Below are 43,358 nucleotides of genomic sequence, written 5' to 3'. Positions count from 1 at the left end.
AATATGCCCACCGTGATCACCTTTGTATCCCCTGCTCAAAGATTGAGCAGGGCATTCAATCACGTGGGTCAAAATTCGATGAAAATTTTCAGCTCTAGTGGGTCAGTTCTGTGCGGACATCAACACGTACATCAACTATTGCGGCTGTGCGCGCTGTTGCTCGTTACTTTGAACAACTGCTGTCACTCTGAGCTTTCCTGCCCGTATCACGCCGGAGATCTGAATATGATTCTCTTCGAAATAGTGTGTACGCATGTCGTCAAGCAGTTCCTCAGGGAAACTGCCACGTCGTTCTCCATCCTCTCCATCTACGTCACGGAGAATAAAACTTAACTTGTCGTCGTCAATCTCGCCAATCCGGCCAGACAGCACAACGATTTCCTCTTCTTTGAGTTGACGCAATCGATTTGCGACCTTCGTTCGCGATTTTCGAGTAAGCGTATAACGACGTCCTTTGAGCCAGTAGCCCCCTACTTCTACTGAAGTAATAGCACCGTGTCCGGGTGGTGTTAGAGCCAAAGTAGCGCGCAGGATCGCCTCTGTCTTGGTGTCGTCTCCGGCCTCTAAGGCATCACTGCTCTGAGTGTCTTCTGCCCATTCCAGTCCGGTCTGAAGGTCGTTCACTGCTTGCAAAACCGCGTCATTCGGGAAAAGGTCTTGCATAGGTGCGGCAAGACCGACCTCAAAGCTAGCGAATTTCAGTTGTCGCACTGGCAAGTCGTACAGCGCGCGTTGCGCATCAGTAGGACGACCTTCCCCATTCGCGGCCAAGGCATGATCGAGAATGGCTTTTAACGATGACTTAGCGGCGTTCGCTACGAATGCGATCACGCTGCATGGGACGCTGCCTAGGGTGATGCCATTGCCTACAGCTCGTGCACTGAAGGCGATACGATGTTCTGGCAGAAGAGGCGTGCCGGGCTTCGGGAGGTGCAGGGCAGGGATGGCGGCTTCCGTAACGCTCCAAGCTTCGGAAACGCTTTGCGCGAAGTCAACTCTGACCATCCACATCCACGTGTCAGTGAGCGCTTCACGGATGCCGATGCTACCGCTTTCCAATCTGCGTATTGAGCTTGGTGTGGCAGGGGCAACGACAACGAACTGATGGCCATTTGTCTCATCGGCGAGGTAGGCCAACATCTCCTGACCTTGCTTTGTCTTAGTCAGATAGATGATGGGCTGTTCGGCTTCGTACAGTACCCGCTCGATGGGTAAAGGAAAGTCAAAGAATCCGTCAGGAATTCGGTTGTCGGGTTTGAGGTCAATATTCATCATCCGACTACCTTCAAGTCAGCGGGGTTACGCATCCCCGCATAGGGCCACCAGTCAATATGGCCAGAACTGCTTGGCTTGCCAACCCTACCATGCGCAGTCGTCAGAGAAACAGAAGCGACGAAGTTGCCGAGATGGGGGGAAACCTCAAGGCGATGTTGTGCCTGGTCGAGTGTCGAAAACAGCGAAACAGAGCCGCGTTTACAGGCGTCAGCGGTTGGGAGGAGATTCAATTCGAGATATGTGAGTAAGTCCTCACGTGTGGGCGGGTCAGCCCGCACTACCCGATATGCGGTCCCTTCAAATTCGCTTGCGTCTGCTTTGGGACAACCTGCAGGTAGCGCCAAATCGAAAGTCACAACTGCCCCCGGTTTTTTCAATGATATTTTGGTGATGCACGATACACCATCCTGCCTAAACATACACGTGAGGAGGGCGGTTACGCCTAGGCGAGGAATAGACGGTTGGCGATGAAGGGCATCGAGCTTGCGTGCTCGGAGCGGGACTGCCGGGGAAGACGTGTCGGCGTAAGGGCTGACCCGAAGCCTTATGAGCTTGAACGCTCGTGCTGGAGTTCTGCAGCGAGGTGGGCGCGTTGGGTGGGCAGGCGGAAATATCGCGCGGCGGAAGGTTACGGGGCCGACGGGTGTAGATCGCCGCCACGGCGAAGACAATTGACCGGAAATGCTCCGGAAAGCGGCCGGAAGAAAGCAAAAAGCCCGGTCAGCTTTTGCTAACCGGGCTTCGTAATGCTTGGTGGGGCGTGAGTGACTCGAACACTCGACCTACGGATTAAGAGTCCGCTGCTCTACCAACTGAGCTAACGCCCCCAACAGAAGAAAGATTATGCACGGGTATTTCGGTCTTGGCAAGCGCTTTCTGCAAATTTCCTGAAAATACTTCGTCACGGCCTCGGCGGCTCCCCGCGCGGTCACGAGCGATCGCAGTTGGCGCGCTCCCGGTATGATGACGTCCACACCTGTTGCGCGGCGGTCGCGCAACGTTTTCTGGACATTCGAAGATGGACGAAAACGCAGTCCGCGAATTGCTGGACCGCCTGCTGGCCCCGTGGGTCCGCTCGCTCGGTCTGGTCCCCGTATCGATCGGCGACGACAGCGTCACGATGCGCCTGCCGTTTTCCGGCGAATTCCGTCATTCGGGCGGCATCATCTGCGGGCAGGTTTTCACGGCCGCCGCCGACACCGCGATGGTGGTCGCGATCTCGGTCGCGCTCGGCGAGTTCCGGCCGATGACCACCGTGTCGCTGAACACGAATTTCATGCGTCCGGTGCGCAAGGGCGACGTGCTCGTCACCGCGCGCGTGCTGCGGATGGGCCGTAACCTGGTGTTCGGCGAAGTCGAGCTGTTCGACGAGGACGGCAAGATGGCCGTTCACGCAACGTCGACCTACGCGCTCGTCAGCTGAGCGGCGCGATGTTCGACCAGATCGTTTTCGCGGGCGGCGGCAATCGCTGCTGGTGGCAGGCCGGCTTCTGGGACGTTGCCCAGCCGGTGCTCGGCTTGCGTCCGCGCGTGATCGCCGGCATCTCGGCCGGCGCGGCGACCGCCTGCATGCTGTATACGCGAGACGCCGCGTGGGTGATGCGCTATTACGAGGAGGCGCTGCGCCACAACCGCAAGAACGCGTATTGGGGCAACCTGTTCGGGCGCGAGCCGGTGTTTCCGCATTACCGGATCTACCGTCAGGCGCTGCTCGACATCTACGGCGAGCCGTTCCCGCAACTTGCCGACGCGCCGGAGATCCGCATCGGCGTGTCGCACGTGCCGCGCTGGCTCGGCGCGCGCAGCGCGGTCGCGGCCGGCCTCGTTGCATACAACATCGAAAAGTACGTGCGCAAAACGCTGCATCCGACGCTCGGGCGCACGCTCGGCTTCCGGCCCGAGTTCGTGCGCGCGCAGGCATGCGCGAGCGTCGAAGAACTCGCCGACCTGATCCTGCAGTCGTCGTGCACACCGCCGTTCACGCCGGTGCTGCGCCGCGGCGGCCGGCCGGTGCTCGACGGCGGCATGGTCGACAACGTGCCGGTCGACGCGCTCGACGCATCGCCGGGCGACGTGCTGGTGCTCGTCACGCGGCTGTATCCGCGCCCGCAGATGTTCACGGTCGCGCATGGCGACCAGCGGCGGCTCTATGTGCAGCCGTCGAGCAAAGTGCCGATTTCGAGCTGGGATTACACGAGTCCGTCGCAGATGCGGCATGCATACGACCTCGGACGCCGCGACGGCGAGCATTTCCTCACGCGCGTCGACGCGATGACGGGCGGCCGCGTGGCCGCCTGAAGGCGGGAACGGAGAAACGGAGCCGCGCGGCGAACGCGGCTCGCGCCGGTCAGCGCACGCGGCGCGGCGTCAGCGCTTCCGGATTGACGACGCTCGACAGGTCGCCCTGGTCGAACGCGAGGATGTTCCGGAACGCCGCGCTGAAGTAGAGCTCGTAGCTTTCGCGCTCGACGTAGCCGATGTGCGGCGTGCAGATCACGTTTTCCATCCGCAGCAGGCTGTAGCCCTGCAGGATCGGCTCGCTCTCGAACACGTCGATCGCGACCATCCCCGGACGGTTGTGCGACAGCGCGTTGACGAGCGCGTTTTCCTCGAGCAGTTCCGCGCGGCTCGTGTTGACGAGCAGCGACGTCGGCTTCATCCGCATCAGGTCTTCCTGCTTCACGATCCCGCGCGTGTCGTCGTGCATGCGCAGGTGCAGCGACAGCACGTCGCTCTGCTCGAACAGCGCTTCGCGGCTCTCGGCGGCGGTGTAGCCATCGGCGCGTGCAGCCTCGAGCGAATGCTCGCGGCCCCAGATCAGCACGTTCATCCCGAACGCCTTGCCGTAGCCGGCGACGAGCCTGCCGATCTTGCCGTAGCCCCAGATGCCGAGCGTCTGGCCGCGCAGCACCTGGCCGAGACCGAAGTTCGGCGGCAGCGCCGACGTCTTCAGGCCCGACTGCTGCCAGGCACCCTGTTTCAGGTTCGCGACGTATTGCGGAATGCGGCGCTGGGCGGCCATCACGAGCGCCCAGGTCAGTTCGGCGGGTGCGACCGGCGAACCCGTGCCTTCGAGCACCGCGATGCCGCGATCGGTACACGCTTCGAGGTCGATGTGGCTCGAGATACGGCCGGTCTGGCTGATCATGCGCAGGTTCGGCAGCTTGGCGAGCAATTGCGACGAAATCGGCGTGCGCTCGCGAATCAGCACGAGCGCCTCGACTTCCGCCAGGCGGCTCGCGAGTTGCCCCAGGCCGCGTACCGTGTTGTTGAAGACCTTCACGTCGTGCTCGGCGAGCATCTCGAAGCAGTTCAGCTTGCGGACGGCGTCCTGGTAGTCGTCGAGGATGGCAATTTTCATGATCAGCGGGAGTCGCGCGTTGAAAGCGGCAGTGGCGGCGGCGCACGTCGCGCACCCGTCCCGCCCGGCCGGGGCCGATATGATGCTACGTCGGCGGACGTCGTGGTGTCTTTTTAACAGGTTGTTACGCTCCGCCGCAATCGGCGCCGGCCAGACCCGGCGCCGCTCCCGTCGGCTGCGGCGGGGTGCGATGTTGTGTCGCATCAGACACGTCCTTCCTGATTCGGCCGCTTACCGGACGAGGTTCACCCAATTGTTGCTCCAATCAGAATAATTGGATCATCCATTCGCGATGAGTGAGGATTTTTGACTATTTTTATCGTCAACGCGGGCCTTGTTGAGCAACTCTGCATCATTTCCGCTGTCGTAGGAGAATTACGCATATGCTTCAACTTTTTGAAGTTGTAACAGCGGCAGGAGTCGTTTATGGATCATTTGCAGTCGATGCGCGTGTTCGTCAAGGTTGCAGATCTCGGCAGTTTCGCGCGGGCCGCGAGTGCAATGGATATCTCCAACGCGGTCGCGACGCGTCACGTCGCCGATCTGGAAGGCCGGCTCGGCACGCGTCTGCTGAACCGCACCACGCGCAGCCTTTCGCTGACGGAGTCGGGCCAGGTCTACCTGGAGCGGGCGCGCCAGATTCTCGATGAGCTCGAGGATGTCGAACAGATGGTCGTCGCGCGCAATCACGAGCCGGTCGGCACGCTGCGCATCGTCGCGCCGGTCGTGTTCGGCCTGCACAACCTTGCGCCCGTCCTGCAGTCGTACACCGAGAATTTCCCGAAAGTGGTGCCGGATCTGACGCTGGTCGACCGCCAGGTCGATCTCGTCGAGGAAGGTTTCGACGTCGGCATCGTCGTCACGCGTCAGATGCGCAGTGCGAGCATCGTCACGCGGCGGCTGACCACGGGCTGCATGACCGTGTGCGCGACGCCGAGCTACCTGGAAAAGCACGGCGTGCCGACCCACCCGGAACACCTCGCCGAACACCCGGCGCTGAGCTTGCCGACCGAATACTGGGGCGACGAGCGCGTGTTCACGGGGCCGGACGGCGAAGTGCGCGTGCGCCCGACCAACGTGATCGTCGCGAACAACACCGCGATGCTGCGCCAGTTCGCGCTGCTCGGGATGGGTGTCGCGATCCTGCCGAGCTACCTGATCGGCAGCGACATCGCGCGCGGTGCGCTGGTGCGGTTGCTGCCGGATTTCCGGCTGCCGCAGGTCGAGATCAACATCGCATATCCGAGCCGGCGCCATCTGCCTGCGAAGGTGCGCACGTTCATCGACCACCTCGTCGAGTATTTCAGCCACTCGACCGACGCGACGATGGGCGAACAGTGGGCCGCACAGGGTGCTGCGCCTGCGCCGATCGGCGTCGAGACGCGTGCCGAGCCGCCCGAATCGACCGGTCCGAACCTGCAGCCGCGCCTCGCGCGTTCGCCGCGCGCGCGGGTTGCGGTGCCGTCGCCGCTGTAACGTCGCGGCGGCCGCGCACCGACCCGGCCAGCATCAAGAAAAAACGCGGATCGAGCGATCGATCCGCGTTTTTTTATCGCTGCTTGCATGGCCGTGCGTCCGACGTGCGACGCGCCGGGGGAGCCCCCGGCAGCCGGAGCATTACGAGCCGGTCTTGCGCGCCGTCGTCTTGCGGGCGGCGGTCTTGCGTGCCGGTGCCGGCTTCTCGTCGGCGCCTTCCGTGACGGTTTCGGCGTCCTTCGTCGCCGATTTTGCCGTCTTCTTCGCGGCGGCGGCCTTCGGCTCCTTCTTCTCGAACTCGAAACCGATCTTGCCGTCCGGCTGCTTCACGAGGAAGGCCTTGAAGTTGCGGCCCGTACGCGACGACTTGAAGTTCGGCAGCAGATCCGTGCGGCCGTCGGCCAGCAGCTTCGCCATTTGCTCGCGCGTGATTTCCTGCTGCAAGATCACCTTGCCCGAACGGAAGTCGCAGGTTTTCGGATTCGCGACCGAGTGCTCGCACACATAGCTCATCCCGTGCTCGAACACGCGGCCCTTGCACTTCGGGCATGCGCCGACCGGTTCCTGCGCGGAGAAGTCGGGCGCCTCGCCTTCCTCACCGCCCTGGTCCTGGCCGAAGTCGAACTCGAGCTTGTAGTTCTTCGTCTCGTCGTCGAACGAGAGCTTCAGGATCGCCGAGAACGGACGGCCCATCTTGCTGCGGAAGCCGGACAGCGGACCGATCGTCTTCTGCTGCAGCAGCTCCTCGACTTCCGCGATCTCGAACTGCCGGCTACCCGGAATCTTCGAGATCGAGAACTCGCACTTCGTGCACGCGAAGCGGCGGTAGTTTTCCTTCACCTGGCCGCCGCAGTTCGGGCATGGCGTCTCGAGCGTCGCGTAATCGCCGGGAATCGTGTCGGAATCGTATTCCTTCGCGCGCTTGACGATCTGCTGCGTCATGCGGGCGATTTCCTGCATGAATGCGTCGCGCCCGAGGTTGCCGCGCTCCATCTGCGACAGCTTGTATTCCCATTCGCCGGTGAGCTCGGGCGCGGTCAGCTCCTTCACGCCGAGCCCGCGCAGCAGCGTCATCAGCTGGAATGCCTTCGCGGTCGGGATCAGTTCGCGGCCTTCGCGCACGAGATATTTCTCGCCGAGCAGGCCTTCGATGATCGCCGCGCGCGTCGCCGGCGTGCCGAGGCCCTTCGCGGCCATCGCCTCGCGCAGCTCGTCGTCCTCGACGAGCTTGCCCGCGCCTTCCATCGCCGACAGCAGCGTCGCTTCCGAGTAGCGTGCGGGCGGCTTCGTCACGAGCGCGACCGCGGCGATCTCGTCCGTCTTCACCTTCTCGTCCTTCTGCACCGGCACGAGATTCGCGTCCGCGCCTTCGGCGTCGCGGCCGTACACCTGCAGCCAGCCCGGCTCGACGAGCACCTTGCCTTCGGTCTTGAAGTGATGGCCGGCGACTTCGGTGATCCGCGTCGTGACGCGGAATTCGGCCGCCGGGAAGAACACCGCGAGGAAGCGCTTCACGACCATGTCGTACAGCTTCTGCTCCGGCTCGGACAGCGACTTCGGCGCCTGCAGCGTCGGGATGATTGCAAAGTGGTCGCTGATCTTCGAGTTGTCGAAGATCCGCTTGTTCGGCTTCACCCAGCCCTTGTCGAGCACCTGCTTCGCGTGCGGCAGGTAGTTGTGGCTCTCCTTGAGCATCTCGAGCGTGGACTGCACCGTCGCGAGGTAGTCTTCCGGCAGCGCGCGCGCGTCGGTACGCGGGTAGGTCAGCACCTTGTGCTTTTCATACAGCGCCTGCGCGAGACCGAGCGTGTTCTTCGCGGAGAAGCCGAAGCGGCTGTTCGCTTCGCGCTGCAGGCTCGTCAGGTCGAACAGCAGCGGCGACAGCTGGGTCGACGGCTTCGATTCCTCGGACACGGTGCCGACCTGGTCGCGGCACGCGGCGACGATCGTTTCGGCGGCCGGCAGGCTCCATAGGCGGGAGTCGCGCTTTTCAGGATCGAATTCGTCGCGCTTGAATTTCGGGTCGAACCACTTGCCTTCGTAGAAGCCTCCCGCGCACGCGAACTCGGCCTTCACTTCCCAGTAGTCGCGCGGGATGAAACGGCGGATTTTCTCTTCACGTTCGACGACGATCGACAACGTTGGCGTCTGAACGCGGCCGACGGTCGTCAGGAAGAAGCCGCCGCCCTTGCTGTTGAACGCGGTCATCGCCCGCGTGCCGTTGATCCCGACGAGCCAGTCGGCTTCCGAGCGGCAGCGTGCGGCGTCGGCGAGCGGCTGCATGTCCGTGTCGCTGCGCAGGTGCGCAAAACCGTCGCGGATCGCCTGCGGCGTCATCGACTGCAGCCAGAGGCGCTGGACCGGCTGTTTCGCCTTCGCGTGCTGCACGATCAGGCGGAAAATCAGCTCGCCCTCGCGCCCCGCGTCACATGCGTTGATTAGGCGGTCGACGTCCTTGCGCTTCATGAGCTTGGTCAGGACTTTCAGGCGCGACTCGCTTTTTGCGATCGGGTTCAGGTCGAAATGCGGGGGGATGACGGGCAGATGAGCGAAGCTCCATTTCCCGCGCTTGACCTCGTACTCTTCCGGGGCGGCGATTTCCAGCAGGTGGCCGACCGCGGACGACAGGACGAATTCGTCGCTCTCGAAGTATTCGTCATGCTTGGTAAAGCCGCCCAAAGCGCGCGCGATGTCGTTCGCGACAGAAGGCTTTTCCGCAATGATCAGTGCTTTGGACATGACAGATGTGTGTTGGTAGACCGGGTTCGCCGGCGTGGGTCCCTTTTACGACGGCTTTATAGCACACGCCGCGGCGACGGCGGCGCGGCGTGCAAAAAGCGGCTCATCATAGTGGGGGGCCGCAACGGCGGCAAGCGCCCGGCGCGGCGGCACGCGCAACGGCGCGAAAAGCTGCCGGGCCGGTGCGTGGCTTACGCCTCGACATTCAGGATGTTGCGCAATTTCGGTGCGTGCGGCGCGCCGGGCACGGCGCTCAGGTCGGACAGCATCCGTTCGACGATCGCCGCGTGCGGCAGCACCGTACCGAAGAAGCGCGCGGTGTTCGCGTCCTCGATCAGGATCGTCGGAAAATTCTCGACGTCGAGATCGTCGAGCCGGTCGGCATGGGTTTCGACGTCGATCCACGCGAAGCAGGCGTCGGGATGGGCGTCGGCGAGCTGGTCGAAGGCCGTTCGGTAGTCACGGCAGGTGCCGCACCACTCGGCGCACAGGCAGGCGACCAGCAGCGTGTCGGGATCGGCGAGGCGCTCGGCGATCCGATCGGCATCGGTGTCGAGATTCAGCGCGGGCATGGAATTCCTCGGGGTTGCGTCGGCGGCACGGCCGCCTCTATGCGGGGGACTGTAGCACGCCGGACGCGGGCGGGGTGGGCGTTGCGTCAAGCCGCGCGAAGCGTCCGCCGGGCATGCTCGCCACGCGGCCGGCCAGTTCGAGCCCGAGTAGCGCGCGGTGCAGCGCGTCGTCGGACAGACCGGTGTGCTCGGCAAGCCACTCGTAAGTAACGGGGCCGTATCCCAGTGCGGCGAGCACGGACTGTTCGGCCGGGTTGTCGGTTGGCGTGCTGTCGATTTCGGCGGGCGTGGCGACCGGAATGGCGGAACCGGCTTTCTCGATGTGCTCGCCCGCGCACCGCGCGGCGGTGTCGGTCGTTCCACCGTTATCGGGGCGCGAACGTGAATTCTCCGCGCGGCCGGCGTGAACAGCCGGTTCGCCCAACCCGTATTCCTCGAGCACGTCGAGCGGGGTCGTGGTGAGCTTCGCGCCGTCGCGGATCAGTGCGTGGCAGCCCTGCGCGAGCGGCGCGTGGATCGAGCCCGGCATCGCGAACACGTCGCGGCCCAGCTCGTTCGCGAGCCGCGCGGTGATCAGCGAGCCAGAGCGCGGCGCGGCTTCGACGACGAGCGCGCCGAGCGCGAGCGCAGCGATCAGCCGGTTGCGCTGCGGGAAATGTGCCGCCCGCGCGGGTGTGCCGAGCGGCCATTCGGAAACGATCGCGCCGCGTGCGGCAATCTCGTGCGCAAGGGTGCGGTGCCGAGCCGGGTAGACGAGATCGGCGCCCGTCGCGATCACCGCGACCGTGCCGGCGCGGCCGTCGAGCCCGCCGCGATGTGCGGCGCCGTCGATGCCGAGCGCGAGACCGGAGACGATCACGAGGCCTGCATCGGACAGCGCATGCGAGAAGCGTGTGGCGTCTGCGAGCCCCTGCGGCGTCGCATGTCGGCTGCCGACCACGGCGAGCCCGCGTGCATGCAGCAAGTCGAGCCTGCCCATTACATATAGCAGCGGTGGCGGATCGTGCAGGTCGCGCAGCCGCGGCGGATAGACGGGATCGTTGAGCGTGACGATCGCGTTGCCCGGTGCGTCGAGCCATGCCAGTGCGGCGTCGGTGCGGGCGTCGAGGTCGTTCCGCTGGCTGGTGCGCACCGCCCGCGCGGCGGCAGCGCTGCTCGCCGCACCGATGGCCTGGTCGGATGCGCGCAGCAGCGCCGTCGGCGAGCCGAATGCATCGAGCAGTGCACGCAGCACGGCGAGCGGGAGTCCCGGTGCATGCGCGAGCTGCAGCCACGCACGCAACGCGGAGGTCGTCAGCGCTTGCGGCGACATGAAGTTCCCCTCGAATGCGACGGCCAGCGAACAGCGTGGCGCCATGATAAAATTTTCATCATCCGAAATACTCGATAGGGCCGCGCGCACGAGCGTCCGGCCGATTGCAGGAGGCAGACCCGCGGCATTGACATGCCGCGCGTCCGCCTCATCTTCATTGCATCCCGGCGGCGGCGCCAGCCGGCCGGATGGCCGATGCGGCGCGCCGCTCCACCGAATACCGAACACCATGGCTTTGCTGAACATTCTTCATTACCCCGACAAGCGGCTGCACAAGGTCGCCAAGCCCGTCGACAAGGTCGACGACCGGATCCGCAAGCTCGTCGCCGACATGGCCGAAACCATGTACGCCGCGCCGGGCATCGGCCTCGCGGCGACGCAGGTCGACGTGCACGAGCGCGTGATCGTGATCGACGTCTCCGAGGAGAAGAACGAACTGCGCGCGTTCATCAACCCCGAGATCATCTGGTCGAGCGACGTGAAACAGATCTACGAGGAGGGCTGCCTGTCGGTGCCCGGGATCTACGACGAAGTCGAGCGTCCCGACCACGTGCGTGTGCGTGCGCTCAACGAGCAGGGCGAAACCTTCGAGCTCGACTGCGAGGGCCTTCTCGCCGTGTGCGTGCAACACGAGATGGATCACCTGATGGGGCGCGTGTTCGTCGAATACCTGTCGCCGCTGAAGCAGACCCGTATCAAGACGAAGATGAAGAAACTCGAACGCGCGATGTGACGCGCGTTTGCCCAGCCCGATCCCGAACGCTGTCATGACCCATACGTTGCGCGTGATTTTTGCCGGCACGCCGGAATTCGCCGCGGCCGCACTCGCCGCGATCCACGAGGCCGGTTTCCCCGTGCCGCTCGTGCTCACCCAGCCCGACCGCCCCGCCGGGCGCGGGATGAAACTGCAGGCGAGCGCCGTGAAGCGCTATGCCGTCGAGCACGGGATACCCGTCGCGCAGCCGACGTCGCTGCGCCGCGCGGGCAAGTACCCGGAGGAAGCGGCCGACGCGATCGAGCTGCTGCGCGCGACACCGCACGACGTGATGGTGGTCGCCGCATACGGCCTGCTGCTGCCGCAGGAGGTGCTCGACATTCCGCGCGCCGGCTGCATCAACATCCACGCGTCGCTGCTGCCGCGCTGGCGCGGCGCCGCGCCGATTCATCGCGCGATCGAAGCCGGTGACGCTGAGACGGGCGTCACGCTGATGCAGATGGACGTCGGCCTCGACACCGGCGCGATGATCGAGGAAGCGCGCCTCACGATCGCGCCTGACGATACGACCGCGACGCTTCACGACCGGCTGGCCGCCGACGGTGCGCGCCTGATCGTCGACGCGCTCGTGCGGCTCGAGCGCGACGGCGCGCTGCCCGCCATTCCGCAGCCGGCCGACGGCGTGACCTACGCGGAAAAGATCGGCAAGCACGAAGCGGCGCTCGACTGGCGCAAGCCGGCCGACGTGCTCGCGCGCCAGGTGCGCGCGTTCGACCCGTTCCCGGGCGGCGTCGCGATGCTCGACGGCGCGGCAATCAAGCTGTGGGCGGCCGAGCCGGTGGCGGCGCGCGGCGCGATTGTCGACACGGCGCCTGGCACGATCGTCGAGGCTGCGCCGGAAGGTGTTGTCGTCGCCTGCGGCGGTGGCGGCGCGCTGCGCGTCACGCAACTGCAGAAGCCGGGCGGCAAGCGGCTGCCCGCGCGCGAATTCCTGGCCGGCTCGCCGCTCGCCGCGGGCCAGCGCTTCGCGTTGCCCGACGGGCTTTGAGCCTTATTCGACCCGACATGCCGGTCATGCGCAATCGGCCGAATGGCCGAGTCGCGCGGCGCGGCAGGCGCGCGTAGAATTTCCCTGCGCTTTCCGGTTTCGAGGTTCCCATGCTTGGTATCACCCATTTCGGCTTTTTCGTGCTCGCGGTTTTCCTGCTGAACGTCACGCCCGGCCCCGATACGGCGTACATCGTCGGCCGCAGCGTCGCGCAGGGCTGATGTCCGCGCTCGGCATCTCCGCCGGCTGCTGCGTGCACGCGCTTGCGTGCGCGTTCGGTCTGACCGCGCTGCTCGCGGCGTCGGCCGCCGCGTTCACGGTGATCAAGCTGGTCGGTGCCGCTTACCTGATTTACCTCGGCGTGCGCATGATCCTCGCGAAGCAGGCCGCCGCGCCGGCAGGCGCCGAGGCGGCGCGGGCCACGGCGGCGCGGCCGCTGCGCCAACTGTTCATGCAGGGTTTCTGGACCAACGTGTTAAACCCGAAGGTCGTGCTGTTCTTCGTGTCGTTCTTCCCGCAGTTCGTGTCGGCCGACAGCCCGCACAAGGCGCTGGCGTTCCTGGCGCTCGGTTCGGTGTTCGTCGTGATGAGCACGGTCTGGACCTGCATCGTCGCGTGGGTCGCGGGGAGCGTCACGCAGCGCTTTTCCGGCAAGCCGGGAGTCAGGAAGTGGCTTGACCGCACGGTGGGCAGCGCCTTCGTCGGCCTCGGGCTGCGGCTCGCGGCGACGCAACGCTGAAATTGAATTTTTCCGGCAAGACCTTATCTAACAAATCACTTACAATTTTCCGCCGTGCATCGTGATGTGCGGCGGGTCCCCTGACGGATAAGGAGTGGGTATGTTCAATTGGGTCAAAACGGCGATGCTGATGGCCGCGATCACGGCCCTGTTCATCGTGATCGGCGGCATGATCGGCGGCTCGCGCGGCATGACGATCGCGCTGCTGTTCGCGCTCGGCATGAATTTCTTCTCGTACTGGTTCTCCGACAAGATGGTGCTGCGCATGTACAACGCGCAGGAAGTCGACGAGAACACGGCGCCGCAGTTCTACCGGATGGTGCGCGAACTCGCCACGCGCGCGAACCTGCCGATGCCGCGCGTCTACCTGATCAATGAGGACGCGCCGAACGCGTTCGCCACGGGCCGCAACCCCGAGCACGCGGCGGTCGCCGCGACGACGGGCATCCTGCGTGTGCTGTCCGAGCGCGAGATGCGCGGCGTGATGGCGCATGAGCTCGCGCACGTGAAGCATCGCGACATCCTGATTTCGACGATCACCGCGACGATGGCGGGCGCGATTTCGGCGCTGGCCAACTTCGCGATGTTCTTCGGCGGTCGCGACGAAAACGGCCGTCCGGCCAACCCGATCGCGGGCATTGCGGTCGCGTTGCTCGCACCGATCGCCGGTGCGCTGATCCAGATGGCGATCTCGCGCGCGCGCGAGTTCGAGGCCGACCGCGGCGGCGCGCAGATCTCCGGCGATCCGCAGTCGCTCGCCACCGCGCTCGACAAGATCCATCGCTATGCGGCCGGCATCCCGTTCCAGGCGGCCGAAGCGCATCCGGCCACCGCGCAGATGATGATCATGAACCCGCTTCACGGCGGTGGTCTGCAGAATCTGTTCTCCACGCACCCGGCGACCGAGGAGCGCATCGCGCGTCTGATGGAGATGGCGCGTACCGGCCGCTTCGACTAAGTCGCGTCGCGCTCGACACGTCACCCCGCATGCCCTGCGCTGCGGGGTGTTTCATTTGTGCGCCCCGTAAAGGGGACGCATGACCTCACGCTACAATGCGCGGTTTGGAATCGCGGCGGCCACGCGGCCGCAGGTTCCCGCCGCTCGCGGCGCCCGTTTGCCGATTTTGCTCCGATGACACGAACCCGCTCCTCCGCTCAGTCTTCCTCCGGCCGCGCCGCGCGCCTGTCCGCGCTGCATCTCGCGCCCGATTCGCTGGGCTTCGCACTCGACGCGGCCGCGCAGGCCGTCGATGCGGTGCGGCGCGGCACCGCGCTGCCGGCGGCACTGGCCGCGGTGTTCGCGCAGATGCCGGCCGGCGCGCAGGCGCTGGCGCGCGGCGCGACGCAGGACGTCGCGTACCGGACGATGCGTCGTCTCGGCAGCGCGGACTGGCTGATCGGCCGGCTCGTCAGCAAGGCGCCTCCCGCGCACGTGCATGCGGTGCTCGCCGGTGCGCTCGCGCTGATGCTCGATCCGGAGGAGGCGGCCGCGTACCCGGCATTCACGATCGTCGACCAGGCCGTGACCGTGATCGGCGCACGGCGCGAATTTGCGTTCGCGAAGGGGCTGGTCAACGCTGTGCTGCGGCGTTTCCAGCGTGAGCGCGACGCGCTCGTCGCGGCGATGCAGGATGATCCCGTCGCACGCTGGAATTACCGCACCTGGTGGGTCGATGCGGTGAAGCGTGCGTGGCCGGACGCCTGGCAGGCGATTCTTGCGGCCGGCGAGCGCCAGGGGCCGCTGACGCTGCGCGTGAACGCGCGCCGCGCGACCGTCGACGCATATCTCGACACGCTGCGCGCGAGTGGAATCGACGCGACCGCGATCGGTCGCCACGCGGTGCGGCTCGCGTCGGCGCTGCCGGTCGACCGCATTCCGGGCTTCGCCGACGGCGTCGTATCGGTGCAGGATGCCGGTGCGCAGCTCGCGGCCGAATGGCTCGGTGCGCGCGACGGCATGCGCGTGCTCGATGCGTGCGCGGCACCGGGCGGCAAGACCGGGCATATCCTCGAACTGGCCGACGCCGAAGTCGTTGCGCTCGAAAGCGACGCGACCCGCGCGGCGCGCATCGGCGAGAACCTCGCGCGCCTGTCGCTCGCGGCGGACGTGCGCGTCGGCGATGCGGGCGCGCCGGATGCGTGGTACGACGGCCGTCCGTTCGACCGCATCCTCGCCGACGTGCCGTGCTCGGCGTCCGGCATCGTGCGTCGTCATCCCGATATTCGCTGGCTGCGTCGCGAAGCCGACATCGCCGCGCTCGTCGCGGAGCAGCGCCGCATCCTGACGGCGTTGTGGCCGCTCGTGAAGCCGGGCGGCGAACTGCTCTACGTGACCTGTTCGATCTTCCCCGAGGAAGGTGAGTTGCAGGCTCGCTGGTTTGAAGCGGCCTGTGAAGATGCGGTACGATTGGACGCGCCCGGCCAACTGCTGCCGGGCGGCGTGCACGGCGGGGCGGCCGGCGCACTCGACCAGAACACCGATCACGACGGATTTTTCTACGCGCGGTTTCAGAAACGGTGACGATCAAACACCTTTTTCCACTTCGGCTCGCGGCCGTCCTGCTGGTCGCGTTGACGCTGTGCCTGACTGTCGTTCGGCAGGCGCGCGCCGAGTCGATCGCCGTGCAGCGCGCATCGCTGCAGGCTGACGGAAGCGGCTGGAGCCTCGATGCCCGCTTCGATTTCGAGCTGAATCCGAACCTCGAGGATGCGGTCAACAAGGGCATCCCGCTTTACTTCACGACCGACTTCGAACTGGGCCGCGCGCGCTGGTACTGGTTCGACGAGCAGCCGGTGTCGGTGTCGCAGACGATCCGCCTGTCGTTCCAGCCGCTCACGCGCGAGTACCGCGTGTCGACGGGCGGGCTGCAACTCGGCTTCCCGTCGCTGAAGGACGCGCTCGCGGTCGTCCGGCACATCACGTCGTGGCACGTGATCGACCGCAACCAGGTGCGCGCCGGCGAAACCTACACCGCCTCGGTGCGGATGCAGCTCGATACGGCGCTGATGCCGAAGCCGTTCCAGGTCGACGCGGTGAACAACCGCGACTGGACGCTCGGGTCGGACTGGAAGCGCTTCACTTTCACGGTGACCGAACGTGCTAAATAAAGTGCGCCGCGCGGCCAGCGGGAAGAGCCTCCTCGTTCGCGTGATCGTCTCGACCGTCGCGCTCACGGCGCTGCTGCTGCTCGTGCTGCTCGCGGCCGCGAGCGCGAACACCGAATTCTTCGACCGCTACTACTCGTGGCTGTACGCGATGAACATCATCGTCGCGCTCGTGTTCCTGCTGGTGGTGCTCGGGCTGATCGGGATGATCGTCGTGCGCCTGAGGAAGGGCAAGTTCGGCACGCGGCTGCTCGCTAAGCTCGCGGTGTTCTTCGCGCTCGTCGGCGTGGTGCCGGGCGGGATCATCTACATCGTGTCGTATCAGTTCGTGTCGCGCAGTATCGAGTCGTGGTTCGACGTGAACGTCGAGACCGCGCTGACGGCCGGCCTGAACCTCGGCCGCGGGATGCTCGACGCGTCGCTGTCCGACCTGCAGACGAAGGCGCGGCTCATGTCGGACCAGCTCGCGAGCGTCGATGCGAACACGAACGGCACGACACTCACGCTCTTGCGCCTGCGCGACCAGTTCGGCGTGCAGGATGCGACGATCGTCGAGCCGAGCCGCGGCGGCTCCGGCGCGGCGCCCGAGCTGCACATCGTCGCGCAGGCATCGGGCAATTTCGCCGCGCTGATTCCGGACGACCTGCCGACGCCGTTGATGCTGAGTCAGGCGCGTGAACACGGCGCGTACGCGGCGATCGAGGGCGAGGTCGACGGCGACCCGCGCGCGCACGGCGCGAAGGGCGCGCTGCGGCTGCGCGTCGTGCGGCCGATTCCCGATGCGACGACGTCGCTGCTGCAACCAGCGGAGCGATTCCTGCAGCTCACGCAGCCGGTGCCGCCCACGCTTGCGCACAACGCCGACGCGGTGCAGCGCGCGTATCGCGAATATCAGGAAAAATCGCTCGGCCGCACCGGGCTGCGCAAGATGTACATCGGCACGCTGACGCTTGCGCTGTTCCTCGCGACCTTCATCGCGATGATGCTCGCGCTCGCGCTCGGCCAGCAGCTCGCGCGGCCGCTGTTCCTGCTCGCGCAGGGTACGAAGGAGGTGACGGAAGGCGACTACACGCCGAAGCGCGAGATCAAGTCGCGCGACGAGCTCGGCTTCCTCACGCAGTCGTTCAACGCGATGACGCGCCAGTTGTCGGAGGCTCGGCAGGCGGTCGAGAAGAACCGCATCGCGCTCGAGCATTCGAAGACGTATCTCGAGAGCATCCTCGCGAACCTGACGGCCGGCGTGTTCGTGCTCGATCGCCAGTTCCGGCTGACGACGGCCAACCGCGGCGCCGAGCGGATCTTCCGACAGCCGTTCAGCTCGATGATCGGCACGGCGCTCGACCGAATCGGCGTCGTCGCGGAATTCGGTGCGATGGTGCGCAAGGCGTTCGCCGATCGCGAAGCGGCTTCGGACGGCGGCAGCGGCGATCGCGGTCACTGGCAGCAGCAGTTCGCGATCGAGGTGCCGGGCGAAGCCGATCCGCTGACCTTGCTCGTGCGAGGCACGCGCCTCGTGTCGACGGTCGAGGGCGAGGCCGACGATCCGCAGACGTCCGGCTACGTCGTCGTGTTCGACGACATCTCCGACGTGATTTCCGCGCAGCGTTCGGTCGCATGGGGCGAGGTCGCGCGACGGCTCGCGCACGAGATCAAGAACCCGCTGACGCCGATCCAGCTGTCGGCCGAGCGGCTGCAGATGAAGCTGTCCGACAAGCTCGCACCGCCCGATGCGGACGTGCTCAAGCGCGGCGCGACGATGATCGTCAACCAGGTGGCCGCGATGAAGCGGATGGTCGACGATTTCCGCGAATATGCGCGCACGCCGCCGGCGGTGCTCGCGAACCTGCAGCTGAACGAACTGGCGAGCGAGGTGCTCGGGCTGTATGGTGTCGGCGAAGGCAAGAGCGCGATCGTCGCCGAACTCGCGCCGTCGCTGCCGGTGATTCGCGGCGACGCGACGCAACTGCGCCAGGTGATTCACAACCTGCTGCAGAACGCGCAGGATTCGGTCGCGGAAGTCGCGCATCCGCGTGTGTTGATCGAAACCAAGACAGTAGAATATGGCGATCCCGACGCCGAGGGCAAAACGCGCGTCGCGGTACGTCTTACCGTGTCCGACAACGGGCCCGGTTTTCCGGCACGCATCCTGACCCGTGCGTTCGAGCCGTACGTGACGACGAAGGCGAAGGGCACGGGGCTCGGGCTGGCCACGGTCAAGAAAATCGTCGACGAGCACGGTGCGCGGATCGATCTGCGCAATCGCATGCACGGCGAGACCGTCGAGGGTGCGCAGGTGTCGATCCTGTTCCTGCAGATGGCGAGCGATACGCCAGGCGCCGAATCCGGCGCGCAGGGCGGGACGGCTCCCGCCAAGACAAAAGCAAGTGTGCAGACAAAGGCAGCGTAAATGGCAACCATCCTGGTGGTAGATGATGAAATGGGCATCCGGGAATTGCTCTCGGAGATCCTCAGCGATGAAGGACATGTCGTCGAGGCGGCGGAGAACGCGCAGGCCGCGCGGGAATACCGCCTGAATCAGGCGCCCGATCTCGTGCTGCTCGATATCTGGATGCCCGATACCGACGGCGTCACGCTGCTCAAGGAATGGGCGGCGCAGGGCCTGTTGACGATGCCCGTGATCATGATGTCCGGGCACGCGACGATCGACACGGCCGTCGAGGCGACGAAGATCGGCGCACTCGATTTCCTCGAGAAGCCGATCGCGCTGCAGAAGCTGCTGAAGTCCGTCGAGCACGGTCTCGCGCGCGGCGTGGCACCGGTGTCCGTCAACGCAGCGGCGAAAGCCGGCATCGGGCAAGCATCGGGGCCGGCGGCCGTCGCATCCGCGGCCGCGCTGCCGACGCTCGGCGACGACATGGTCACGGCGCTCGGCCTCGCGGGCCAGACGGCCGCGATTCCGTTCGACATCCCGTTGCGCGAAGCGCGCGACGCATTCGAGCGCGCGTACTTCGAATATCACCTCGCGCGCGAGAACGGCAGCATGACGCGCGTCGCGGAAAAGACGGGCCTCGAGCGCACGCACCTCTATCGCAAGCTCAAGCAGCTCGGCGTCGAGCTCGGCAAGAAGCCGTCCGAAGGCGCCGCATAAAATATTTCGCGAAAACACTTGCGCAAGTGATGAGGGCTGGATATACTTTCTCTTCTTCGTTGGCCCGGTAGCTCAGTTGGTAGAGCAGCGGATTGAAAATCCGCGTGTCGATGGTTCGATTCCGTCCCAGGCCACCAGCAGTTCTAACCCCAAGAATCGGAAGGTTCTTGGGGTTTTTCGTTTGTGGTGGGGTTTGCGCGGCATCGGCGGCGCGCCCGGCAGCATTCGTCGGGGCGTGATAAAATCCGTGCCCGCTCAATGACTTAGCGCATCGCTTCACGCGCACGGCAGGCAGCCCGCAGGCGCCGCCGTGACGCGCGGCAACGATGCCGCGCGATGGGCGGTATAAGCGCGCCGCCGCGTTCGCGGCCGACCGCGCTGCCTATACTGGTCGAGCCGGCGCAGGCCGGCACGCGTCGGGCCGTCCGGCGGCAGCCGGCCCCGGGGCGCAGCGCGACGCGAGCCTACACATTCACGGAGTATCACGGTGATTCGGACAGACGCTAAAGACGGCGCGCTCGTGTTGTTTTCCGGCGGGCAGGACTCGGCCACGTGCGTGGCCTGGGCCCTGGAACGCTACCAGACGGTCGAGACGCTCGGCTTCGATTACGGCCAGCGCCATCGCGTCGAACTCGAGTGTCGCGAAGGTGTACGCGATGCGCTGAAGCACCGGTTTCCCGCATGGGCGGGCCGCCTCGGCGACGATCACATGATCGATCTGTCGGTGCTCGGCGCGATCAGCGATACGGCGATGACGCGCACGATCGAGATCGAGACCGCGGCGAACGGATTGCCGAACACGTTCGTGCCGGGCCGCAACCTGCTGTTCATGACGATCGCGGCCGCGATCGCCTATCGCCGCGGTCTGCGTGTGCTGGTCGGCGGGATGTGCGAGACCGATTTCTCGGGCTACCCGGACTGCCGCGACGACACGATGAAGGCGCTGCAGGTCGCGCTGAACCTCGGGATGGATACGCGCGTCGTGCTCGAGACCCCGCTGATGTGGCTGGACAAGGCGCAGACGTGGCAACTCGCCGAGCAACTCGGCGGCGAGGCGCTCGTCGAACTGATTCGCGTCGAGACGCACACGTGCTACGTGGGCGAGCGCGCGGAGCTGCACGACTGGGGTTTCGGCTGCGGCGAATGCCCGGCCTGCAAGCTGCGCAAGCGCGGCTACGAGGCCTACCTGAAGGGCGAGCGGGTGACCGAAGCACCGCTGTGACGCGGGTGCGGCGGCAGCGCCGGATGAATAACGGATTCTGATCGACAACGAGCGGCGCGAGCCGGACGAAGCACAATGACTTACGCGGTCAAGGAAATTTTCTACACGTTGCAGGGCGAGGGCGCGAACGCGGGCCGTCCGGCCGTGTTCTGCCGGTTCGCCGGCTGCAATCTGTGGTCGGGCCGCGAAGAGGATCGTGCGGACGCCGTGTGCCGTTTCTGCGATACGGACTTCGTCGGCACCGACGGCGAGAACGGCGGCAAGTTCAAGGACGCCGAAGCACTCGTCGCGACGATCGCCGGCCTGTGGCCGGACGGCGAAGCGCATCGCTTCGTCGTCTGCACGGGCGGCGAGCCGATGCTGCAGCTCGACCAGCCGCTCGTCGACGCGCTGCATGCGGCGGGCTTCGAGATCGCGATCGAGACCAACGGCTCGCTGCCCGTGCTCGAAACGATCGACTGGATCTGCGTGAGCCCGAAGGCTGACGCGCCGCTCGTCGTCACGAAGGGCAACGAACTGAAGGTCGTGATCCCGCAGGACAACCAGCGGCTTGCCGACTACGCGAAGCTCGATTTCGAGTATTTTCTCGTGCAGCCGATGGACGGCCCGTCGCGCGATCTCAATACGAAGCTCGCGATCGACTGGTGCAAGCGGCATCCGCAGTGGCGGCTGTCGATGCAGACCCACAAATATCTGAACATTCCCTGAGCCACGGCTTTTGACATCGTGCTGATTACCCGAAAACTCGAATTCGACGCGGGCCACCGCATTCCCGATCACCGCAGCCAGTGCCGGAACCTGCACGGCCACCGCTACGTGCTCGAAGTCACGTTGCGCGGCGATCTCGTCGATACCGAGGGGGCGCCCGACCGCGGCATGGTGATGGATTTCGCCGACGTGAAGGCGCTCGCGGTCGAGCATCTCGTCAACAAGTGGGATCACGCGTTCCTGGTCTACGCGCGCGACGAAGTCGTGCGCTCGTTCCTCGAGCAGATGGCCGACCACAAGACCGTCGTGCTCGACCGGATCCCGACCGTCGAGAACCTCGCGGCGATCGCATTCGACATCCTCGCGAACGTGTACGACGCGCACTACGGCGTGAACCTGCGCCTGGAACGCGTGCGCTTGTACGAAACGCCGAACTGCTGGGCCGACGTCGAGCGCCAGCCCGGCCGCTGATCCTGCCTTTTCGGCAGCCTCGCCAACCGGCGCGGGCTGCCTGCCACCGCGCCGTGCGGCCTCGTCCGGCGCCGCTCCCCGCCTGTTCCCACATTCCGCGTAACGCCGCGCTATGATCGCTGCGTGGCACCGGAAAAACGCATCCGTGCGCCAGCGCGCGGCCCGCGCTGTCGGATCGGCCGCCCACGGCCGACTGACGTTCCAGGGTCCCGTGTTGCACCCGCTTCGCTTGTTGCTTGTCCCGTTCGATTGCCGTTCCGTCCCGGAGGCCGTATCGATGAGCACGCTCACCAATTCCCTCAAACAACGTCTGCACGACGGCGACGAGCCGCTGTACGGCCTGTGGCTGTCGCTCGGCTGCGAAACGGCCGCGGAAGCGCTCGCGCACGCCGGCTACGACTGGCTCTGCATCGACATGGAGCACGCGCCGAACGATAGCCGCGACGTCGCGTCGCAACTGCGCGCGCTGGCCGCCGCGCACCTGCCGAGCGAGCCCGTCGTGCGCGTGCCGGGGCGCGAGCCGTGGCTCGTGAAGCGCGCGCTCGACGCCGGCGCGCGCACGCTGATGTTCCCGTGCATCGAGACGCCCGACGAGGCCGCGCACGCAGTGCGGCTCACGCGCTTCCCGTCGCCGGATTCCCCCGACGGGCTGCGCGGCGTGGCCGGCATGGTGCGCGCGGCGGCGTTCGGCATGCGCCGCGATTACCTGCAGACGGCGAACGCGCAGGTCGCGGTGATCGTGCAGATCGAATCGGCGCGCGGTATCGATGAAGTCGAGCGGATCGCCGCGACACCGGGCGTCGACTGCCTGTTCGTCGGCCCGGCCGATCTGGCGGCGAGCCTCGGGCATCTCGGCGACAGCCGCCACCCGGACGTCGAAACCGCGATGGCGCGCGTGCTCGCGGCCGGCAAGCAGGCTGGCGTCGCGGTCGGCATCTTCGCGAACGATACCGCGACCGCGCGCCAGTATCGCGAGGCCGGCTACCGGATGATCACGCTGTCGGCCGACGTGAGCTGGCTGCTGCGCGCGACGCGCCAGGCGCTGCAGGAGGTGCGGTCATGAACGGCGGCGACGGCGCGAGGCCCGGCAGCGCGCGGCGTACGGCCGGCGTATGCGCGCGGATCGGCACGATGTTCGGGCTGTGGGCCGTGTGCGTCGCGGCGGTCGCGCAGAATGCGCCGCACGCGAAGCCGGACCCGGCGCGCGAGACGCAATCCGCGGTGGCCGACTACAACGCCGGCGACTATCGTGCGGCGCTGGTGCAGTTCCACGACGCGGCCGAACGCGGCGACCGGCTCGCGCAGTTCAACTACGCGATGATGCTGCTCACCGGCGTCGGCGTGACCGCGAACGTCGACGAAGGGCTGCGCTGGCTGAAGCGGGCGGCCGACGCGAACATGTCGCATGCGCAGTACGTGTACGGGCGGATGTTCGACGACGGCGAGTTCGTCGCGCGCAATCCGGCCGAAGCGCACCGCTGGTTCCTGCGTGCGGCGAAGCAGGGGCACGTGCAGGCCGAGCTGTCGCTCGCGAACCAGTTTCTCGACGGGCGCGGCACGCCGCGCGACAACCGGCAGGCGTTCGCTTGGTACAAGCAGGCAGCCGACGCGGGCGAGCCGACCGCGCAGTACGTGACCGCATCGTTCTACGAGCGCGGCGGCGATGGCGTCACGCAGAACCTGAACATCGCGCGCGCGTATTACGCGGCCGCGGCCGCGCAGGGCGACGAGACGGCCGGGCTGAAATTCAAGGAGCTGAGCGCGCGCCTGAAGACGCAGGAGCCGGCATCGGGCGCCGGCGCGGACCACGGGAGCCCGCGCGCGACGCCGCAGTGAGCGGGCGGCACGCACCGCATTCGACCTGCCCAAGGAAAAACGGCGCACGAAGCGCCGTTTTTTTTGTCGCAGACTGCTCTGCCGGCGACCGCGTGCCGTGCTGCGGCGTCAGCTCTTCATCAGCCGCCGCTGTCGCCCGACGCTCATGATCATCCCGATCGCGATGCCGAGCGTCGTGAGCGCGGTGCCTCCGTAGCTCATGAACGGCAAAGGCACGCCGACGACGGGCAGCACGCCGCTCACCATCCCGATGTTGACGAACGCATAGACGAAGAACGCGAGCGTGAGCGAGCCCGCGAGCAGCCGGCCGAACAGCGTCGCGCCCTGCGCGGCGATGTAGAGCCCGCGCGCGATCAGCGCCATGTAGAGCGTCAGCAGCACGAGGCCGCCTGCGAGCCCCCATTCCTCCGAGAACACCGCGAAGATGAAGTCGGTGTGTTTCTCCGGAATGAACTCGAGGTGGGCCTGCGTGCCCTTCAGATAGCCCTTGCCGAGCACGCCGCCCGAGCCGATCGCGATCACGGCCTGGATCGTGTGGAAGCCCTTGCCGAGCGGGTCGGAAGTCGGATCGAGCAGCGTGCACACGCGGTGCTTCTGGTAGTCGTGCATCAGCGGCCACTGCACTTCGGGCTGGCAGATGCGCTCTTCGAACACGGCGATCGAGCCGACCGCGATCACGCCCGCGACGAGCACCGGCACGATCAGCTTGAACGACAGGCCGGCGAGGTAGATCACGAAGAAGCCGGCTGCGAACACGAGCAGGCCCGTGCCGAGGTCGGGCTGCTTGGCGATCAACCCGACCGGCACCATCAGGATCCCGAACGCGGCGACGAAGTCGTACCAGCGCAGGCCACCTTCGCGGCGCTGGTAATACCACGCGAGCATCAGCGGTGTCGCGATCTTGAGGATTTCCGACGGCTGGATCACGACGCCGACGTTCAGCCAGCGCTTCGCGCCCTTCTTGGTCATCCCGAACAGCGCGACCGCGATCAGCAGCGCGACCCCGAACGAATACAGCGGGACCGCGAAGCGCATCAGCGTCGTCGGCGGAATGTTGGCGATCACCCACATCAGCACGAACGTCAGCAGGATGTTGCGCAATTGGTCCTCGACGCGGCCCGGCATGTCGATCGACGCGCTGTACAGCGTGACGATGCCGACGCACAGCAGCAGGAACACGATGAGGGCGAGCGGGCGGTCGAAGCCCGCGAACATCTGCTTGATCTTGTCGAGCCAGGCGCGCTTGTCGAATTGCATGCCTTTCTCCGTTAATGAGCGGTGCCGGCGTTCGCCGCTTTCGCGGCGGCCAGGGCACGGGAGTTGTCGTCGCGCGGCGCGGTGGCGAGCGGCTGCGCGTCGCTGGCGGGCCGGCGCGGCCGGTGCGGGCGCCGGATCGGCGGCAGGCTCGCGGGCATCGGCGCCGCGGCGCTCGCGACGGCCGGCTGCGCCGCGCTTGCCCCGGCCGCACCCGATGCATCGGGCGCCGACGCGGCCGATGCCGCGTCCGCCGCGCTGGCTGCGGTCGGCACGACGGGCTGCGCAAGCGCCTTGAAGCCGGCCGCGACGGACACGGTCTTCGAGGCATCGCCGATCACCGGTGCGTTGATCGGCTCGGTCGCCGACGCAGCGGCGGCGACGGCGGCCGCCTCGTTCTCCGGTTTCTGGCGATCGACGAGGTAGAAATCGAGCACGCGGCGTGCGATCGGGCCCGCGGCCTGCGCGCCCCAACCGCCGTTCTCGACGACCAGCGCGATGGCGATCTGCGGATGGTCGACCGGCGCGTACGCGATGAACAGCGCGTGGTCGCGCAAGTGCTCGGCGAGCAGGTGGCCCTTGTAGTTCGAGCCCTGCAGCGAGAACACCTGCGCGGTGCCGGTCTTGCCGGCCGCGAGGTACGGCGCGCCGCGGAACACCTTGTACGCGGTGCCGGACGGGTTTTCGATCACGTTCTCCATCCCGCGCTTCACGACGTCGATGTCGGCCTGCTTGAGCGGAATCGTTTCGCTTTCCTTCGGCACGGTCAGATGGCGCCCGCGCGTGATCGGATCCTCGACTTCCTTCACGAGGTGGGGCTTCATCACGACGCCGTTGTTCGCGAGCGTCGCGGTGGCGTGCGCGAGCTGCAGGATCGTGAACGAGTTGTAGCCCTGGCCGATCCCGAGGCTGATCGTCTCGCCGTCGAACCACTTCTGCTGCGCGGCCTTCTTGAACGCCTTCTTCTTCCAGTCGGTCGACGGCAGGATCCCGCGCGCCTCGCCCTGGATGTCGATGCCGGTGATCTGGCCGAAACCGAACGGCTTCATGAAGTTCGCGATCGCATTCACGCCGAGGTCGCGCGCGAGCATGTAGAAGTAGGTGTCGTTCGACACCATGATCGCCTTGTTCATGTCGACCCAGCCCTGGCCCGAGCGCACGTCGTTGCGGAACGTGTGGCCGCCGAACGTGAAGTAGCCGGGATCCTGGAAGCCCCAGCCCGGCGAGCGCTTGCCGAGCGTCAGGCCGGCCAGCGCCATGAACGGCTTGTACGTCGAGCCGGGCGGGTAGGTGCCGTGCAGCGGGCGGTTCAGGAGCGGCTTGTCGGTGGAGTTGTTCAGCTCGTCCCAGGTCTGCTGGTCGATGCCGTCGACGAACGAGTTCGGGTCGAAGCTCGGCGACGACACGAACGCGAGCACGTCGCCCGACTTCGGCTCGATCGCGACGAGCGCGCCGCGCTTGCCGGCAAACGCCTGCTCGGCGACCTGCTGCAGCCCGATGTCGAGCGACAGCACGAGGTTGTTGCCGGGCGTCGCCTGCGTGCGCGACAGCGTGCGCACGGGCCGGCCGCCGGCCGTCACCTCGACTTCCTCGAAGCCGGTGAGCCCATGCAGCTCGGTTTCGTAGCTCTGCTCGACGCCGATCTTGCCGATGTAGTCGGTGCCCTTGTAGTTGTTCGCGTCGCGACGCGGATCGTAGTGTTCCTGGTCGCTGTCGTTGTCGTCGCTGATCGCGTCGATGCGATCCTGGTCGCGCTTCGAGATGCGGCCGATGTAGCCGATCACGTGCGCGGCCGTCGTGCCGAGCGGGTATTGGCGGAACAGGCGCGCGCGCACGTCGACGCCGGGGAAGCGGAAGCGCTGCGCGGTGAAGCGCGCGACTTCCGCGTCGGTGAGGCGCGTGCGGATCGGCAGGCTCTCGAAGTTCTTCGAATCTTCCTGCAGCTTCTTGAAGCGGCGGCGGTCGCGCGCGTCGATCGGGATGATCGCGGATAGCTTGTCGATCGTGTTGTCGAGCGTGTCGTCGAGCTTCGACGGCGTGATCTCGAGCGTGTACGCCGAATAGTTCTTCGCGAGGACCACGCCGTTGCGATCGGTGATGATCCCGCGGTTCGGCACGATCGGCGCGACCGAAATGCGGTTTTCCTCGGCCTGCAGCGCGTATTTGCCGTGCTGCATCAACTGCAGGTAGAAGAAGCGGCTCGCGAGCAGCCCGAAGCAGACGAACACGAACACGCCCGCCGCCGCGACGCGCAGGCGGAACTTCGAGAGCTGCTGTTGGGTGTCGTTGAATTCGGTCATGCGGTTACGATCGGTCTGGCCCGTGCGCGGCGAGCGCGCGCGGGCGAGGCGCCGCCCCGGAGCGCGGCGCGCGGGCGTGGGGGCGGCGGGTATTCAAGGTCGGTCCGGCTCAGATGGGGCGCGTATCGTCCGGGTCAACCGGGCGGCGTTGCGGCATCAGCAGCAGGTGGCTCGCGATCGGCCACAGCGCGGCCTCGACGAAGCCGTCCACCAGATAGCGCCAGCCGGGAAACGCGGCGCCCATCACGAGGCGGATCACGAACGGCACCAGCTGCGCGACGACGAGCAGCGGCGTGACGTACAGCACCTGTACGCCGATCGGCATCCACAGCACGCGGCGGTGGATCGTGATCGCGCCGTACGACAGCAGCGTATAGGCAAGCGCGTGCTCGCCGAGCAGCCCCGCGTCATGCACGTCCATCAGGATGCCGAGCGCGAACGCGACGCCCATCCCGACCTTGCGCGGCTGGTGGATGTTCCAGAACAGCAGCACGAGCGCGACGAAATCGGGCACGCCGGGCAGGCGGCCCCACGGCATCAGGTTCAGCAGGAATGCGGCGGCGAGGCTGAAGACGATGAAGTACGGGTTGACCGGCTGCAGGATGTATTGCGGGCGGTTCATCGCTGGGCTCCTGGTTGCCCGGCCGCGGGCTTCGCGGGCGCGACGGCGGGCTTGGCCGGAGCGACGGGTGCCGACGGCGCGGGTTTCGCGCCGGGCGCGGCCGCGGCGGCCGCCTTCGCGTTCGCGTCGGCCTTTTCGGCCTTGTCGCCCTTCGCGGCGGCCTTGGCGCCCTTCTTGCCCTTCGCGTTCTTCTCGGCGGCCGGATCGGGCTCGGCCGGGCGCGGCGGGACGTCGTTCTGGTAGTGCAGCACCAGCATCTGGCGCGCGCCGCGCACGGCGGCGACCGGCGCGCAGGTCACGCGCGCGAACGCGGTATCGGCGAGCTTGTCGACGCGCACGACCTTCGCGACCGGCAGGCCCGGCGGATACACGCCGTCGAGGCCGCTCGTGACGAGTTCGTCGCCGGCGACGAGGTCCGAGCTCGTCGGCACGAAGCGCAGGTCGAGCGAGTCGCCCTTCGGCGTGCCGTAGATCACGCTGCGCAGGCCGGTGCGCAGCACCTGCACGGGAATCGCGAGATCGCGGTCGGTGATCAGCGTGACTTCGGCCTGCAGCGGGAACACGCGCGTGATCTGGCCGATCACGCCGTCCTCGCTGACGACCGGCGCGCCGTTCTGGATGCCCTGCTGAGAACCTTGCCCGATCACGATCTTCTGCGTGAACGGGTCGCTGGTGTCGTACTGGATTTCGACGGGCGTCGATTGCGTCGCGACGTGCTGGCGCAGCTCGAGCACCGCGCGCAGGTGCATGTTTTCCTGCGTGAGCACCGCGGCCTGGTTGGCCTGCGTGGACAATTGCAGGTTGCGCTTGCGTAGCGCGTCGTTCTCGTGGCGCAGCGATGCGCCCGTGACGGCGATGTCGGCCGCGCCCATGAACAGGTCACGCGGCACGAGCGCCGCGCGCTGCAGCGGGTACAGCACGGTGCCGAGCACGCCGCGGACGATTTCGAGCGTGCTGAAGCGCGCGTCCGACACGAGGAGCGCAATGGCGAGGGCGACGAAGAAGATGAGCCGCGCGAGCGCGGGCGGACCTTGCTTGAAGAGGGGCGGCGGACTGTATTCCATGGTCGGCGCCGGGCGCGTGTGATCGGTTAAATAATGCTCAGACGCGCAAACGGCGCGGCGGTTCGTTCTGAACGAGCGATCCGGCCACGCCGCGGGTGCGCCATATCAAACGGGACTGCTTAGGCGATCACTCGTACGAGAAGATGCTGCCCAGCTTGTCCATGCGCTCGAGCGCCATGCCCGAACCGCGTACGACGCAGGTGAGCGGATCTTCGGCGACGAGCACCGGCAGGCCGGTTTCTTCCGCGAGCAGGCGATCGAGGTCGCGCAGCAGCGCGCCGCCGCCCGTCAGCATCATCCCGCGCTCGGCGATGTCGGCGCCGAGTTCCGGCGGCGTCTGCTCGAGGGCGATCTTCACCGACGACACGATCTGGTTCAGTGGATCGGTCAGCGCTTCGAGGATTTCGTTGCTGGAGATCGTGAAGCTGCGCGGAATGCCTTCCGACAGGTTGCGGCCCTTCACTTCCATTTCCTTGACTTCGGAGCCCGGGAACGCGGAGCCGATTTCCTTCTTGATCGCCTCGGCGGTCTGTTCGCCGATCAGCATCCCGTAGTTGCGGCGGATGTAGTTGACGATCGCCTCGTCGAACTTGTCGCCGCCGACGCGCACCGAGCCTTTATAGACGATGCCGCCGAGCGAGATCACGCCGACTTCCGTCGTGCCGCCGCCGATGTCGACGACCATCGAGCCCGTGGCTTCCGACACCGGCAGGCCCGCGCCGATCGCGGCCGCCATCGGCTCCTCGATCAGGTAGACCTGCGACGCGCCGGCGCCATGCGCCGCTTCCTTGATCGCGCGACGCTCGACCTGGGTCGAGCCGCACGGCACGCAGATGATGATGCGCGGCGACGGCGAGAACATGCGCGACTCGTGCGCCGTCTTGATGAACTGCTTGATCATCTGCTCGGTGACGGTGAAGTCGGCGATCACGCCGTCCTTCATCGGGCGGATCGCCTCGATGTTGCCCGGCACCTTGCCGAGCATCTGCTTGGCTTCCTTGCCGACCGCCTGGATCGTCTTCTTGCCGTTGGGGCCGCCTTCCTGACGAATCGACACGACGGACGGTTCATCGAGCACGATGCCCTTGCCGCGCATGTAGATCAGGGTGTTTGCGGTGCCGAGGTCGATCGCCAGATCGTTGGAGAAGTAGCTGCGCAAAAAACCGAACATTCAGAATCCTGTTTCGCTCTGGGCCGGCCCTGCATAGCGAACGCTGAGGGCGGCAGCGGAAAAAATAACAGCCTCGGGAAGCGTGGCGGAAGCGGCCGCCGCGGCGCACGAAGCTGCGAGTGATGTCTACCGGGGATCGCACGAAGCACGCACGGCTTGCCGAAGCGGGGCGAAACGGTGCGGGAAAAGGCTGCCGGGTTTGGGTCGAACGCGTAATGATACCTTATAATTTCACGGTATTTGAATCGAAACGGACGGTATTTTTGCCGCTTCGGCCCCGATTTTTGAGGGTGGGATCGCACCCTCCAACCCCCCGCCGCAGCGCGATTTTCGATGCGCTGCGCAGCCTTGTTTTTCCGGTGATCGCATGGCCCTGACCCTGACCGATGTGAAACGCATCGCGCACCTGGCGCGACTCGAAATGGCCGACGCCGACGCCGAGCATACGCTCGGCCAGCTCAATGAATTCTTCGGGCTCGTCGAGCAGATGCAGGCGGTCGACACCGCCGGCATCGCGCCGCTCGCCCACCCGATCGAACAGATCCAGGAAGTCGCGCAGCGCCTGCGCGACGACGCCGTGACGGAAGTCGTCAATCGCGACGACAACCAGCGTCCGGCGCCGGCCGTCCAGGACGGCCTCTATCTCGTGCCGAAGGTGATCGAGTAAGCATTCGATGACAAGCGCGCCGCCTTCGCGCCGCGCGCCACCCAGAATTCCCAGGAAAACCACTCAATGCACGCAAAAAGCCTGACCGAACTGCGCGCCGCGCTCGCCGCCAAGGAATGCTCGGCCGTCGAGCTCGCGCAGCTCTACCTGAAACGGATCGACGCGGCACGCGACCTGAACGCGTTCGTCCATGTCGACGCCGACCTCACCCTCGCGCAGGCGAAGGCCGCCGACGCCGAACTCGCGCGCGGCGCGGGCGGCGCGCTGACCGGCCTGCCGATCGCGCACAAGGACGTGTTCGTCACGCGCGGCTGGCGCTCGACCGCCGGCTCGAAGATGCTCGCGAACTACGAGAGCCCGTTCGACGCGACCGTCGTCGCCCGCCTGCAGGCGGCCGGCATGGTCACTCTTGGCAAGACCAACATGGACGAGTTCGCGATGGGCTCGTCCAACGAGAATTCGGCGTTCGGCGCCGTGAAGAACCCGTGGGACACGAACGCCGTGCCGGGCGGCAGCTCGGGCGGCAGCTCGGCGGCCGTCGCCGCGCGCCTCGCGCCGGCCGCGACCGGCACCGACACCGGCGGCTCGATCCGCCAGCCCGCGTCGTTCGCGGGCGTGACGGGCATCAAGCCGACCTACGGCCGCGTGTCGCGCTACGGGATGATCGCGTTCGCGTCGTCGCTCGACCAGGGCGGCCCGATGGCGCAAAGCGCGTCCGACTGCGCGCTGCTGCTGAACGCGATGGCCGGCTTCGACGAGCGCGACTCGACGAGCCTCGAGCGCGACGACGAAGACTTCACGCGCCACATCGGCCAGCCGTGGGCGCCGGGCAACGATGCGGGCAAGCCGCTCGCGGGCCTGCGCATCGGCCTGCCGAACGAATATTTCGGCGACGGCCTCGCCGACGACGTGCGCGCGTCGATCGACGCAGCGCTCAAGCAATACGAGGCGCTCGGCGCGACGCTCGTGCCGGTGTCGCTGCCGAAGACGGAACTGTCGATCCCCGTGTATTACGTGATCGCGCCGGCCGAGGCGTCGTCGAACCTGTCGCGTTTCGACGGCGTGCGCTTCGGCCACCGCGCCGCGCAGTACGGCGACCTGCTCGACATGTACAAGAAGTCGCGCGCCGAAGGCTTCGGCCCCGAGGTGAAGCGCCGTATTCTCGTCGGCACCTACGTGCTGTCGCACGGCTACTACGACGCGTACTACCTGCAGGCGCAGAAGATCCGCCGCATCATCGCGAACGATTTCCAGGAAGCGTTCAAGTCCTGCGACGTGATCATGGGCCCGGCGTCGCCGACGGTCGCATGGGATCTCGGCGCGAAGGGCGACGATCCGGTGCAGATGTATCTCGCGGATATCTACACGCTGTCGGTGAGCCTCGCAGGCCTCCCCGGCATGAGCGTGCCGTGCGGCTTCGGCGCCGGCGCGAACGCGAAGCGCCCGGTCGGTCTGCAGATCATCGGCAACTATTTCAACGAAGCCCGGATGCTGCAGGTCGCCGACGCGTTCCAGCGCGCGACCGACTGGCACAAGCAAGTTCCGGCGGGGGTGTAAGCATATGACTCAATGGGAAGTCGTCATCGGTCTCGAGACGCACGCGCAACTGTCGACCGTCTCGAAGATTTTCTCCGGCGCGTCGACGCAGTTCGGCGCCGAGCCGAACACGCAGGCCTGCCCGGTCGACCTGGCGCTGCCGGGCGTGCTGCCGGTGCTGAACCGCGGCGCGGTCGAACGCGCGATCCGCTTCGGCCTCGCGATCGGTTCGACCATCGCGCCGCGCAGCATCTTCGCGCGCAAGAATTATTTCTACCCCGATCTGCCGAAGGGCTATCAGATCAGCCAGTACGAGATTCCGGTCGTGCAGGGCGGCCAGATCACGATCCAGGTGCCCGCCAACGAAAAGGCCGGCAAGGAAGCGTACGAGAAGACGGTCAACCTGACCCGCGCGCACCTCGAGGAAGACGCGGGCAAGTCGCTGCATGAAGACTTCGCCGGGATGACGGGGATCGACCTGAACCGCGCGGGCACGCCGCTGCTCGAGATCGTCACCGAGCCGGAAATGCGCAGCGCGGCCGAGGCCGTGGCCTATGCGAAGGCGCTGCACGCGCTCGTCGTGTGGCTCGGCATCTGCGACGGCAACATGCAGGAAGGCTCGTTCCGCTGCGACGCGAACGTGTCGGTGCGGCCGGTCGGCCAGGAGAAGTTCGGCACGCGCGCCGAGATCAAGAACCTGAACTCGTTCCGGTTCCTCGAGGAAGCGATCAACTACGAAGTGCGCCGCCAGATCGAGCTGATCGAGGACGGCGGCGAGGTCGTGCAGGAAACGCGCCTCTACGATCCGGACAAGCGCGAGACGCGTTCGATGCGCAGCAAGGAAGACGCGCACGACTACCGCTACTTCCCCGACCCCGACCTGATGCCGCTCGTGATCGGCCGCGACTGGGTCGAGCGCGTGCAGGCCGGGATGCCCGAGCTGCCGGCCGCGATGCAGCAGCGTTTCGTCGAGCAGTACGGCGTGTCCGCGTACGACGCGGGCGTGCTGACGTCGAGCAAGGCGATGGCCGCGTACTTCGAGGCCGTGGTCGCGAAGGCCGGCGCGGCGAACGCGAAGATCGCCGCGAACTGGCTGATGGGCGACGTGTCGTCGCAGCTGAACCGCGACGGCATCGAGATCGACGCGATTCCCGTCTCGGCCGCGCAGCTCGCGCTGGTGCTGCAGCGCATCGCCGACGGCACGATCTCGAACAAGATCGCGAAGGAAATCTTCGCGACGATCTGGGACGAGAAGGCGACCGACGAAGGCGCGGCCGACCGCATCATCGACGCGAAGGGCCTGAAGCAGATCTCCGACACCGGCGCGCTGGAAGCGATCATCGACGAGGTGCTGGCGGCGAACGCGAAGTCGGTCGAGGAGTTCCGCGCCGGCAAGGAAAAGGCGTTCAACGCGCTGATCGGCCAGGCGATGAAGGCGACCAAGGGCAAGGCCAATCCGCAGCAGGTCAACGAGTTGCTGAAGAAGAAGCTCGGCTGAGCATGGCCGCGCGCCTGAACCGCGCCTGACGACGGGCCGCCGCCGAAACTGTTCGGGGCGGCCCGTCGTTTTGGTGCATGCGTTATCGTGTGCGCGTGTGCCTTGCACCGTCCAACGGAGGAACGAATGGCGAAACAACCGTCGCTCGACGATTTCCGCGTGCCGTACAGCACGCGCGAGAAGGAAGCCGCCGCATTCACGCTCGATGCGTTCGATCCGGCCGCGAAGCCGTTCTCGTCGGGGTCGAAGGATGCCGACCGCGAACGGCTGTCGGCCGTGTCGACCGAGCTCGACGTACAGCAGGAGCGCCTGCACACGCAGCAGAAGAAGCGTGTGCTGCTCGTGCTGCAGGGGATGGATACCAGCGGCAAGGACGGCACCGTGCGCGCGGTGTTCCGCGAGGTCGACCCGCTCGGCCTGCGCGTCGTGTCGTTCAAGGCGCCGACGCCGATCGAGGCCGTGCACGACTTCCTGTGGCGCGTGCATCTGCAGGCGCCGGCCGCGGGCGAACTCGCGATCTTCAACCGCAGCCACTACGAAGACGTGCTCGTGCCGCGCGTGCTCGACGCGATCGACAGCAAGGAATGCGAGCGCCGCTACCGGCAGATTCGCGATTTCGAGACGATGCTGTTCGAGAACGGCACGACGATCATCAAGTGCTTCCTGCACATCTCGAAGGACGAGCAGCGCGAGCGGCTGCAGGCGCGCATCGACGATCCGACCAAGCACTGGAAGTTCGACATCGCCGATCTCGACGCGCGCAAGCACTGGGACGCGTACCAGTCGGCGTACCGCGACGCGCTCGCCGCGACGTCGGCCGAGCATGCGCCGTGGTACGTGATCCCGGCGAACTCGAAGACGCATCGCAACGTGATGATCGCCGAGCTGCTGCTGCGCACGATGACCGACATGAAGCTCGAATTCCCGCCGCCGAAGCCGGAACTCGAGGGCGTGAAGATCCGCTAGGCTGCGATCCTGTAACAACATCGAACTGAACTGAACAACGGAACCCGACATGATGCGAGTGATTACCGCCAACCTGAACGGCATCCGCTCCGCCGCGAAGAAGGGCTTCTTCGAATGGCTCGGCGAACAGAACGCCGATTGCGTGTGCGTGCAGGAAATCAAGGTATCGGCCGACGACCTGCCGGCCGAATTCGTCGAGCCGCACGGCTTCAGGAGCTACTTCCACCACGCCGAGAAAAAGGGCTACAGCGGCGCGGGCGTGTACAGCCGCCACGAGCCCGATGACGTGATCATCGGCTTCGGCAGCAGCGAATTCGACGCCGAGGGGCGCTACGTCGAGGCGCGCTACGGCAAGCTGTCGGTCGTGTCGGTGTACGTGCCGTCCGGCTCGAGCGGCGAAGAGCGGCAGCAGGCGAAGTATCGCTTCATGGATGAGTTCATGCCGCACCTCGCCGAGCTGAAGAAGAAGCGCGAGGTGATCCTGTGCGGCGACGTGAACATCGTGCACAAGGAAATCGACATTAAGAACTGGAAGAGCAACCAGAAGAACTCGGGCTGCCTGCCGGAAGAGCGGGCGTGGCTCACGCAGCTGTTCGACGATGTCGGCTACGTCGACGTGTTCCGCACGCTCGACCCGCGCCCCGAGCAGTACACGTGGTGGAGCAACCGCGGCCAGGCGTACGCGAAGAACGTCGGGTGGCGGATCGATTACCAGATCGCGACGCCGGGCGTGGCCGGCACCGCGAAGCGCACGTCGATCTTCAAGGACATCAAGTTCAGCGATCACGCGCCGCTGACGGTGGATTACGACTACAAGAAGTGAGCGTCGGCGCGACGCGACGCCGCGCGCGTCGCCGTCGAGCCGTCCGGTCGCCGGATGCGAAAACGGGCCGCATGTCGAACATGCGGCCCGTTTCGTTTTTGTTTCGGTGCGGCGATCATGCCGCCGGGCGACGGCTATTCGTCCCAATGTTTAGCGAATGCCGCTTGTACGCGGCTCTGATTCGTTCATGCAGCACACGCACTTTCAGACTCATCCGATATTCAAGGCCCCCTCGTTTTGTGGAGACTGCTCGACGGATACTCGAGTGTTTTCCGAAAGCGCGAATCATTCATCACGGCCGTCCTCAGGCCGCGATGGTCCATTCAGTGAGGAGAACTTTGCGTGTCGGAACAAGCAATCAACGAAACGACGTACCTTTTCACCACTATCGGCGCGGGAACCGAGCGCGGTGGGAGGGTTACGCGCGTGTCCACCAATGCGACGATCGACAATCTGGGATTGGCCGTAGTCGGCGATATCGTTGCATACGAGGAAGGAACAGAGGCCATGATCGTAGATGGGGCCGGCTTTGCCGTCATGTGGCACGGCAGGCCGGTGATGACTGTCACCGGATCCCATTTGAGTAATGGTGATCGTATCGTGACCGCTGCGCGGGACGCGTGCGACAACATTACGGTTCGAGATGGCGAGGAGATTCCCCGGCTGTTTGAACCGGCGTATTCGCCGATTTTGGCCGATGTTGTTCGTACGGGAGGCGGCGGTGCGTAAGGCGGCGATTCGGCATGGCGACCCAACAACGACGTCTGGAACCGTGATCGCTTATTCGTCGACGATTTATGACGATGGAAGGCACGTGGCGCTGAGCGGCGACGAAGCGACGTGCGGCAACTGTAACGGGACATTCAAAATATTCGGAACCGGTAAAGGGATATCGGAAAAAGGTCGGGTTGTAGCTGTCGAAGGCGACCTCGTACTCTGTCCGTGCAAAGCGAATCGAGTCCTCGTCGGCGGCAATCCGGGAATATTCCTGAATTCATATATCGATGACGGCACACTGACCGTTGCGCACGCAGCGGATCCGAGTTCGGCACTGATGTCGGATGCCCCTGACGACGATATCGAGCATTTTTTCGAGATTGTCGATGCAATCTCTGGAAAACCTGTCGAAGGAATGAGCTACAAAGTGCTGAGCAACGGATGCACGCTCGTTAACGACGTGCCTCTTGCCCACGGCAGAACGCGTTCGTTCCCGATGAAAACATACCCTGATCTCACTGTCATAGTGTGGCGTACAGGGAATGTCCGATGAGTGATGCGATTAACGAGGATCTGCGATTGCTTGCTGCGATCGCATACGGTGAAGCGTCTGTCGCAAACGATTCGGACGAAATCGGAGGAATCGCTTTTGCGGTCGCAAACCGATGTCGGGCATGGGGTGGGAAGAGCGTATCCCAACTGCGTGCAACGGACCGGAACTATGCCTATGCGTGGAATGGCACCAATCAACGGTTCAACAAGCTGATGTCTACCCCAGACGACAAACTTGATGCCGACTCGGGGATGAGGCTGGCTGTCGAGTGGGCGCGAAAAGCGCTCGAAAATGAAGGTCCGGACCCATCGAATGGTGCATTTTGGTGGGACGGTCGTGACTTCATGACCGCGTACGCATCACACCCGAAAGTCAAAGATACATTCAAGTGGGGGGGCGCCGTCGCACAACATTTTCGGAGTACGGGAGAATCCTGGGACGTTCGTCACGCGATGGAGAGTGGTAAACAAGAAGACTGGAAAAACAGTCGATGGCACTGAACGAGGCCGCTACGATTCGGTATGGGTGTCAACGGCGGCCCATGGAAGCACAATTTTCTGGAAATACAATCCCGATTTTCTGAGGGCGACGGGAGCGAAGGCATACAGATGAAAATCATATCGATACTGGTGGCAGCAGTGGTTGTCTTGTCGCACGATGCCATGGCTGAATCGTATGACAGTTACGACGCGTTCTACGAGGCACGGCCAGGCTCGGTATTTCGCTCCCCGGTTGGGCGAGAGGTTGATCTGAATACACCTGGTGCGCATGTGCTCTATGCGTTCCCTGGAAAGCCGGGCCAATTCGCGGCGCTGCACGCCGAGTTGGGACGACAAGCACTCGATCTTGAAGTCTGGCAGGACCGCATCGTCGTCAACGGCCGAGCCTATCGGTTCGCGCGTGCGACGGCATTTCCGGGCGAGCGTGCGACCGACATACATCCGGGCTCGGCCGATGTGTACGTCGTCGAGCGAGCCGGTGCCCACCCACCGCTGATTTGTGTGGAAGGTAGCGGCAGCGCGTCGGGAGAGGCCGCCAGCCGATACCGGCAAGTCTTCCTGGTGATGAATCCGTTGGCGCGTAAGCCAACGTTTCTGCAATTGCCCGGTCTGCTTTCGTCATGCCGTGCTGTTGCTGTGACGAGCGACGGGAAGCTCGCATTTCCGAAGAATAGCTATCTGTTAGATGCTGCGCATGCGGCGCGGACTGGATTGCTGGTCGAGTACTACACGTTCGACGGGCGACGCTTTGCTCGAACCAGCGATACGCTTCGGCTCGGATTCAATACGCCGGAGAATCCGTTTCAATTCTCGCTGCAGGACAGCGACTGACGTTTCCGTTGATATCGCGGACACTACCGAAGTGTCGTGCCCACGATATCGATTCGGAGGCGCGTTCACGGGCCTGCGCAAGGCAACGCTTACTGCTTGATCGACGCCATGTCGATCACGAACCGGTACTTCACGTCGCTCTTCAGCATCCGCTCGTAAGCGGCATTGATCTGCTGCATCGGAATCGTTTCGATATCCGACGTGATGCCGTGCTCCGCGCAGAAGTCGAGCATTTCCTGCGTCTCCGCGATCCCGCCGATCAGCGAACCCGCGAGGCGGCGGCGCTTGAAGATCAGGTTGAACACCTGCGGCGACGGATGGTCGTGCTCCGGCGCGCCGACGAGCGTCATCGTGCCGTCGCGCTTCAGCAGGTGCAGGAACGGGTTCAGGTCGTGCTGCGCGGCGACCGTGTTCAGGATGAAGTCGAAGCTGTTCAGGTGCGCGTTCATCTGCGCGTCGTCCTTCGAGATCACCACTTCATGCGCGCCGACGCGCTTGCCGTCCTCGATCTTCGACGGCGACGTCGTGAACAGCACGACGTGCGCGCCCATCGCGCGCGCGAGTTTCACGCCCATGTGGCCAAGCCCGCCGAGGCCGACGATCCCGACCTTCTTGCCGGGGCCGACGTTCCACTGGCGCAGCGGCGAATAGGTCGTGATCCCCGCGCACAGCAGCGGCGCGGCGCCGGCCGGGTCGAGCGTCTCGGGCACGCGCAGCACGAATGCCTCGTCGACGACGAGCTGCGTCGAATAGCCGCCGTACGTGACGTCGCCGGTCACGCGGTCCTGGCCGTTGTACGTGCCGACGAAGCCGTTCTCGCAATACTGCTCGAGGCCTTCCGCGCAGCTCGGGCAGGTGCGGCACGAATCGACGAGACAGCCGACGCCGACCAGCTCGCCGACCTTGAAGCGCGACACCTGCGGACCGGTCGCGGTCACGCGGCCGACGATTTCATGACCCGGCACGACCGGGTAGATCGTGTTGCGCCATTCGTTGCGGGCCTGGTGCAGGTCCGAATGGCAGACGCCGCAGTAGAGCACCTCGATCTGGACGTCGAGGTCGCGCAGCGCGCGGCGCTGGAATTCGAACGGGGCGAGCGGCGACTGCGCGTCGGTCGCCGCGTAAGCGTAGGTTGTGCTCATGCAGGGGCTCCTTGTCCGGGAAAACGTCCGGCGAATCAGACTGCCGCCGCATCGTGTGGCGACGCGGCGAGACAGGTGCCCATCGTAAGGAGCGAGCCGCGTCGGCGAAATACACGAAGGTCTCGAAGATTTGCCTATTCCTCTCGAATTGCACGCGAACGGCCGTCAAAATGCTTTCACGGTGCTACATTGCAAGCCTGATTCTCTTGCCGGACAGGACGACGCCGATGAGCTTCCAGCCCCTTTTCGACGACGCGGGCGACCGTGTGCGGCGCCGCATGATCGAGCTGCATGCGCGCCTCGCGCCGAACGACGGCGATACGCAGGCGGCGCTCGACGGCGTGCGCTTCTTCCGCGTGAGCCGCCCCGTGCCGCGCATGCCGGTGCTGTACGAGCCGAGCATCATCGTCGTGTGCCAGGGTCGCAAGCTCGGCTATCTCGGCGACCGCTCGTTCGTCTACGACGCGCAGCAGTATCTCGTGCTGTCGGTGCCGCTGCCGTTCGAATGCGAGACCTTCGCGAGCATGGACGAGCCGTTTCTCGCGATCTCGATCCGCGTCGATCTCGCGGTGATCGCCGAGCTCGCGATCCTGCTCGACGAGACGCTCGGTGCGGCGGTCAGCGAGCCGCACGGCGTCTATTCGACGCCGCTCGATGCGCCGCTCGCCGACGCGGTGGTGCGGCTGCTCGAAGCGCTCGCGTCGCCGCACGACACGTGCGTGCTCGGGCCGGCGATCATGCGCGAGATCGCGTACCGCGTGCTGACGGGCGCGCAGGGCGACGCGATTCGCGCGGCGCTCGTCCAGCAACATCATTTCGGCCGCATCGCGAAGGCGCTGCGACGCATTCATGCGGACCTGAAGGCCGATCTCGACGTCGAGACGCTCGCGCGCGAGGCCGGGATGAGCCTCGCGGTGTTCCACGCGCAGTTCAAGCACGTGACGGCGACATCGCCGATGCAGTACGTGAAGGCCGCGCGCCTGCACCAGGCGCGGTTGATGATGGTGCAGGACGGTCTCGGGGCCGGTGCCGCCGCGGCGCGGGTCGGCTATGCGAGCGCGTCGCAGTTCAGCCGCGAGTTCAAGCGGCTGTTCGGCCGCAGCCCCGGAGACGACGTGCGCTGGATGCGCGAAAGCGGCAGTCGGCCCGTCGAGTCGGAAGTCGGCGCGTAGCGCCAGGGCTCATGTGCCGGCGATGCGCGGCGGGGAAACTGCCAGGGAAGCCGCCGGATGCCGCGCTCAGCGCCGCACGATCTTGCGCCGCTGCGCGCTGATGCCGGCGTAGTCGGGCAGCGTGTCGACCCGTTTGCCGACTGCCTTCGCATACAGCGGCATCAGGTCCGGCAGGCGGTTCAGCAGATCCTGCCGTCGCGTGGCGCTGTACGGATGCATGTAGATGAAGCCCGACGTCCTGTTCGCGCGCGTCGCCGCCGCGAGCTTGTCCCACAGCGTGATCGCCGCGCGCGGATCGAAGCCCGCGCGGGCGGCAATGTCGCCGCCGATCACGTCGGCTTCGGTTTCGTCGGTCGGGTCGTAGCGCAGCGTCTGCAGACGCGCGCCGAGATTCAGCGCCTGCGGCAGCGGATCGCCGACGCCGAACAGCGGCGGCAGCGAGGCCGCGCGTAGCGACGTTTGCGACGTCGTGCTGAAATTGCTGCGTGCGTGTTCGCGCAGCGCATGCGCGATGCCGTGCGCGAGCAGCACGCCGAACTCGTCGTCGTTCAGGCGGACGCGATCGAGCAGCCCGCCGTACACGAGCACCTTGCCGCCCGGCAGGCACGTGACGCGGATGTCGCGCGAGCGGATCGCGTTGACGTCCCATGCCCAGGTCTTCACGCGATCGTTCCACTTCACCGAATACGGCGCGAGCTTCGTGACGATCGCGCGCAGCCGCTTCACGCGCGGCTGGTTCGCGGGCAGCAGGCGGTCGCTGTCGGCGGCAGCCTGCACGATCTGCGCGTATTCGCTCGCGGTGAGTTGTTCGAGCAGCGGCGACGGGATCAGCGTGCGGAACGCGATCGCGTTGCCGTAGCGCACCTGCTGCGACGTCGGCGCATAGGCCTTCGCGGGCACGGCGGCGCCGGTCGGCTGCGCGGCTTCGGCGGCGGCGGACTGCGCACCGGGAGCGGCGGGCGTGGCGGGCGTGGACGGTGCAGCCGGCGCGGTGGCGGGCGCGGTCGCACTCGTGTCGGCTGCCTGCGCGCTTCCCGCCGCGCCGAGCGCCGCGATGCCGATGCTCAGCGCGGCGGCGACGCGTGCCGCGCGATGCAGTCGATCATTGCGCACGGCTGGCCTCGCCGTTGCGCGCGGTGCCGTTCCACGGCGCGATCTTGAACAGCAGCAGCATGCCGGGGATCGCGAGCGCGGTGCACACGATGAAGTAGTCGAACCAGCCGATCTTCGCGACGATGAAGCCGCTCGCGGCCGATGCGAGCGTGCGCGGCACGGACGCGAGGCTCGTGAACAGCGCGAACTGCGTGGCCGTGTAGCGCGGGTCGGTCGTGCTCGCGATATACGCGACGAACGCGGCCATCGTCAGGCCGGTGGTGAACGTTTCGGCGGCGTAGACGAGCGCGAGCGCGACCGTCATCGGGCTCAGATGCGGCGTGACCTCGAAGCCGAAGATCGACAGGAACGACGCGAGCGCGTGACTTGCCGCGACCGTGAAGTCGTAAATCACCGCGAGCACCGGCGAGTCGGGGCCGACCTGCGCGAGCCACGCGAAGCCGAGCGTCGACACCATCTGCAGCGCGCCGAAGATCCACAGCCCGCGGCCGATGCCGATCTTCACGAGCCAGATGCCGCCGATGATGCCGCCGGCGACGCTCGCGACGAGCGCGGTGGTTTTCGCGACGATGCCGATTTCGGTGCGCGAGAAGCCGATGTCGAGGAAGAACGACGTCGACAGCGTGGTCGCCATCGTGTCGCCGATCTTGAACAGGAAGATGAACGCGATGACGAGCAGCGCGCCGCTCCAGCCGTCGCGCTGGATGAATTCGCGGAACGGCAGCACGATCGCGTCGCGCAGGTTGCGCGGCGGCGCGCCGACCACCTCGGGCTCGCGCACGAGCAGCGTCATCAGGATGCCCGGCAGCATGAATGCGCCGGTGATCGCGAACACGACGTCCCACGGCATGTGATCGGACAGGATCAGCGCCAGCGAGCCGGGGATCAGCGCGGCGAGCTTGTACGCGTTCACGTGCACGGCGTTGCCGAGGCCCTGCTCGGTGTCGCGCAGCAGTTCGCGGCGATACGCGTCGATCACGATGTCGGAGCTTGCGCCGAAGAACGCGACGAGCGTCGTGAGCGCGGCGACCGTCCAGATCGAGTCGCGCGGCGACACGAAACCGAGCGCGGCGATCGCGCCGGCGACCAGCACCTGCGTGAGCAGCATCCAGCCGCGCCGGCGACCGGGCCGCCAGCCGGGCAGGCGCGGGATGAAGCGGTCCATCAGCGGCGCCCACAGGAACTTCCACGTATACGGGAACTGGATCAGCGCGAACAGGCCGATTTCCTTCAGGTTCACGCCTTCGGAGCGCAGCCATGCCTGCACGAGGTAGACGAGCGTGAACAGGGGCAGCCCCGACGTGAAGCCGAGGAACACGCAGATCAGCATGTGCGTGTTCAGATAGGCGCGCCAGCCGGGATGATCCTCGTGAGCGGTGAGTGCGGGCGCCTCGTGTGGCGTTTTGGACATGGACGGAAACTGGGTAGCGTTGACTGATTGCGGCGGCAGCGCAGGCGGCGCGGGCGGCGCAGGAGGGGCGGCCGCACGCGGGTGCCGGCCGGATCATCCGTCAACGGCTCCCCGGCTCAGCTGCGCTTGACGCGGTAGACAGCAAGACTACCACGCCAGTTCGCTCCCCATCGAATCGGCTGGCCTTCGTGCAGCACGATGCGGTCGAGGATCGTGACGCCGACTTCGGGCGCGAGCGCCTCGAAATCCTTGATCGTCAGCACCCGGACGTTCGGCGTGTTGTGCCACTGGTAAGGCAGCGACTTCGACACCGGCATCCGGCCGCGCAGC

The 43,358-nt window shown here is 66.0% G+C and carries 39 protein-coding genes, 2 tRNA genes and 1 pseudogene (1 of these 42 running past the window's edge); 27 read left to right on the top strand and 15 right to left on the bottom strand.

Annotated elements, in window-relative coordinates; all coding sequences use genetic code 11:
* Nucleotides 1-135: 135 nt before the first annotated feature.
* Together HWX22_RS03600 and HWX22_RS03595 are read right to left on the bottom strand one after the other, a co-directional pair.
* Nucleotides 136-1,272, bottom strand: coding sequence for a hypothetical protein (locus HWX22_RS03600; RefSeq protein WP_175915044.1), 1,137 nt, complete (start codon nt 1,270-1,272; stop codon nt 136-138).
* Nucleotides 1,273-2,026: 754 nt separating this feature from the next.
* Nucleotides 2,027-2,102, bottom strand: a tRNA-Lys gene (locus HWX22_RS03595).
* Nucleotides 2,103-2,293: 191 nt separating this feature from the next.
* On the opposite strand from HWX22_RS03595, the gene HWX22_RS03590 reads away from it, so the two are divergent.
* Together HWX22_RS03590 and HWX22_RS03585 are read left to right on the top strand one after the other, a co-directional pair.
* A complete protein-coding gene (locus tag HWX22_RS03590; protein WP_040142566.1) occupies nt 2,294-2,698 on the top strand; it encodes a PaaI family thioesterase in 405 nt (134 codons plus the stop codon).
* Nucleotides 2,699-2,706: 8 nt separating this feature from the next.
* Complete coding sequence (locus HWX22_RS03585; protein ID WP_175915043.1) at nt 2,707-3,573, top strand: patatin-like phospholipase family protein; 867 nt, start codon at nt 2,707-2,709, stop codon at nt 3,571-3,573.
* Nucleotides 3,574-3,622: 49 nt separating this feature from the next.
* Here HWX22_RS03585 and HWX22_RS03580 read toward each other — a convergent pair whose 3' ends face one another.
* Nucleotides 3,623-4,636, bottom strand: a complete 1,014-nt coding sequence (locus HWX22_RS03580; protein ID WP_057924643.1) for a D-2-hydroxyacid dehydrogenase family protein — start codon at nt 4,634-4,636, stop codon at nt 3,623-3,625.
* A 426-nt stretch (nt 4,637-5,062) separates the two neighbouring features.
* On the opposite strand from HWX22_RS03580, the gene HWX22_RS03575 reads away from it, so the two are divergent.
* Complete coding sequence (locus HWX22_RS03575; protein ID WP_059534907.1) at nt 5,063-6,112, top strand: LysR family transcriptional regulator; 1,050 nt, start codon at nt 5,063-5,065, stop codon at nt 6,110-6,112.
* Nucleotides 6,113-6,253: 141 nt separating this feature from the next.
* Here the strand turns inward: HWX22_RS03575 and HWX22_RS03570 are convergent, their stop codons facing one another.
* The 3 genes from HWX22_RS03570 to dprA all read right to left on the bottom strand — a co-directional run bounded on the left by HWX22_RS03570 (nt 6,254) and on the right by dprA (nt 10,780).
* The gene (locus tag HWX22_RS03570) at nt 6,254-8,851 is read right to left on the bottom strand and encodes a DNA topoisomerase III (RefSeq protein ID WP_175911166.1); all 2,598 of its coding nucleotides are present in this window, start codon (nt 8,849-8,851) and stop codon (nt 6,254-6,256) included.
* Between the two features lie 191 nt (nt 8,852-9,042).
* Nucleotides 9,043-9,423 (bottom strand): thioredoxin family protein, encoded by a 381-nt coding sequence (locus HWX22_RS03565; protein WP_059534911.1) that lies wholly within the window; start codon nt 9,421-9,423, stop codon nt 9,043-9,045.
* Between the two features lie 37 nt (nt 9,424-9,460).
* On the bottom strand, nt 9,461-10,780 hold the full coding sequence (dprA, locus tag HWX22_RS03560) for a DNA-processing protein DprA (RefSeq protein ID WP_175915042.1): 1,320 nt from the start codon (nt 10,778-10,780) through the stop codon (nt 9,461-9,463).
* 184 nt (nt 10,781-10,964) lie between these two features.
* Between dprA and def the strand changes: the two genes are divergently transcribed.
* The 14 genes and pseudogenes from def to HWX22_RS03490 all read left to right on the top strand — a co-directional run bounded on the left by def (nt 10,965) and on the right by HWX22_RS03490 (nt 23,688).
* The gene (gene def, locus HWX22_RS03555) at nt 10,965-11,468 is read left to right on the top strand and encodes a peptide deformylase (RefSeq protein WP_059607517.1); all 504 of its coding nucleotides are present in this window, start codon (nt 10,965-10,967) and stop codon (nt 11,466-11,468) included.
* A 34-nt stretch (nt 11,469-11,502) separates the two neighbouring features.
* Entirely contained in the window at nt 11,503-12,498 is a 996-nt protein-coding gene (fmt, locus tag HWX22_RS03550) for a methionyl-tRNA formyltransferase (protein ID WP_175915041.1), read from the top strand.
* A 110-nt stretch (nt 12,499-12,608) separates the two neighbouring features.
* Nucleotides 12,609-13,237 (top strand): annotated as a pseudogene (locus HWX22_RS03545) (LysE family translocator).
* 100 nt (nt 13,238-13,337) lie between these two features.
* A complete protein-coding gene (gene htpX, locus HWX22_RS03540) occupies nt 13,338-14,195 on the top strand; it encodes a zinc metalloprotease HtpX (RefSeq protein ID WP_006485774.1) in 858 nt (285 codons plus the stop codon).
* Between the two features lie 174 nt (nt 14,196-14,369).
* Nucleotides 14,370-15,758 (top strand): 16S rRNA (cytosine(967)-C(5))-methyltransferase RsmB, encoded by a 1,389-nt coding sequence (gene rsmB, locus HWX22_RS03535; protein WP_059819961.1) that lies wholly within the window; start codon nt 14,370-14,372, stop codon nt 15,756-15,758.
* Nucleotides 15,755-16,345: a DUF4390 domain-containing protein gene (locus tag HWX22_RS03530; protein WP_059535132.1), complete on the top strand. Its 591-nt coding sequence runs from the start codon at nt 15,755-15,757 to the stop codon at nt 16,343-16,345. Before rsmB ends, HWX22_RS03530 begins: the two co-directional genes overlap by 4 nt.
* The gene (gene esaS / locus HWX22_RS03525) at nt 16,335-18,749 is read left to right on the top strand and encodes a sensor histidine kinase EsaS (protein WP_059534923.1); all 2,415 of its coding nucleotides are present in this window, start codon (nt 16,335-16,337) and stop codon (nt 18,747-18,749) included. Before HWX22_RS03530 ends, esaS begins: the two co-directional genes overlap by 11 nt.
* Nucleotides 18,750-19,451, top strand: coding sequence for a response regulator transcription factor EsaR (esaR, locus tag HWX22_RS03520; protein ID WP_175915040.1), 702 nt, complete (start codon nt 18,750-18,752; stop codon nt 19,449-19,451).
* Between the two features lie 61 nt (nt 19,452-19,512).
* Nucleotides 19,513-19,588 (top strand) — tRNA-Phe (locus HWX22_RS03515).
* 350 nt (nt 19,589-19,938) lie between these two features.
* On the top strand, nt 19,939-20,673 hold the full coding sequence (gene queC / locus HWX22_RS03510) for a 7-cyano-7-deazaguanine synthase QueC (RefSeq protein ID WP_059534927.1): 735 nt from the start codon (nt 19,939-19,941) through the stop codon (nt 20,671-20,673).
* 75 nt (nt 20,674-20,748) lie between these two features.
* On the top strand, nt 20,749-21,381 hold the full coding sequence (gene queE / locus HWX22_RS03505; protein ID WP_059468636.1) for a 7-carboxy-7-deazaguanine synthase: 633 nt from the start codon (nt 20,749-20,751) through the stop codon (nt 21,379-21,381).
* A gap of 18 nt (nt 21,382-21,399) precedes the next feature.
* Complete coding sequence (gene queD, locus HWX22_RS03500) at nt 21,400-21,852, top strand: 6-carboxytetrahydropterin synthase QueD (protein WP_044847357.1); 453 nt, start codon at nt 21,400-21,402, stop codon at nt 21,850-21,852.
* Between the two features lie 277 nt (nt 21,853-22,129).
* Entirely contained in the window at nt 22,130-22,915 is a 786-nt protein-coding gene (locus HWX22_RS03495; protein WP_059534929.1) for an aldolase/citrate lyase family protein, read from the top strand.
* Nucleotides 22,912-23,688: a tetratricopeptide repeat protein gene (locus HWX22_RS03490; RefSeq protein ID WP_059819958.1), complete on the top strand. Its 777-nt coding sequence runs from the start codon at nt 22,912-22,914 to the stop codon at nt 23,686-23,688. The genes HWX22_RS03495 and HWX22_RS03490 overlap by 4 nt, the downstream gene beginning before the upstream one ends.
* A 108-nt stretch (nt 23,689-23,796) precedes the next feature.
* Here the strand turns inward: HWX22_RS03490 and rodA are convergent, their stop codons facing one another.
* From rodA to HWX22_RS03465, 5 genes are all read right to left on the bottom strand, one after another.
* On the bottom strand, nt 23,797-24,945 hold the full coding sequence (gene rodA, locus HWX22_RS03485; RefSeq protein ID WP_059819957.1) for a rod shape-determining protein RodA: 1,149 nt from the start codon (nt 24,943-24,945) through the stop codon (nt 23,797-23,799).
* Between the two features lie 11 nt (nt 24,946-24,956).
* Nucleotides 24,957-27,242, bottom strand: coding sequence for a penicillin-binding protein 2 (mrdA, locus tag HWX22_RS03480; protein WP_059819956.1), 2,286 nt, complete (start codon nt 27,240-27,242; stop codon nt 24,957-24,959).
* 109 nt (nt 27,243-27,351) lie between these two features.
* Nucleotides 27,352-27,864: a rod shape-determining protein MreD gene (gene mreD, locus HWX22_RS03475; RefSeq protein ID WP_009687274.1), complete on the bottom strand. Its 513-nt coding sequence runs from the start codon at nt 27,862-27,864 to the stop codon at nt 27,352-27,354.
* On the bottom strand, nt 27,861-28,928 hold the full coding sequence (gene mreC, locus HWX22_RS03470) for a rod shape-determining protein MreC (RefSeq protein WP_175915039.1): 1,068 nt from the start codon (nt 28,926-28,928) through the stop codon (nt 27,861-27,863). Before mreC ends, mreD begins: the two co-directional genes overlap by 4 nt.
* A 127-nt stretch (nt 28,929-29,055) precedes the next feature.
* Entirely contained in the window at nt 29,056-30,099 is a 1,044-nt protein-coding gene (locus tag HWX22_RS03465; protein ID WP_004189550.1) for a rod shape-determining protein, read from the bottom strand.
* A 367-nt stretch (nt 30,100-30,466) separates the two neighbouring features.
* Between HWX22_RS03465 and gatC the strand changes: the two genes are divergently transcribed.
* The 9 genes from gatC (at nt 30,467) to HWX22_RS03420 (ending at nt 38,190) form a co-directional block, all read left to right on the top strand.
* Nucleotides 30,467-30,766, top strand: a complete 300-nt coding sequence (gene gatC, locus HWX22_RS03460; protein ID WP_006407213.1) for an Asp-tRNA(Asn)/Glu-tRNA(Gln) amidotransferase subunit GatC — start codon at nt 30,467-30,469, stop codon at nt 30,764-30,766.
* Nucleotides 30,767-30,832: 66 nt separating this feature from the next.
* Nucleotides 30,833-32,323, top strand: a complete 1,491-nt coding sequence (gatA, locus tag HWX22_RS03455) for an Asp-tRNA(Asn)/Glu-tRNA(Gln) amidotransferase subunit GatA (RefSeq protein WP_059691924.1) — start codon at nt 30,833-30,835, stop codon at nt 32,321-32,323.
* A gap of 4 nt (nt 32,324-32,327) precedes the next feature.
* On the top strand, nt 32,328-33,800 hold the full coding sequence (gene gatB, locus HWX22_RS03450; protein WP_059534941.1) for an Asp-tRNA(Asn)/Glu-tRNA(Gln) amidotransferase subunit GatB: 1,473 nt from the start codon (nt 32,328-32,330) through the stop codon (nt 33,798-33,800).
* A gap of 126 nt (nt 33,801-33,926) precedes the next feature.
* Entirely contained in the window at nt 33,927-34,766 is an 840-nt protein-coding gene (locus HWX22_RS03445) for a polyphosphate kinase 2 family protein (RefSeq protein ID WP_059534943.1), read from the top strand.
* Between the two features lie 49 nt (nt 34,767-34,815).
* On the top strand, nt 34,816-35,589 hold the full coding sequence (locus HWX22_RS03440) for an exodeoxyribonuclease III (RefSeq protein WP_059534945.1): 774 nt from the start codon (nt 34,816-34,818) through the stop codon (nt 35,587-35,589).
* A 342-nt stretch (nt 35,590-35,931) separates the two neighbouring features.
* Entirely contained in the window at nt 35,932-36,318 is a 387-nt protein-coding gene (locus HWX22_RS03435) for a PAAR domain-containing protein (protein ID WP_059819952.1), read from the top strand.
* Entirely contained in the window at nt 36,287-36,859 is a 573-nt protein-coding gene (locus HWX22_RS03430; protein WP_244135185.1) for a PAAR domain-containing protein, read from the top strand. Before HWX22_RS03435 ends, HWX22_RS03430 begins: the two co-directional genes overlap by 32 nt.
* Nucleotides 36,856-37,359, top strand: coding sequence for a hypothetical protein (locus HWX22_RS03425; RefSeq protein ID WP_244135184.1), 504 nt, complete (start codon nt 36,856-36,858; stop codon nt 37,357-37,359). The genes HWX22_RS03430 and HWX22_RS03425 overlap by 4 nt, the downstream gene beginning before the upstream one ends.
* 21 nt (nt 37,360-37,380) lie before the next feature.
* On the top strand, nt 37,381-38,190 hold the full coding sequence (locus HWX22_RS03420) for a hypothetical protein (protein WP_244135183.1): 810 nt from the start codon (nt 37,381-37,383) through the stop codon (nt 38,188-38,190).
* Nucleotides 38,191-38,279: 89 nt separating this feature from the next.
* On the opposite strand, the gene HWX22_RS03415 is transcribed toward HWX22_RS03420, so the two are convergent.
* Nucleotides 38,280-39,332, bottom strand: a complete 1,053-nt coding sequence (locus tag HWX22_RS03415) for an NAD(P)-dependent alcohol dehydrogenase (RefSeq protein WP_059819950.1) — start codon at nt 39,330-39,332, stop codon at nt 38,280-38,282.
* A 227-nt stretch (nt 39,333-39,559) separates the two neighbouring features.
* Here HWX22_RS03415 and HWX22_RS03410 point away from each other — a divergent pair, with 227 nt between their 5' ends.
* Nucleotides 39,560-40,504, top strand: coding sequence for an AraC family transcriptional regulator (locus HWX22_RS03410; protein WP_059819949.1), 945 nt, complete (start codon nt 39,560-39,562; stop codon nt 40,502-40,504).
* 66 nt (nt 40,505-40,570) lie between these two features.
* Here the strand turns inward: HWX22_RS03410 and HWX22_RS03405 are convergent, their stop codons facing one another.
* The 3 genes from HWX22_RS03405 to metW all read right to left on the bottom strand — a co-directional run.
* On the bottom strand, nt 40,571-41,617 hold the full coding sequence (locus tag HWX22_RS03405) for a M48 family metallopeptidase (RefSeq protein ID WP_175915037.1): 1,047 nt from the start codon (nt 41,615-41,617) through the stop codon (nt 40,571-40,573).
* Nucleotides 41,607-43,028: an AmpG family muropeptide MFS transporter gene (locus HWX22_RS03400; protein ID WP_059819947.1), complete on the bottom strand. Its 1,422-nt coding sequence runs from the start codon at nt 43,026-43,028 to the stop codon at nt 41,607-41,609. The genes HWX22_RS03405 and HWX22_RS03400 overlap by 11 nt, the downstream gene beginning before the upstream one ends.
* Nucleotides 43,029-43,144: 116 nt before the next feature.
* Nucleotides 43,145-43,358, bottom strand: the final stretch of a protein-coding gene (gene metW / locus HWX22_RS03395; protein ID WP_044847830.1) for a methionine biosynthesis protein MetW. It continues 395 nt past the right edge of the window; the window shows 214 of its 609 coding nt (coding positions 396-609); its start codon lies beyond the right edge, outside the window — the gene reads right to left on this strand; its stop codon occupies nt 43,145-43,147.

The sequence above is a fragment of the Burkholderia sp. BCC1638 genome, from assembly GCF_902833195.1.
Classification (GTDB): Bacteria; Pseudomonadota; Gammaproteobacteria; order Burkholderiales; family Burkholderiaceae; genus Burkholderia; species Burkholderia diffusa.
Note: the sequence above shows the minus strand (reverse complement) of the source record. Positions and strands in the feature narration are given on the sequence as shown.

What these genes read in the sequence shown, in the direction of transcription:
- HWX22_RS03600 (WP_175915044.1), bottom strand. Translation starts at nt 1,272, where the DNA reads ATGAATATTGACCTCAAACCCGACAACCGAATTCCTGACGGATTCTTT.
- HWX22_RS03590 (WP_040142566.1), top strand. Translation starts at nt 2,294, where the DNA reads ATGGACGAAAACGCAGTCCGCGAATTGCTGGACCGCCTGCTGGCCCCG.
- HWX22_RS03585 (WP_175915043.1), top strand. Translation starts at nt 2,707, where the DNA reads ATGTTCGACCAGATCGTTTTCGCGGGCGGCGGCAATCGCTGCTGGTGG.
- HWX22_RS03580 (WP_057924643.1), bottom strand. Translation starts at nt 4,636, where the DNA reads ATGAAAATTGCCATCCTCGACGACTACCAGGACGCCGTCCGCAAGCTG.
- HWX22_RS03575 (WP_059534907.1), top strand. Translation starts at nt 5,063, where the DNA reads ATGGATCATTTGCAGTCGATGCGCGTGTTCGTCAAGGTTGCAGATCTC.
- HWX22_RS03570 (WP_175911166.1), bottom strand. Translation starts at nt 8,851, where the DNA reads ATGTCCAAAGCACTGATCATTGCGGAAAAGCCTTCTGTCGCGAACGAC.
- HWX22_RS03565 (WP_059534911.1), bottom strand. Translation starts at nt 9,423, where the DNA reads ATGCCCGCGCTGAATCTCGACACCGATGCCGATCGGATCGCCGAGCGC.
- dprA (WP_175915042.1), bottom strand. Translation starts at nt 10,780, where the DNA reads ATGGCGCCACGCTGTTCGCTGGCCGTCGCATTCGAGGGGAACTTCATG.
- def (WP_059607517.1), top strand. Translation starts at nt 10,965, where the DNA reads ATGGCTTTGCTGAACATTCTTCATTACCCCGACAAGCGGCTGCACAAG.
- fmt (WP_175915041.1), top strand. Translation starts at nt 11,503, where the DNA reads ATGACCCATACGTTGCGCGTGATTTTTGCCGGCACGCCGGAATTCGCC.
- htpX (WP_006485774.1), top strand. Translation starts at nt 13,338, where the DNA reads ATGTTCAATTGGGTCAAAACGGCGATGCTGATGGCCGCGATCACGGCC.
- rsmB (WP_059819961.1), top strand. Translation starts at nt 14,370, where the DNA reads ATGACACGAACCCGCTCCTCCGCTCAGTCTTCCTCCGGCCGCGCCGCG.
- esaR (WP_175915040.1), top strand. Translation starts at nt 18,750, where the DNA reads ATGGCAACCATCCTGGTGGTAGATGATGAAATGGGCATCCGGGAATTG.
- queE (WP_059468636.1), top strand. Translation starts at nt 20,749, where the DNA reads ATGACTTACGCGGTCAAGGAAATTTTCTACACGTTGCAGGGCGAGGGC.
- HWX22_RS03495 (WP_059534929.1), top strand. Translation starts at nt 22,130, where the DNA reads ATGAGCACGCTCACCAATTCCCTCAAACAACGTCTGCACGACGGCGAC.
- HWX22_RS03490 (WP_059819958.1), top strand. Translation starts at nt 22,912, where the DNA reads ATGAACGGCGGCGACGGCGCGAGGCCCGGCAGCGCGCGGCGTACGGCC.
- rodA (WP_059819957.1), bottom strand. Translation starts at nt 24,945, where the DNA reads ATGCAATTCGACAAGCGCGCCTGGCTCGACAAGATCAAGCAGATGTTC.
- mrdA (WP_059819956.1), bottom strand. Translation starts at nt 27,242, where the DNA reads ATGACCGAATTCAACGACACCCAACAGCAGCTCTCGAAGTTCCGCCTG.
- mreD (WP_009687274.1), bottom strand. Translation starts at nt 27,864, where the DNA reads ATGAACCGCCCGCAATACATCCTGCAGCCGGTCAACCCGTACTTCATC.
- mreC (WP_175915039.1), bottom strand. Translation starts at nt 28,928, where the DNA reads ATGGAATACAGTCCGCCGCCCCTCTTCAAGCAAGGTCCGCCCGCGCTC.
- HWX22_RS03465 (WP_004189550.1), bottom strand. Translation starts at nt 30,099, where the DNA reads ATGTTCGGTTTTTTGCGCAGCTACTTCTCCAACGATCTGGCGATCGAC.
- gatC (WP_006407213.1), top strand. Translation starts at nt 30,467, where the DNA reads ATGGCCCTGACCCTGACCGATGTGAAACGCATCGCGCACCTGGCGCGA.
- gatA (WP_059691924.1), top strand. Translation starts at nt 30,833, where the DNA reads ATGCACGCAAAAAGCCTGACCGAACTGCGCGCCGCGCTCGCCGCCAAG.
- gatB (WP_059534941.1), top strand. Translation starts at nt 32,328, where the DNA reads ATGACTCAATGGGAAGTCGTCATCGGTCTCGAGACGCACGCGCAACTG.
- HWX22_RS03445 (WP_059534943.1), top strand. Translation starts at nt 33,927, where the DNA reads ATGGCGAAACAACCGTCGCTCGACGATTTCCGCGTGCCGTACAGCACG.
- HWX22_RS03440 (WP_059534945.1), top strand. Translation starts at nt 34,816, where the DNA reads ATGATGCGAGTGATTACCGCCAACCTGAACGGCATCCGCTCCGCCGCG.
- HWX22_RS03430 (WP_244135185.1), top strand. Translation starts at nt 36,287, where the DNA reads ATGTTGTTCGTACGGGAGGCGGCGGTGCGTAAGGCGGCGATTCGGCAT.
- HWX22_RS03425 (WP_244135184.1), top strand. Translation starts at nt 36,856, where the DNA reads ATGAGTGATGCGATTAACGAGGATCTGCGATTGCTTGCTGCGATCGCA.
- HWX22_RS03420 (WP_244135183.1), top strand. Translation starts at nt 37,381, where the DNA reads ATGGGTGTCAACGGCGGCCCATGGAAGCACAATTTTCTGGAAATACAA.
- HWX22_RS03415 (WP_059819950.1), bottom strand. Translation starts at nt 39,332, where the DNA reads ATGAGCACAACCTACGCTTACGCGGCGACCGACGCGCAGTCGCCGCTC.
- HWX22_RS03410 (WP_059819949.1), top strand. Translation starts at nt 39,560, where the DNA reads ATGAGCTTCCAGCCCCTTTTCGACGACGCGGGCGACCGTGTGCGGCGC.
- HWX22_RS03400 (WP_059819947.1), bottom strand. Translation starts at nt 43,028, where the DNA reads ATGTCCAAAACGCCACACGAGGCGCCCGCACTCACCGCTCACGAGGAT.